Origin of the sequence: uncultured Modestobacter sp., from assembly GCF_947486615.1 — a bacterium.
Lineage (GTDB): Bacteria > Actinomycetota > Actinomycetes > Mycobacteriales > Geodermatophilaceae > Modestobacter.
This window is the reverse complement of record NZ_CANKUD010000012.1, coordinates 1-55,076: the sequence shown is the minus strand read 5'-3', so window position 1 is coordinate 55,076 and position 55,076 is coordinate 1. Positions and strand designations below refer to the sequence as shown.

Genomic DNA, 55,076 nt, shown 5'->3' with positions numbered 1-55,076 from the left:
CGAGTCGTTCCGCTCCCGGGTGCAGACCGAGCTCTTCCTGCGGCTCAACCCGGCGTGCTCCCTGCTGGGTCTGCCCACCGCCACCTACCGCCGGCGGCGGCACGACGGCCCCCAGGTCTCCGGTGACCCGGCGGTCCGGGCGCGCAGCATGCAGATGCTGGAGGCCAAGCACCGCGACCTGTTCGCCGCCGCCGGCCGGGGCCGGCACGCCGAGCTGGTCAGCCACCAGGCCGTCAAGCTCTGGGACGCCGGCCACCGCGGCACGGCGGTGCACACCTGGCTCCGGGCCCTGCGGCTGCACCCGCTGCGCGCCGGACTGCACTCCGCCGGCGCGGTGCGGGCCCGGGTCGGGCCGGCGCGGCGCTGAGCTGCGCCGGGGTGCGGCGGTGGGGTGATCAGCCCCGGCGCAGGGCGTCCCGCAGGCCGCCGGTGGTGCGCCGCGGGTCCAGCCGCGCGTGCCGTGCCGTCGCGAGCAGCGCGGCCACGGGCTGGCCGGCGCCGACCGAGGTGCGGGCGTGCTGGGCGAGGAGCTCGGCGTACCCCTGCGGATGGGCCCGGAGCAGCTCCCCGTGGGTGGCGACGAGCTGCCGGAAGCTGCGCTGGCGCAGCCGCCGGTCGGTGGAGATGCGGGGCCCCTCGTGCGCGCGCAGCTCGTAGGTGACCTCCGGGACCCCCACGATCGCGCAGACCGGGTTGAGCCGCCAGAACAGCTCGGTGACCACCCGGGAGCGGAAGCACTCGTCGAACCCGCGGATGTCCAGCAGCACCTCCCGCGGGACGACCAGCGTCTGCTTGCCGAAGTAGGAGCGCCCCTCCTGGACCGGTTCGAGGGAGAAGTGCGCGCCGCGCGGGCACAGGTCGGGCGGCAGCCGGGCGTCGACCTCGGCGCCGTCCCGGTCGAGGACGGCCACCCCGGACAGCACCGCGACCGGGCCCGGGGCGGCAGCTGTCTCGAGCACCTCCAGCGACCGCTGCACCATCCCCGGCCGGAGCCGGTCGTCGTCGTCGAGGAAGGTGACCAGCTCGGTGGCGGCCAGCGACGTGCCCAGATTGCGGGCCGCGGAGACGCCCCGCGGGCGCAGGTGGCGGACCACCGTGAGCCGGGGGTGCGCCGGCAGTGCGACCGGGGTGTCCGAGCCGTCGTCCACCACCAGCACCCGGGTGTCCGCGGCGGTCTGCGCCAGCGCGCTGTCCACGGCCTCGCGGAGCAGCCCGGGCCGGTCCCGGGTGGGGACGACGACGGTGCAGGCCGTCACGACCGGCGGGGCAGGGGCGCGGCGTGGCCGGGGATCTTGCGGCCGGCCTGGTCCGCGCCGGGGGCGACCTCCTCGTGGTACTCCGCGTCGGTGTTCACCTTCCACGGGTCCCAGTCCTCGCCGAGGAGGTTCCGGGCGGCCAGCAGCGCCGAGAGCATCGAGTGGTCCTGGTTGTTGTACTTGTGCATGCCGTTGCGCCCGACGGTCTGCAGGTTGCCGGCGACCGCGTCCAGCCAGCCGCGGATGATCCCGACGTTCGCCGCGTAGCTGTCGTCGTACACCGGGTAGGCCTTGGGCATCCGGACGACGGTGGCGTCGCGGACCTCCTCGGGGCGCACCAGCCCGATCTGCGCGGACTCCCGGACGCCGAGCCGGATGAGGGCCTCGTCGTCGAGCTCCCACAGGTGCTCGTCGCCCTCGGTGGTGAAGTACTCCAGCCCCAGCGCGGTCTGGCTCAGGTCCGGCACCATGTCCGGCGACCAGTTCTTGTAGTTCTGGATGCGCCCCAGCAGCACCTCGGGCTCGTGGATGTAGATCCAGTTGTCCGGGAACACGTCCGCCCGGTCGACCACGAGCACCACGGTGAGGTAGTCGCGGTAGTCCAGGGCGTCCGCGGCCGCCTGCACCTCCGGCGGGGCGGGCGGGTGCATCGCGCCGACCAGCTCCCGCAGCGGGAGCGTGGCGATGAAGTCGGTGCCGGTCACGTCCCGGCGGGTCCCGGCCGTCTCGGCCACGACGTGGGTCACCCGGCCCTCGGCGTGGTGGACCTCGACCACCCGCGAGTCCATCTCCACCGAGCCGCTGGTCGCGGAGATCTGCGCGGCCGCGTGCTCCCACATCTGCCCCGGCCCCTGCCGGGGGTAGGCGAACACCTCGATCAGGGTCTTGATCACCTCGTCGCCGGCCCGCTTGCGCCGGGGGAGGGCGTGCCGGATCGCGGACAGCAGGGACAGCCCCTTGATGCGCTGGGCGGCCCAGTCCGCGGAGATCTCGGTGCAGGGTCGGCCCCACACCTTCTCCGTGTAGGTCTTGAAGAAGATGCGGTAGAGCCGCAGCCCGAAGTGGTTGACGATCCAGTCCTCGAAGTTGCGCACCTCGCGGCGGGGGAACGCCCGGGCCCGCAGGTAGGACAGCACGCACATGACGGAGGTCCCCACGCCGAGCTTGCTCAGCGTGTCCACCGCCTTGATCGGGTAGTCGAAGAACTGCCGGCGGTAGTAGATGCGCGACATCCGCCGCACGGAGAGCCACTCCTCGGCCGGCAGGATGTCCCGCCACAGCTTCTCGACCTCGTCGGACTTGCTGAAGAACCGGTGACCGCCGATGTCGAACCGGAAGCCCGCGTGCTCCTCGGTCCGGGAGATCCCGCCGACCTTCTCGGCGTCGGCCTCCAGGACGTGGACGGCGACGTCGTCGCGGGTCAGCCGCCACGCGGCCGTGAGCCCGGCGGGGCCGGCCCCCAGGACCACCACGTGCCGGTCCGATGGCGCGCGTTCGTGCTCGGTCGCTGGTTGCCGGTCCATGAGCTCCTCGTTCTCGTCGGCACCCCCGCGTCCTCGAGGCCTGCCCGCCCAGGATGGCACAGCACAACCATCGGCCAGGCCCGGGTGCGTACGCCGATCGCCCTGGTCGCAGGCCCGCCTGGGTAGCCTCACCCGCTGGACGTGACCACCGTTGGCCCACCCCGGGGACCGCCACCCATGCTCGATCTCGCCCGCAAGTGCTCAGCTCTGATCGGCCCGGGCCACCGCCTCCGGTGGATCGCCGTCGTCCTGCTCGCCCTCCTCGCCGCCGGCCTGGAGGTGCTGGGCGCGCTCCTGGTGGTCTGGCTGCTGGCCAGCATCACCACCGATGCCAGCGCCTTCGACGTGCCGCTGGTCGGCGACCTGCGCGACGTGCTGCCGACCTGGGACGAGACCGGGCTGGCCATCCTCGTGGGGTCGGCGATCACCGCGGTCTTCCTGCTGCGCGCGGTGGTCATCGTGGGTCAGTCGTACGTGCAGTTCCGGGTGGCGGAGAACGCCGGCGCCCGGCTGGCCACCCAGCTGCTCGAGGGCTACCTGGCGATGCCGAACAGCTTCCATCTGCAACGGAACTCCGCCGAACTGGTCCGCAACACCTACGACACCGTCCAGCAGTTCGTCCGTGAGGCGCTGGTGCCGGCGGTCCGGCTGCTGTCGCACTCCTTGATCATCGCGGGCCTCGTCGCGGTGCTGCTGGCCACCAGCCCGCTGGCCACCCTGCTCGTGCTCGTCGTCCTCGGCCCGCTGGTGTGGGCACTGCTGCGCCTGGTCCAGCCGCGGGTCAAGCGGCTCGGCCAGACGTCCCAGTCGATGTCCCGGTCCCTCCTGCAGACGTTGAACGAGAGCCTCGCCGGGTGGCGGGACATCACCGTGCTGGGCGCGCAGCCGTTCTTCGTGCAGCGCTTCGCCGAGGACCGCAGGAGCCTGGCCCGCACCCGGTACCTGCGCTCGACCGCCAAGGAGCTGCCCCGGGTGGCCGTGGAGACCTGCCTGGTCCTCGGCATCCTCGGCATCCTCGGGGTCAGCCTGCTGACCGAGGGAGGTGCGCTCGCCGCGCTCCCGACCCTCGGCCTGTTCGGCTACGCAGCGGTGCGCCTGCAGCCCTCGCTGAACGAGGTCCTGGCTGCGTTGAACGCCCTCAAGTTCGTCAGCGCCGGCATCGACCTCCTGCACGCCGACCTCGCCCTCTTCCCGCCGCGCAGCAGCCCCGGCAGCCGGCCGGCCGAGCCGGTCCCGCTGCAGGACGAGCTGCGGGTGGAGGGGGTCACGGCCCGCTACCCCGGCGCCCACCGGAACGCGCTCACCGACGTCCAGCTCACCATCCGGGCCGGTGAGTTCATCGGCATCGTCGGTCCGACCGGCGGCGGGAAGAGCACCCTGGTCGACGTCGTGCTCGGACTGATGGAGCCGGCAGCCGGGCGCGTGACGGTCGACGGGCGGGACATCGCCTCCGCCACGGCCGGCTGGCACGCCAGCCTGGGCGTGGTGCACCAGGTGGTGCACCTGTCCGACACGAGCCTCCGCGAGAACATCGCCCTGGGCGTGCCCCCGCAGGAGATCGACGAGACACGGGTCGCCGAGGCCGTCACGTTGGCCCAGCTCGATGAGTTCGTCGCCTCGCTCCCCGAGGGGTTGGACACGGTGATCGGCGAACGGGGTACCAAGGTCTCCGGCGGGCAGCGTCAGCGGTTGGCCATCGCCCGCGCCCTGTACCGGCGGCCCAGCGTGATCGTCTTCGACGAGGGCACCTCGGCGCTGGACAGCAACACCGAGGCCCAGCTGATGGCGGCGCTGTCCGCGCTGCGGAACGACCGGACGATCATCGCGGTGGCGCACCGGCTGAGCACCGTGCAGGACTGCGACCGGGTCGCGCTGGTCGAGGACGGGCGGCTGATCGACATGGCCCCGTTCCCCGAGCTGGTGCAGCGGAACGGGCGGCTGCTGGGCGCCCCGAGCTGACCCAGGGGCGCCGCCCCGGTTCAGCCGGCGAGGGTGCGGAAGCTCTCGATCGTGCGCTCCAGGCCGGCGCGGAGCTCCACCGTCGGCGCCCAGCCCAGCTGCTCCCGGGCCCGGGTGATGTCCGGCTGGCGCCGGGTCGGGTCGTCCACCGGCAGCGGGCGGCGGTCCAGCGTGGAGCGGGAACCGGTCAGCTCCACGACCAGGTCGGCCAGCTCCCGGATGGTGAACTCACCAGGGTTGCCGAGGTTGATCGGGCCGGTGACGTCCCGGGAGCTGCCCATCATCGCCAGCAGCCCGTCGACGATGTCGTCGATGTAGCAGAACGACCGGGTCTGCGCCCCGTCGCCGTAGACCGTCAGCGGCTCGCCGGCCAGTGCGGAGACCACGAAGTTGGAGACCACCCGGCCGTCCTGCGGGTGCATCCGCGGGCCGTAGGTGTTGAACAGCCGGACGACCTTGATGTCCAGCTCGTGCTGCCGCCAGTAGTCGAAGAACAGCGTCTCGGCCGCCCGCTTGCCCTCGTCGTAGCAGGCGCGCGGGCCGATCGGGTTGACCCGGCCCCAGTAGTCCTCGGTCTGCGGGTGCACCTCGGGGTCGCCGTAGACCTCCGAGGTGGAGGTGAGCAGGATCCGCGCCCCCGTCCGCTTGGCCAGGCCGAGGGCGTTGATCGAACCGTGCACCGCCGTCTTGGTGGTCTGCACCGGGTCGCGCTGGTAGTGGATCGGCGAGGCCGGGCAGGCCAGGTGGTAGATCTCGTCGACCTCCACGTACAGCGGGAAGGTGACGTCGTGCCGCATCAGCTCGAAGCGCGGGTGCCCGAGCAGGTGGGCGACATTCGCCTTCGTCGAGGAGTAGAAGTTGTCCACGCACAGCACGTCGTGACCGAGGTCGACCAGCCGGTCGCACAGGTGCGAGCCGATGAAGCCGGCACCCCCGGTGACCATGACCCGCTTGCTCTGCGACACGTGCTGCCCTTCCGTCGTCCTGCTCACCCCGGCACACGGTTCCGCACCGGCTCGCGGGATGTTGCCACGTCGGCCGCCCGCGCCCTCGGGGGCGGCCGGAGCCGGCTCAGGAGAAGAGCGCGCTGTAGCCGTTGAGGCCGGCTGGCCGCCGAGGTGGGCGTACAGCACGGTGGACGACCGGTCGATCTCGCCGCGGCCGACCAGGTCGATCGTGGCGGCCATCGACTTCCCCTCGTAGACGGGGTCGGTGATCATGCCCTCGGTGCGGGCGGCCAGCTCCATCGCGGCGATCGTGGTCTGGTCCGGGATGCCGTAGATGCCGGCGTGGTACCGCTCGTCGAGCTCCACGTCGTCCAGGGTCAGCTCGCGCTGCACGCCGATCGCGGCCGCTGTCCGCTGCGCGATGCGGAGGACCTGGTCGCGGGTCTCGGCGGGCTTGGCCGAGGCGTCGACGCCGAGCACCCGGCGCGGCCGGGCACCCTGCTCCTCCAGCTGGGCGAAGCCGGCGACCATGCCCGCCTGCGTCGAGCCGGTCACCGAGCAGACGACGACGGTGTCGAAGAAGACGCCAAGCTCCGCCTCCTGCTGGGCGACCTCGTGCGCCCAGTTGGCGAAGCCGTGGCCCCCGAGCGGGTGGTCCGAGGCGCCGGCCGGGATGGGGTAGGGCTTGCCGCCGCGCGCCTCGATCTCGGCCAGCGCGGTCTCCCAGCTCTCCTTGAACCCGATGCCGAACCCGGCCTTGACCAGCCGGACGTCGGCCCCGGCCAGCCGGGAGATGAGGATGTTGCCGACCTTGTCGTAGACGGCGTCGGGCCAGTCGACCCAGCTCTCCTGCACCAGCACGCACTTCAGCCCGAGGTGCGCGGCGACCGCGGCGACCTGCCGGGTGTGGTTGCTCTGCACGCCACCGATCGAGACCAGGGTGTCGCAGCCCTGGGCCAGCGCGTCGGCGACCAGGTACTCGAGCTTGCGGGTCTTGTTGCCGCCGTAGGCGATGCCGGAGTTCACGTCCTCCCGCTTCGCCCAGACCGCGGCGCCGCCCAGGTGCTCGGTCAGCCGGTCGAGCCGGTGCACGGGTGAGGGGCCGAAGAGCAGGGAGTGGCGGGGGAAGTCAGACAGGCTCGGCATCGGGGGTCTCCTCCAGTTCGGACAGCAGCGCCGTCCAGATCTCGGTGGTGGTGGCGGACGCGGCGTCGACGTCCCCGGCCGCGCAGGCGGCGATCAGCCGGTCGTGCAGGACGACGGACTCGCGGCCGTGTGCGGCGGCGAACCGTTGCCGCTCCAGCCGGCGGATCGCCGGGGTGAAGCGGTCGATCGTGGCCCGCACGGCGCCGTTGCCGCAGCGGTCGAGCAGGACGTCGTGCAGCTCGTCGTCGGCACCCAGCGCCCCGCCGGCGTCCCCGCGGTCGACGGCGTCGGCGAACCGCCGGTTGGCCGCCCGCATGACCGTGACGTCGTCGGCGGTCACCAGCGGCACCGCCTCGCGCACCGCCAGCTCGTGCATCGCCCGGACGACGACGGCGGCGTCCCGGACCTGGCTGAGCACCAGCGGGGTGACCCGGGTGTGGCTCTGCGGCTTGGCCTCGACCAGGCCCTCGTCGGCCAGCCGGGACAGCGCTGCCCGGACCGGGGCGACCGACAGCCCCAGCCGCCCGGCGAGCTCGACGTCCTTGATCACCGCACCGGGCGCGAGGTCGCCGACCACGATCGCGGTGCGGATCCGGTCGGCCGCCTGGTCGCGCAGCAGCACCCTCGTCACCGGCCGCAGCTCCATGACTGACATCTGACATGTCAGTTGCCGTCCGCGTCAAGGGCCGGATCGCTGCGGTGCCCGGCAGTCTGGCGCCTGTCGGTCGAGGCCCACCCCCGCCAACATCGTGATCATGGACTGGACGACCCCGCCCGCGGCCGCCGCTGCCCACTTCGCCCGCCGGCTCGCCGTGGAGACCGACGTCGCCGACGTCCACGCCGCGCTGGAGTCCGGCCACCCGGGTTTCGTGCTGCTGGACAGCCGCAGCGCCGAGGCGTGGGCGCAGGGCCACGTGCCGGGAGCGGTACACCTGCCCGGCCGGGAGATCGCCGAGCGCGCGAGCGCCACCCTCGCTCCCGGCATCCCGGTGGTGACCTACTGCTGGGGCCCGGGCTGCAACGGCGCCACCCGCGCAGCCCTGGCACTGGCCCGGCTCGGCCACCCGGTGCGGGAGATGATCGGCGGCTTCGAGTACTGGGCGCGCGAGGGCCTGCCGGTGGAGACGGTGACCGGCGTGACCCGCCCGGCGGTCGACCCGCTCACCGCCCCGTCGGGGGTTGGCTGCGGCTGCTGAGCGCGGGCGGCGGGTCGTCGGAGAGCCGGGACCAGACGAACTCGTCGTGCTTGACGCCGTCCCCGTAGCGGTAGGACCGGCGCAGCCTGCCCTCGCGGGTGAACCCGGCCCTCGCCGCCACGCGGCCCGAGGCCTCGTTCTCCACCGCGTGGTAGAGCTCCACCCGGTCGATGCCCTCGGCGAACGCCCAGCGGCAGACCGCATCCGCCGCGCGTGCGGCCACGCGGCGCCCCCGGGCGGCCGGTGCGACCCAGTAGCCCAGTTGCGCGTCGCCCTGCGCCCGGTCGACCGAGTGCAGGGACACCGACCCGAGCAGCGTCCCGGCGGCGTCGGTCACCGCCCAGGACGCCCGGTTGCCGCCGCTCCAGTCGGCCAGCCGGGCGACCATCTCGCGCACCTCCTCCGGCGAGCCGAAGCCGCGCGCGTTCCACTGCCGCAGCGCCGGGTCGGCGGCGAGCGCCCAGACCGCCGCCTGGTCCTCGTCCCGCCACGGCCGCAGCACCAGCTCGTCCACCACGAGGGTGCAGGGCTCCGGGCTGCTCATCCCTGCCCCAGCTCGACGGTCATCGCCACCTCGTACCGGTCGCCGCGGTAGGTCGACCGGGCGTGCTCGACGGGCCGTCCACCGCTGTAGGACACCCGGTCGAACACCAGTACCGGCCGGGACGCCGACAGCCCGAGCAGGACCGCGGAGCCCCGATCGGCCTCGGCCGCCCGCACGGTCTGCTCGGCCCGGTCGATCGTGCAGCCGTACCGCTCGGCGAGCAACGTGTAGAGCGAGCCGGTCAGGTCGGCGTCGGCCAGGTCCGGCACCACCGCGACCGGGTACCAGCCGTCGTCCACCGACATCGGCTGGTCGTCGGCCAGCCGCAGCCGGCGCACGTGCCAGGCCCGCTCCCCCACCGCCAGCTCCAGCGCGGCCCGGGTCGCCGGCGGCGGCACCGCCCGGTCGACCGACAGGACGACGGTGCCCGGCCGCAACCCCAGCCGGCGCATGTCGGAGTGGAAGGAGGCCAGGTGCAGCCGGGACCGGGCGGCCCGCTCGGCGACGAAGGTGCCCTTGCCGCGCACCCGCACCAGCACGCCCTCGCTGACCAGCTGCCCGATGGCCTCGCGCACGGTGATCCGGCTGACCCCGTGCTCGATGCACAGCTGCCGCTCCCCGGGCAGTGGAGCCCCCGCCGGCAGCCGGGCGGCCAGCTCGGCCAGCCGGCCGCGCAGCTGCTCGTGCTTGGGCACCACGCCGTCCACGATCAAGGCGGTGCCCTCCCCGGCCGGGTTCAGCGGGTCACCACCCCTGGGCGGTCAGCTTGTGGCTGAGGACGTACCGGTAGTAGTCGGCCCGGGTCAGCTGCCCGCCGGCGGCCTCGTCGACGACCAGGGTGACGTGCGGGTGCAGCTGGAGCACCGACGCCGGGCAGGACGCCGTCAGCGGCCCCTCCACGGCAGCGGCGATCGCGCCCGCCTTGGCCTCCCCCGTGGCCACCAGCACCAGGTGCTCCGCGCCCAGGATCGTGCCCAGCCCCTGGGTGATCACGTGCCGGGGCACCGCGTCGACGTCGTCGCCGAAGAACCGCGCGTTGTCGATGCGGGTCTGCTCGGTGAGCGTCTTGACCCGGGTGCGGCTGGCCAGCGACGAGCCGGGCTCGTTGAAGCCCAGGTGCCCGTTGGCGCCGATGCCCAGCACCTGCACCGCCACCGGCCCGGCGGCCAGCAGCCGGGCCTCGTAGTCGCGGGCGGCCTGCAGCGGGTCGGCGGCCGCGCCGTCCGGGCCGTGCACCACGGCCGGGTCCAGGCCGAGCTCGTCGGTCAGCTCGCGGCGGATCACCTCCCGGTAGCTCTCCGGGTGCCCGGCGGGCAGGCCGACGTACTCGTCGAGCAGGAACGCCTGGACGCCCTCGAAGGACAGCCCCTCCTCCCGGTGCCGGCGCAGCAGCTCCCGGTAGGCCAGCAGCGGCGAGGACCCGGTGGCCAGCCCCAGCACCACCGGCCCGCCCCGGCCGAGCGCGGTCAACACCGACCCGGCGACGGCGTCGGCGACGACCCGCCCGCAGTCCTCGGCGGTGGGCAGCAGGACGACCTCCACGGTCAGCTCTCCTCTCGGTGCACCCACGCGCCGGCCCGCAGGACGGCGGTGGGGTTCAGGTCGGGGTCGGTGACGAGCACGTCGGCGCGGGCACCGCGGGTCAGGTGGCCGACGTCGGTGCGGCCGAGCAGCCGGGCGGGGGTGCCGGTGGCGGCCAGGACGGCGTCGGCGAGCGGGACGCCGGCGGTGACGGTCGCCCGGACGACGTCCACCAGCCGGGCGGTGCCCCCGGCGATGGCCCCCGAGCCCCCGGCCAGCCGGGCGACGCCGTCGCGCACCGCGACCGGCAGCGACCCCAGGTGGTAGTCGCCGTCGGCCATCCCGGCGGCGGCCATCGCGTCGGTGACCAGCGCGATCGCGCCCGGGCCGACCAGGTCGAACACCGTCGCGACCGTGTCCGGTGCCAGGTGCACCCCGTCGCCGATCAGCTCGACCACCAGCTCGCCGCGCGCCGCGGCGGCCAGGCAGGCGGCGACCGGCCCGGGGGCCCGGGACAGCAGCGGCGGCATGCCGTTGAACAGGTGGGTGGCCGACAGCCGGCCCCCGCGGGCCGCCGACCGGACCGCGGCGGTGATCTCGGCGGCGGTGGCGTCGGTGTGCCCGAAGCTGGGCAGCGCCCCGTGCGCCCGGAGCAGGTCGACCAGCTCGGCGCGGTGCGCCGTCTCCGGGGCCAGGGTCATCGACGCGACCGTCCCCCGGCCGAGGACGAGCAGCTCGGCCAGCAGCGCCGGGTCGCCGGGCACCAGCGCGGCCGGGTCCTGGGCGCCGCAGCGGGCGGCGGAGAGGAACGGCCCCTCCAGGTGCACCCCGGCCAGTTCCCCTGCCTCGACCAGCGGGGCGAGCACGGCGAGCCGCTCGCGCAGCACCGCCGCCGGGGCGGACACCAGGCTGGCCACCAACGTCGTCGTCCCGTGCTGGCGGTGGTGGGCGACCGCGGCGCGCACCCCGGCGGCGTCCGCGTCGGGGAAACCGTGCCCGGCGGCGCCGTGGCAGTGCAGGTCGACCAGCCCGGGGAGCAGCAGTGCCCCCGGCGCGGGGGGCGGCAGCTCGCCGGTCCAGGCGGACGCCGGACCGGCGAACGCGACCCGGTCGCCGACGACGGCGAGCACACCGTCGTCGACGACCGAGCCGCCGGTGACCAGCCGGCCCCGCAGCACGGGGCCCTGTTCGTCGGTCAGGACTGCGACCTCTCGTCGGTGGTGCTGGTCGGGGCCACCGTCTCCGGGGTGGCCGCCGGCGCGACGGCGTCGTCCGTGCTGCCGACCACGGCCTCGGCGTCCTCCTCGCGACCCGGGGTCTTGAGGTTCCACTTCCGGATCACGAACCGGAACAGCACGTAGTAGATGACGGCGTAGGCCGCGCCGATCGGGAGCAACCACAGCGGCCGATCGGCCTGCCCGAAGTTCAGCACGTAGTCGATGGCGCCCGCGGAGAAGGTGAACCCGTCGTGGATGCCCAGGGCGTTGGTCACCGCCAGCGAGGTGCCGGTGAGGACGGCGTGCACCAGGTACAGCGGCCACGCGACGAAGAGGAAGGAGAACTCCAGCGGCTCGGTGATGCCGGTGAGGAACGCGGTCAGCGCGGTCGACAGCATGATGCCGCCGACGATCTTCTTCTGCTCCGGGCGCGCCTCGTGCCAGATCGCGATCGCCGCGGCCGGCAGGGCGAACATCATGATCGGGAAGAAGCCGGTCATGAAGGTGCCGGCGTCCGGGTCACCGGCGAAGAACCGGGAGATGTCGCCGTTGACGATGTCGCCCGCGGAGTTCTGGAAGTCGCCGAGCTGGAACCAGACGATGGTGTTGATGATGTGGTGCAGGCCCAGCGGGATCAGCAGCCGGTTGACCGTGCCGAAGACACCGCCACCGACGACGGTGTTGCCGTCCACCGCCTCGCCGAGGGTGGTCAGCACCGCGTCGAACGCCGAGTAGACGAACGACATGAGCACCGCGAGCACCATCATGGAAACCGCGGTGATGATCGGGACGAACCGCCGGCCACCGAAGAAGGCCAGGTAGGTGGGCAGCTTCACCCGGTAGAAGCGCTGCCACAGCATCGCGGTGAAGATGCCGACCAGGATGCCGCCGAGCACCCCGAAGTTGATCATCTCCTGTTCCTCGCCCTCGGCGGCGGCGCCCAGCACGATCGGGCTCATCGCCTCGAAGACATTGGAGAGCACCAGGTAGCCGACGACGGCGGCCAGCGCGGTCGAGCCGTCGGCCTTCTTCGCCCAGCCGATCGCGATGCCCACGGCGAAGATCAGCGGCAGGTTGGCGAACAGGGCGTTGCCCGCCGCGGCGAGCACCGCGGCGACGTCCTCCAGCGCCGAGAACCGGCCGAGCAGGTCGTCCTGCCCCAGGCGCAGCAGCAGGCCGGCGGCGGGCAGGGCGGCGATCGGCAGCATCAGGCTGCGGCCCAGCCGCTGCAGGCCGCCGAGACCTCGGAGTCCGGTCGGTGGGGCGTTGAGGAAGCTCATGTGCGGTCTCCAGGGGACGTGCGCGGGATGGGGTCGTCGCGACGGCGCGACCTGCTGCAGAGCTGTTCGCCGGTCATTCCCTCGGGCGTCGTCCAACCGGTACCGTCCGGTCATGACCAGTTGACCGGGGAGGATGGCGGGCGCGACACGGCCCTGTCAACACCCTGGACGCGAGCCCGGCGAGCCGCTTTCCTGGAGCGCTCGCAGGCGCCGAATGCGACCCCCGGGTCGCCGAGAGGAGACCCTCATGGGCAAGGCCGAGCAGATCGTCGCCGGACTGGGCGGGGCAGCCAACATCGGTGACGTCGAGGGCTGCATCACCCGGCTGCGCACCGAGGTCAAGGACCCCTCCCTGGTCGACCAGACCGCCCTCAAGCAGGCCGGCGCCCACGGCGTCCTGGTCGCCGGGAAGATCGTCCAGGTCGTCGTCGGCCCGGAGGCGGACTCGCTGGCCGACGACGTCAACGACCTGCTGTGACCCAGGCGGCCCTGCAGGTCGCGGCGCCGCTGCCCGGCACCGTCGTCCCGATGGCCGACGTCCCCGACCCGGTGTTCGCCGCGTCGCTGGTCGGCGCGGGCGTCGCGGTCGAGCCGGCGCCGGACGCCGGGTCGGTGGAGGTGCTCGCCCCGGTGACCGGGCGGCTGCTCAAGGTGCACCCGCACGCGTTCATCGTGCTGACCCCGGCGGGCCAGGGCGTGCTGGTGCACGTCGGGCTGGACACGGTGAAGCTGGCCGGTGCACCGTTCACGCTGCACGCCGCCGAGGGCGACGAGGTGACCGTCGGCGACCGGGTGGTCACCGTGGACGTCGCCGCGGTGCGGGCGGCCGGCCTCTCGCCGGTCAGCCCGGTCGTGGTGATGGACGCCGCCGCCGAGACCGTGCCGCCGGTCACCGCGGGACGGGCCGTGGTGGCCGGCGATCCGCTGTTCACCTGGCCCGCGGAGGGCTGAGCGCTACCGTCCGGCCGTGACCGAGCGGACGAGGACCTTCTCCTGGGGCGACCCGATGCAGACCGCGACGGCCGCCCGCAGCGCCGCCGGGGTGGACGTGCTGCGGGCGGTGGTGACCGGCGAGCTGCCCGGCCCGCCGATCGCCGCGACGATGGGCTTCGACCTCGTCGAGGTGGACGAGGGCCGGGTGGTGTTCGCGTTCGAACCGGCCGAGTACCATTACAACCCGATCGGCTCGGTGCACGGCGGCGTCTACGCCACCCTGCTGGACTCGGCCGCCGGCTGCGCGGTGCACTCGATGCTGCCCGCCGGCGTCGGCTACACCAGCCTGGACCTGACGGTGAAGTTCCTCCGGGCGATCACCCTGGACACCGGCCGGGTGACCTGCGAGGGATCGGTGACCCACCTGGGCGGCCGGACGGCCCTGGCCGAGGCCAGGCTGCGCGACGCAGCCGGCCGCCTGCTGGCGACGGCGGTCAGCAGCATCCTGATCATCCGCCCCCAGCCCGGCGCGGCGGTCGGCTGAGGCGAGCCGGGGCAGAGCGCGATGTCACCGGGCGCTGGGCCGACCTGGTCACAGTCCTGGCCGGGGTGGAGGACCATGAGGCGGTCGAGGCCCACCTGCCGGCCGACGTGTCCGCCGGCCGGCCTGGGCGGGAGGCAGTGACTCCCCCCCCCCCCCCCCCCGCCAGCGGGCCCCGAAGGCGCAAAGGACCGTGGGGCGGGTGTCCAGGTCCGACAGTCGGGTACAGGCCGCTGACGTCCATTGCGGTGGCAGAGGACCGCGTGGAGGAGTTCGCTCTCGGATTGTCTAGTCGAGAGAGCTGACCGGGACGGAGGTGGGCTCGCTGCCATCGGTGGGCCCACTGCTGGCGGAGTAGAAGAACAGCATCAGCACGATCGAGCCAACGAGAGCGCCACCAGTGACGACAGCTGCGGCGAGGTGCACAAGCCGCAGCGTTGTGGCGCGTCGAGCCAACAGCCATGTGACAACGAGCGCCACGACCTGAAAGACGACGCCCGCGACGGGAACGGCAAGAGCGCCCACCGAGAACAGCGCCAGGACGACGCAGATGATTGCCAGCGCGCTGTTGCGGAAGGAGCGCTGCTCACCAGAAGCAGGGGTCCAAGCGCCCGGCTCACCGTCCGCCCATGACGCAGCGACTGCTTCAGCCGGCCCCAGTTGTCGTAGCACCAGCGCGACGTCTTCTTCGGTTGGTGGGTGATCCAGCTGGTCCAAGGAAGTCTCGATGTGTTCGCGCACGGAACCCACGATGTCTTCTCGCTCGGCCGTATCTGCACCGGTCAGGAGCCCGCGAAGGTCCGTGAGGTAGGACTCGACCGCCCGTGTTGCCGCTGCCGTTCGGCTCACAACGTCTCTCCCATCAGGATTGAGTTCACGCTCGCGGTGAACTCCTGCCAGGTGTCGGTGAAGGTCTGCAGCTGGGCCCGGCCCAGGTCTGTGAGTTCGTAGTACCGGCGCGCGGCACCACCGGAGGCCCCCCGGAGCTCGGTGTTGACCAAGCCGCTCTTACGCAGCCGCGACAGCAGCGGGTACAGGGTGCCTTCGCTTTCGATGAGCACTGCGCCACCTCCCAGCCCTCGGGCGATCTCCAGCCCATAGGAGGGCCCGTGTCGGAGGTAGGCCAGCACGCAGTACTCGAGAGCCCCTCGGCGGAGGTTCGCGAGCAGCAGCGCCCGGTCAGGAGGTGACACGTGCTCCACCATACCTTGCGACGCAAGAGTCTTGTGACACATAAGGGTTATGTGCCAAGTTCGTCTCGCTCGGCCGAGCGCTCCGGATTCACCCCACTACGTAAAGTGAAGAGGTCATCCATGATGCGACGCCTGTGTTCGACGGCCGGTCTCGCCACCCTGCTCACGGCTGCGGTCCTGAGCGCTACCCCGGCCGCGCTGGCCGACGACGGATCACCCGTCGAGCAGTTGGTCGAGCAGGCGGTGGAGACCTCTGCGCTGCCCGTGGACGAGGGTGCCCTCGCCCAGGTCTTCAGCACCATGAGCGAGGAGCAGGCCCTGCAGCTGATCGACACCCAGCTGGTGGCCGAGACGACCGTCACGACCGAGGTCACGCCGGTTGACTCGACGGCCCGCGCCACGTTCAGGGCGAAGGGGACGCCGACGATCAATGCCGCGGCCGCTGCGGGTTGTTGGACCTCGAAGCACAACCGCCAGAACAAGGCAGCAGCCGGCAACGTCCTCTACACGTACTTCACGACCGGGGGCTGGTGCTCCAACGGGAGCAGCGTCACCAGCGTCCGCCTCGTCGAGCGCGGCGGTGAGACGAGCACGCCCGGGTGGCGCTACGCCGGCGTCAAGACCGGTGGCCAGGGCGTCTACGGCGGACAGGGGCGCGTCTACACGCAGTTCCAGTTCTACCTGGGTATCGGGGGCTGGGACGTGCAGAGCCCGACCCCCTGTTCCCGGGTGAGGGGCAACGCCAACGGCAGCGTCACCGGTGACGGGGTCTGCTCGGTCAGCTGAGCTGGCTTCGTTCCGCTGACCCCGTGCGACGCCGGCCACCAGGCCGACGCTGCACGGGGTCAGACGGTGAACAACCCTTCTCAGGGCTCGGTCAGCGGGAGCGGCTTGAGGCGTTCCCCGTAGCCAAGCTCGGGGTGGCCGCCCTTGAACGGGCCCAGGTGCGCTTGGCGTCGTTGTCGTACTGCGCGGTCAGGATGCGCGTGATCCGCCCGGAGGCGTCGTAGCTGGTCTTGGTGTGCGACCCCCCACTCGGCGTGCCCGTCCTGGCGGCGACTGCGCAGTTGCGGTCGCCCGGAGGGGCGTGTCGCCCCGTGCCGGCGACCGGAACTGCGCACTCGGCGAACGAGGGGCGGTCAGGCGGGGACGCTGACGCCCAGGCCGCCCTTCGTCTGCGCGCCGTAGCGGGCGATCTCGGCGTCCAGGTTTAGCGGGCGGGTGGTGGCGCCCAGCGCTTGGACGTCGGGGGTGATCAGGTCGGCCGGCAGCAGCCAGGAGACCTCGAACTCGATGCCGTCGGGGTCCTGGGCGTACAGCGCCTTCGTGGTGGCGTGGTCGGAGGCGCCGGCCAGGGCGCCGACCTCGGCCAGCGCGCCGCGGATCCGGGCGAGCTCGGCGAGCGTGTCGACCTCCCAGGCCAGGTGGTAGAGCCCCACGGTGCTGCGGCCGGCACCCGACGGGCCGGCCTGCTGGCCGACCGCGAACAGGCCCAGGTCGTGGTCGTTGGTCGACCCCTCGGCCTGCAGGAACACCGCCCGGCCGGGCATCTCGACCTTCACCCGGAAGCCGAGGACGTCGCGGTAGAAGGCGGCGCTGCGGTCGACGTCGCGGACGAAGAGGACGGCGTGGTTGAGGCGCTGGACGGGCACGGCGGGGCTCCTGGAGCTCGGTGGGCCTCCAGTCTGCGCGCCGATGCATGAATGTTCAAGCATCTGCTCCACCCGGCCGGGGTAACGACCCCGCATGCGCCCCGCACACCGAGCCACGGACGGCGGGCCGACCCCGACGGAACGCGCCGTCGTCGTCCGGCTCGACCCGGACCTGCGGTGGCTGCTGCCCCCGCGGTACCGCACCGGCGGCGAGCGCGCCCTGCCGTTCGACCCGGACGCCACGGTCGGGCACCTGGTGCAGGCGGCGGGGGTGCCGCTGACCGAGGCGGGCCGGGTGCTGGTCGACGGGGTCGCCGTCGACCTGACCGCCCGCACGGCCCCCGGCGCCGTCCTGGAGGTGGTGCCGGCCGGCCGACCGCAGCCGGTGCCCGCCGGCGGGTTCCTGCTGGACGTCGGGCTGGGGTCACTGGCCCGCCGGCTGCGGCTGCTCGGCCTGGACGCCGCCTGGCGCAACGACGCCGACGACCCCGAGCTCGTCGCACAGGCGGTGGCCGAGGACCGGGTGCTGCTCACCCAGGACCGCGGACTGCTGATGCGCCGGGCACTGCCCCGGGGTGCCCTGGTCCGCGGCAGCGGCACCGACGCCCAGCTGGCCGACGTGCTGGACCGGTTCGTTACGGCACCCGCCCCGCTGACCCGGTGCACCGCCTGCAACGGCGAGCTGGCACCTGTGCCGAAGGCGGAGATCGCCGACCAGCTGGAGCCGGGCACCCGCCGCACCGTCGAGGAGTTCTCCCGGTGCACCCGATGTGGGCGGGTCTACTGGCGCGGCGCCCACGCCGCCCGGATCGACGAGCTCGTCGCCGGGGCCGCGGTCACCCCGGCAGGGCCGACGCGTCGCGGAGCACGTGGTCGATGAGGCCGTACTCCTGCGCCTCGGTCGCGGTGAACCAGCGGTCCCGGTCGGAGTCCAGCTCGACCTGCTCGACGGTCTGCCCGGAGTGGTGCGCCTGCAGCTCGTTGAGCTGACGCTTGAGCCGGCGGAGCATCTCGGCCTGGATGCCGATGTCGGCCGCGGTGCCGCCCACGCCGGCCGAGGGCTGGTGCATCATCACCCGCGCATGCGGGAGGGCGTACCGCTTGCCGGGCGCACCGGCGGTGAGCAGGAACTGGCCCATCGACGCCGCCATGCCCATCCCGTAGGTCGCCACGTCGCAGTCGACGAACTGCATGGTGTCGTAGACGGCCATCCCGCCGCCCACCGCGCCGCCCGGTGAGTTGATGTAGAGGTGGATGTCCCGGGTCGGGTCCTCGGCGGACAGCAGCAGCATCTGCGCGGCGAGCTGGTTGGCGATCGCGTCGTCCACCTCCCGGCCGAGGAAGACGATCCGCTCGCTCAGCAGCCGGTCGTAGACCGCGTCGCCGAGGGTCGTGGGCGTGGCCGCGCGGAGGTTCGGGCTGGTCATCGGTGCTCTCCTGTCGCCGTCGGGCTGGACAGCGCCCACTCAAGTGCGCAGCGGCCGGGAATGGCGACACGGAATGGCTGATTGCGCAGTCCGCGCAATTGTTGTGCCGTCGGCGAATGGTGGTTGACAGCTCCCCCGGCCGTCGGCGGTGCCCCGTGGTCTGATCCTCGGGTGACCGATCTCCCCGTCGTCCGGCAGGCCACCCGCGCCGACGTCCCCCGGCTGGCCGCCACGCTGGCCGCCGCCTACCCCGACTACCGCTGGACCTCCTGGGCGCTGCCCGAGGACGGCCGCACGCAGCGGCTGTCCCGGTGGGCGGAGCTGTGGGGCGGGCTGGTGCCGGTGCTGGCCGGGACGGCGTGGGTGACCGACGACGTGAACGCGGCCGCCGCCTGGGTCGCCCCGGACGCCGGGGAGCACGCCGCCGACCTGCAGGCGGTCATCGACCGTGACCTGCCCCGGGTGTTCGGCGCCCGCCAGCCGGTGGTGCTGGCCAGCGAGCGGCTGGGCGCGCTGGGCCGGCCGGAGGAGCCGCACTGGTGGCTGCACGCCGTCGGCACCCGCCCGTCCGCCCGGCACCAGGGGCTGGGTGCGGCGGTGCTGCAGCCGGTGATCGAGCGGTGCGACGCCGACGGGGTGCCGGCCGCGGCGACGGTCTACACCTCCACCGTCGTCCGCTGGCTGCAGCGGTCCGGCTTCGCCGTCACGCACTCCACCCGGACGGCGGTCGACCACGAGCTGCCCATCTGGACCCTGGTCCGCCAGCCGAAGCGCAGCTGACCCGGGCCAGGCAAGGCTGACCTGACCCCCGGGGGCCACAGGTCGGCCCCGTTGGCCCCCGCGGGTCGGGCAGGACAGGAGCGACCGCCCCGCCCCAGCCCCCCGCGAGGTCCCCGTGTACCTGTCGAAGACCGAGGCCGCCGTCCTCACCAGCACGCTGCCGCGCACCCTCCCCCGCCCGACGCCCCCGAAGGCGAAGCGGCGGCTGTGGCCGCTGCTCGGGCCGGCGTTCGTCGCCGCGGTCGCCTACGTGGACCCCGGCAACTTCGCGACCAACTTCTCCGGCGGCGCCTCGTTCGGCTACACCCTGCTGTGGGTGATCGTCGCGGCGAACCTGATGGCGATGCTCATCCAGACGCTCACCGCCAAGCTGGGGCTGGCGACCGGGCGGGACCTGGCCACCTGCTGCCGCGAGCGGTTCCCCCGGCCGGTCACCTGGGGGCTGTGGGCGCAGGCCGAGGCGGTCGCCATCGCCACCGACCTGGCCGAGATCGTCGGCGGGGCGGTCGCGCTGAACCTGCTGTTCGGGGTGCCGCTGTGGATCGGCGGGATCATCACCGCGGTCGTCGCGTTCATCCTGCTGGCCGCCCAGTCGCGGGGGTTCCGGCCGTTCGAGCGGGTGATCACCGGGCTGCTGCTGGTCATCGGCGGTGGGTTCGTCTACACGCTGATCGGCGCCGGCGTCGATCCAGGCGGCGTCGCCTCGGGCATGGTGCCGAGCTTCGCCGGCACCGACAGCCTGCTGCTGGCCACCGGCATCCTGGGCGCCACGGTCATGCCGCACGTCATCTACGTGCACTCGGCGCTGACCCCGGGCCGCTACGGCGACACGATCACCGCCGGCAAGACCCACACCGGACGCCGCGGCCTGCTGCGCGCCCAGCGGATCGACGTCTTCATCGCGATGGGCCTCGCTGGGCTGGTCAACGCCGCGATGCTGGTCATCGCCGCGCAGCTGTTCACCGCCGGCGACGGCATCGAGTCGCTGGAGAGCGTGCACGCCGGCCTGGGCGACCAGCTCGGCAGCGGGGCCGCGCTGGCCTTCGCCGTCGCGCTGCTCGCCGCCGGCTTCGCCAGCTCCTCGGTCGGCACCCACGCCGGCCAGGTGGTGATGGCCGGGTTCCTGCGCAAGCACATCCCGGTGCTGACCCGCCGGCTGATCACGCTCGCGCCCGCGCTGCTGGTGCTGGGCCTGGGCGGCGACCCGACGACGGCGCTGGTCTGGTCGCAGGTGGTGCTGTGCTTCGGCATCCCGTTCGCGCTGGTGCCGCTGCTGTGGCTGACCTCCCGCAAGGACCTGATGGGCGGCTGGGTGAACCGGCGGGTTACCACGCTCACCGGGTCGGTCGTCGCCGCACTGATCATCGCGCTGAACGGCTACCTGCTGGTGAGCACCTTCCTCGGCTGACCTCTGCCCGGCAGGATGCCGGGGTGGACTCGCGGGAGCCTGTCGACTGGGCGCCGGGCATGTGGGTGCTGGCCGACACCAGCCCGGCGGCGTGGGTCGAGGCCGCGCTGACCCCGGCGCCCGCGTCCTGGACGGTCGCCGGGCTCGTGCCGCCGGTCTTCGAGGCCTACGCCCGGGTGCTGCCGCCCAGCTACGGGGACCAGGAGGGCGAACCCCGCCACCGATGGTCGGAGATCGCCGCGGTCACCGGGGTGCCGCTGACCGCCGGGGTCCGGTTCGACGACCTGGTGGCCGGCTCCGACCGCTGGGGCCGGCCCTCCGACGGCGGGCTCGACGCCCGGGAGACCGCGGCCCTCGCCCGCGTGCTGAGCGAGTTCACCGGGACGCCGTCCGAGGCGTACTTCTGCCTCTGGGAGGGCTTTGGCCTCGCGGAGACCAACGCCTGGTTCGACCGGCCGATGCGCGTGGAGATCCCGCACCGGGCCTTCCACCTGCTCACCGGTCCGGTCGCCGCCGCACCGGTGCTGCCGGCCGAGGTGCCGTGGCGGTGCGCGAGTCTGTGGTGGCCGGCGGACCGGGCCTGGCTGGTCGCCACCGAGATCGACGGCTACCTCACCTACGTCGGTGGCGACCGCGCGGCGATCGACGCCGTCCTGGCCGACCCGGACCTCGACGCCGTGGCCGTGGACCCATCGACGCCGCTGGACCCCAGCTACGGCTGAGCACCGGCCCACCGATGAGGAACGGCGCGAGACGCCGTCCCAGCTACGACACCGCCGGCACCCGACAGAGGAGCACTGCACATGGGCGCGATCAAGGTCCACGAGTTCACCACCGTCGACGGCGTGGTCGACGCGCCGATGTGGACGATGGAGTACGGCTTCCCCACTGACCTGGCCGCCTCCATCGGCGCGCTGACCGGCTCGTCGACCGGCATCCTGCTCGGCCGGACGACCTTCGAGATGTTCGCCCCGGCCTGGTCGACCCGGACGGTGGAGGACGACGAGGGCGCCCCGTTCTTCAACGACACCCGCAAGTACGTGGTCAGCTCGACGATGACCGACGCCGAGTCGGTCTGGCGGAACTCCACCGTGCTCGGCGGCTACTCCCCCGACCGCATCCGGGCGCTCGAGGAGGAGGTGGACGGCGACCTGTACGTCAGCGGCAGCGCCACGCTGGTGCGGGCGATGCTCGCCGACGGACTCGTCGACGAGCTGCACCTCTACGTCTACCCGCTGGCCGTGGGCACCGGCATCCGGCTCTTCCCGGAGGGCACGTCCCAGCCACTGGCCCTGCTCGGCGTCGAGAGCCTGTCCAACGGGGTCGCCCACCTCACCTACGGCCCAGCCCCCGCCTGACCCCCACCTCACGGGGCCAGAGTCGCGACTTCGGCCCCTTCGACTCAGGGTGCCGTGGCCTCGCCGATCTCCGCGAACACCGGGACGTCGCTCAGGCCCGCCACCGCCTGCTCGGCGCCGCCGGCCGGATCGGCGACCGCGGGCGGCACCAGGACCTCGACGCCGTCGCCCTCCGGCCGGGCGTTCGCGGTGGCGATCACGCCCGGGTGCTCCCGGAGCAGTCGCTCCGCCTCCGCCCGCAGGTCACCGGGGCGGAAGGCGGTCTGCTGGACCGTGACCTCGCAGCCGGGGTCGACCAGCACGGCCTGCACTGGAGCCGGGAGCTGACCGTGCCAGCGCACGGTGAGGCGCTTCCGGTCGAGGCTGATCCCGGGGGTGCCGAAGTCCGGCGAGTCCCCGGCCGCCGCACTCAGCCGCTCGAGCAGGTCGTAGATCGCGGTCGGGCCACCCGGGTAGGCCACGAACTCACCGTGCCCCAGCCGCGGCGCCGGCCCGGCGGACGACTTCTTGCGCGATGCCATGCCCGCCATCATCCAACTCGCCCCTCCGGGGGACGCCGTCACCAGGTGAACCGGCCGACGCTGCCCCGTAGGTCGCTGGCCATCCGGGACAGCTCGTCCACCGCCTGCCGGGTCTGCCCCAGCGCCTGCGTCGTCGACGACGCCGCCGCCGAGACGCCGGTGATGTTCGTGGCGATCTCGGTCGACCCCCCTGCGGCCTCCTGCACCGACCGGGACATCTCATTCGTCGTCGCCGTCTGCTCCTCCACCGCACTGGCGATGGTCAGCTGGAAGTCGTTGATGCTGCCGATCACCGTCGAGATCCCCCCGATGGCCTCGATCGCCTTCGCCGTGTCGCCCTGGATCGCCTCCACCCGCCGCGCGATGTCCTCGGTCGCCCGCGCCGTCTCCTGCGCCAGCTCCTTCACCTCGTTCGCCACCACTGCGAAGCCCTTCCCTGCCTCACCAGCGCGTGCGGCCTCGATCGTGGCGTTCAACGCCAGCAGGTTCGTCTGCTCCGCGATGCTGGTGATGGTCTTGACCACCGCACCGATCTCCTGGCTCGACGTCCCGAGCGCGGTGATCGTGGCCGTCGTCGCCTGCGCTTCGGTCACCGCCGCCGCCGCCACCCGCGCCGCCTCGTTCGCGTTCTGGGAGATCTCCCGGATCGAGGCACCCATCTCCTCCGCACCCGCCGCCACCTTCCGTGACACCTCCGCCGCCGCCGCCGACACCATCCCGGACTGCGCCGACGTCTCCTCCGCAGAGGTCGAGATCTGCACCGACGACGCCGACAGCTCCTCCGACGCCGCCGCCACCGCATCAGCGGAGACCGCCACGCTCGAGATCAGGCCACGCATGCTCTCGAGTGCCTCGTCCAGTGCCGCCGCCGTCCGGCCCAGCTCATCCCGCTGCGCCAACCCGGTGCCGACGGTCACGTCGCCTGCTGCCAGCCGCTCTGCGCTGCGTCGGAGGGCACCGAGCCCGCGCATGACCGAGCCCGAGACCAGGAGTCCGACGACCACGGCGAGCAGGACGCCGAGAGCGCAGACGACGATCGTCGTGCGGGTCGCCGCGGAGACCACCTCCTCGTAGCCGGCCCCGGTGGTCAGCTCGGCCTCCGCCTCCTCGCGACCGGCGTCCAGCACCTCCTCGTAGGCCTTGCGCAGCTCCCGAGTGGGGCCCATGGCGAGGGCGATCGCAGCATCCCGGTCCGTGGCCAGCAGGGCGAACTCCGAGTCGATGCTGGCGGCCCATGCACCCAGCCCCGACTCCAGCTCGGCGACGAAGGACCGTTCGCCGGCGCTGTCGGCGGTCTCCCCGGCAGTCGCGACGAGGCCGTCGATCTTCTCCAGCCGCTCCGCCACCTCCGCCCGGAAGGACTCCTCACCGGTGAGCAGGTAGCCACGCTCGTCGTTCGCGGTGGCCTTGGCCGTGACCGCGATGTCGTCGAGGGCGTTGATGTAGGGCAGTGAGGTGCTCAGCTCAGCGGCTCGGGCGTCCCTCAGGTCACCGAGCTGCTCGACCCCGAGCGCGCCGACGGTGACCGCGGTCAGTGCGGCCACCCCCACCGTGGCGAGGATCTTCTGCCGTACCGGACGGTCTGCGTACCAGCTGCGGATGGTGCTGCGGTGGCTCACGGTGATGACCCGATCTCCTGTGTGTGGTCCACCCGTCGGCGCGCCGGCGCTCCCGCGTCCTCGCGGGCCGACCGGCCTTCCTGATCCAGGCGCCGCACGTCTCGGCGGAGACGTGCAGACGCAGATGTTGACGACGGACCGGCGGGCGCCGGGAAACGTGGCAGGCGTGTCGCCGGGCCTCGCCGCAAGTCGTCACGAGACCGGCAGCGGAGGTCGTCTTGTCGACGGCACCCGATGTCTCGGCGGGCTCCCCGCACCGCCCACGACACGGTCGGCCAGGCTGGGCCCGTGGAGATCTCCGGAGCACGGATCTGGGTCACCGGCGCCTCGACCGGCATCGGCGCCGCGCTGGCCAGGGAGCTGGCCGACCGCGGGGCCCGGGTGGCGATCAGCGCCCGGAACGCCGAGCAGCTCGCCGAGGTCGCCGGCAGCCGGATGGTCGTCGTCCCGCTGGACGTCACCGACCGGGCGGCCACGGTGGCGGCCGGCGAGCGGGTCCGGGAGGCGCTGGGCGGGCTGGACGTCGCGGTGCTGAACGCCGGCACCTGGTCGTCGTTCCACGTGGAACCGTGGGACTCGCAGCTCTTCGCCGACCACCTGCAGGTCAACGTGATGGGCGCGGTGCACACCATGGAGGCCGTCGTCCCGCAGATGCTGGCGGAGGGCCGCGGCCGGATCGTGGGCGTCGCCTCGGTCGCCGGGTATCGGGGGCTGCCCGGCTCGGAGGCCTACAACGCGGGCAAGGCGGCGCTGATCAGCCTGCTGGAGAGCCTGCGCGGGTCACTCGGCCCGCGGGGCGTCGTCGTCCAGACCGTGAACCCGGGGTTCGTGACCACCCGGATGACCGACCGCAACCGGTTCCCGATGCCGTTCAAGGTCGAGGCCGATGCGGCGGCCCGCACCATCGCCGACGGCATCGCCAGGGACAAGGCCGAGGTCGTCTTCCCGGTGCCGATGATGGTGGCGATGAAGCTGGCCCGGCTGCTGCCGGTCCGGGTGTGGACCCGGCTCACCGCCGAGCTCGCCCGCCGCGGCGTGCACGGGGGCCCGAGCCGCCGGGCGGGTTGAGCCGCCTCGGACAGGGTTGAGCCGCGCGGGCACGCGGCTCAACCCTGAGCGGAGCGGCTCAACCCGGTCCGGACCGCCGCACCGACTGGCGGGCACGGCGGCCCGGGGTCCTTCGTCAGTCGCGGGGGCCGCCGGCGACGTAGATGACCTGGCCGGAGACGAAGCCGGCACCCTCGCTGCACAGGAACGACGCGGTGTGCGCGATGTCCTCGGGCTGGCCGACCCGGGCGACCGGGATCTGCTTGGCGGCCATCTCCTTGAACTGCTCGAACGGCACACCCACCCGCTCGGCGGTCTGCGCGGTCATCTCGGTCTCGATGAAGCCGGGGGCGATCGCGTTGGCGGTCACGTTGTACCGGCCCAGCTCGATGGCCAGGGTCTTGGTGAAGCCCTGCATGCCGGCCTTGGCCGCGGAGTAGTTGACCTGGCCGCGGTTGCCCAGCGCCGAGACGCTGGACAGGTTCACGATCCGGCCGAACTCGGCCTCCACCATGTGCTTCTGCGCGGCCTTGCTCATCAGGAAGGCGCCGCGCAGGTGCACGCCCATGACGGCGTCCCAGTCCTCGACGCTCATCTTGAACAGCAGGTTGTCCCGGGTGATGCCGGCGTTGTTCACCAGCACCGTCGGGGCACCGAGCTCGGCGGCGATCCGCTCGACCGCGGCGTTCACCGACGCCTCGTCGGCGACGTTGGCACCGACGGCGAGCGCCTCGCCCCCGGCCTTCTGGATCTCCTCGACCGTGCCCGCGCAGGCTCCCTCGTCCAGGTCCAGGACGGCGACGGCCATCCCGTCCTGGGCGAACCGCCGTGCGATGGCCGCGCCGATCCCGCGCGCCGCTCCTGTGATGATCGCCGTCCGCTGCTGTGCCACTGCGTCTCCTCGTCGAGTCGTCAGCGGGCCGCCGGCCCGCCGTGCTGCCGTCCTGCCTATCACCAGCCCACCGTGGCCGCGCACCCGACTGCCGACCACGGCCCCCGGCAGGGGCCCACCGCGAGCCTGCGAGTGGTGGGGGGCCGGGGGTCCTTCAACTACGCTGGCCGTTCACACACGACAGGGGAGCGCCTCGGCGCTGAGAGTGCGGGCAACCGCAGACCCTCGAACCTGATCCGGGTCATGCCGGCGCAGGGAGTCTGGAGGAGCACCATGGCCGAACCGGCCGTCCGTCCGTCCGATGCTGCCCAGGGCGCGCCGCGCGGCGGCTGGCGCACCGTCGACATCGTCGTCACCGCCGTGCTGGGCGTCGCCTTCGGCGTCGTCTTCTGGGCCTGGGGCCTGCTGTGGGCCGCCACCGGCCCGGCCTTCGGCGCCTTCCCGCCCGGCCAGGCGTTCATGTACGGCGTCTGGCTGCTGCCAGCCGTGCTCGCGCCGCTGGTGGTCCGCAAGCCCGGCGCGGCGCTGTTCGCCGAGCTGATCGCCGGCATCGTCTCCGCGCTGCTCGGTTCGGCCTGGGGCTCGCTGGTGATCGTCTACGGCCTGCTGCAGGGCCTGGCCGGGGAGCTGGGCTTCGCCGCGTTCGGCTGGCGCCGGTACAGCTGGCCGCAGGCGCTGCTGGCCGCCGCGCTCGCCGGTGCCACCGCCGCGGGCCTGGACCTCTACAACTACTACCCGGACTGGACGCCGGGCTGGATGACCACCTACACCGCGCTCATCGTGGTGAGCACCGTGGTGATCGCCGGGCTCGGCGGGATGGCGCTGACCCGGGCGCTGGCCGCCAGCGGCGCACTCTCGTCCTTCGCCTCCGGCCGGACACGCGTCTGATGGCGGGCCCCGTCCCAGGGACGGGGCCGGTCCAGCACGACGGGGTCGGTCCGGCCGCCGTCCGGCTCACCGGGTTCGGCTTCCGGCACGCCAGCCGGCGCGCCTGGGCGGTCCGGGACGTCGACCTGCGGATCGAGCCCGGGCAGCGGGTGCTGCTGGCCGGCGCCTCCGGGGCGGGCAAGTCGACGCTGCTGCGCGCACTCGGCGGGCTGCTGGAGCCGGAGTCCGGCGACGTCGCCGGTGAGCTGACCGTGGACGGCGCCGTGCCCGACCGGCGGCGCCGTCCGGTGGGCATGGTGTTCCAGGACCCGGACTCCCAGCTGGTGATGACCCGGGCCGGGGACGACGTGGCCTTCGGCCTGGAGAACACCGGGACGCCGCCGGCGCTGATCTGGCCCGCCGTGGACACCGCCCTGGACGCCGTCGGCTTCGACCTCGGCCGCGAGCACGCCACCGCCGCGCTGTCCGGTGGGCAGAAGCAGCGGCTGGTGCTGGCCGGCGCGCTGGCGCCGCGGCCGGGGCTGCTGCTGCTCGACGAGCCGACCGCCCAGCTCGACCCGGACGGCGCGGCGCTGGTGCGGGCGGCCGTCAATCGGGCGGTGGCCGACCGGTCGGCGACGCTGGTGGTGGTCGACCACGACGTCGAGGCGTGGCTGCCGCTGGTCGACCGGGTGGTGGAGCTGCTACCCGGTGGCGGCACGGTGGAGCACCCATCCGGCTGGCGGCCGGCGCCGCTGCGGATGCCCGCGCGCCGGGTGCACTCCCCCGGTGAGGCGCTGCTGACCGCGCAGGCAGCGGGCTTCGCCTACCGGGGCGCTGCCCGACCGGCACTAGCGGCCACCGACGTCGCCCTGCCGGCCGGCCGCACGCTGGCGGTCACCGGGCCGAACGGCACCGGGAAGTCGACCCTGGCGCTGCTGCTGGCCGGGCTGCGGGCGCCCAGCACCGGCCGGGTCGTCGCCTCCCCCGCCCTGACCGCCGGGCTGCGCCGTCCGGGCCTGCCGCCGCACCGCTGGCCGGCGGTGGAGCTGGCGAACCGGATCGGCACGGTCTTCCAGCAGCCCGAGCACCAGTTCCTCACCGGCCGGGTGCGCGACGAGCTGTCGCTGGGGCCGCTGCGGTCGGGAGCGGGGGCCGCGCAGGCCCGGGCCACCGCCGAGGAGCTGCTGGAGCGGCTCGGGCTGGCCGCGCTCGCCGACGCCAACCCCTTCACCCTCTCCGGCGGTCAGCAGCGCCGGCTGTCGGTGGCCACCGCGCTGGCCACCGCGCCCCGGGTGCTGGTGCTCGACGAGCCGACGTTCGGGCAGGACCGGGAGACCTGGGCCGAGCTGGTGGCGCTGCTGGCCGAGCAGCAGGACGGCAACCGCGCGCTGTGCCTGGTCACCCACGACGCCGCCGTGGTCACCGCGCTCGCCGACGACGTGCTCACCCTCGGCGCCCCGGTGCCGGCGTGAGCGTCCCGCTCGCCCTGGGTCCGGCCCGCCCGGTGCCGCTGTCGGCGGTGAACCCGGTGGCCCAGCTGACCGCGATCGTCGTCGTCACCGTCGTCCTGCTGGTCAGCGGCGACCTGGTGACGCCGAGCGTGCTGTTGGTCGCGGAGCTGGCGCTGCTGCCGGCCGCCGGGCTGACCCGGCCCGGTGACGTGCTGCGCCGCACCTGGCCGCTGCTGCTCAGCGCGGCCGGGGTGGCGTGGGTGAACGTCGCCTTCGGCTCGCTGGACGGCGCGGAGGCGTGGGTCAGCGGGGCGACCTGGGCGCTGCGGGTGGTGGCCCTGGCGCTGCCCGGCATCCTGCTGGTCGCCTCGACCGACCCGGTGCGGCTGGCCGACGCGTTGACCCTGCACTGGCGGGTCTCCACCCGGTTCGCCTACGGGGCGCTGGCCGCGCTGCGGCTGGTGCCGCTGCTGGCCGCGGAGTGGGAGACCATCCGGCTGGCCCGCCGGGCCCGCGGGGTGGACGGCGGCCGGAACCCGGTGGCGCACGTGCGGCTGCTGGCCAGCACCGCGTTCGGCCTGCTGGTCGGGGCGATCCGGCGGGGCAGCCGGCTGGCCACCGCGATGGACGCCCGCGGCTTCGACTCCGGGATCACCCGCACCAACGCCCGCGGTTCCCGGCTGCGCCCCCTGGATGCCTGGGTGGTGGCCGCCGCCGTCGCCGTCTGCGCGGTCGCGGTCACCGCGAGCGTGCTCACCGGCGCCTGGTCCCCCGCTCTGTCCTGAGAGCCGCTCCATCATCACCTCGTCCCCGGCGACGACGGGAGGAGGCGAGCCGATGACCGGCCACGGCGGGGGCGCTCAGTCGTGTGGCTGGGCAGTGCCGACGGCGAGCGCCCCGAGCGCCAGCGACCAGGCCAGCTGCGCGCCGACCAGCCACCAGGGCGCGGCCCCCAGCAGCAGCGCGAGCGCGACCGGCGCGGTGCCGAGGACCCCGGCGTCCGGGCCGCGGACCAGGGTCGTGCCCACCCCGGTGGGCACCGCGCCCATCGGCGAGGAGAGCACCGGCCCGGACCAGTCGAGGTCGGGGCGGTAGGCGGCCCGCAGCGCGGCACCGGCCCAGGCCGGCGCGGCCGCCGCACCCAGCGCCAGCCAGGCGACCGGCGCCCCGGTGCCCTGGCCGACCAGCAGCGCCGAGAGCCCGCAGACGACCACCAGGACGGCGACCGGCACGATCGCCCGGGCCCACACCACCTGGGCGGCCCTCAGCGGCAGCGCACGGTCGGCCGCCGGGGACGCGGCCGCCCGCCGGCCCGGCTCCCCCAGCGCCGTGGCTGCGGCGCCCCAGCCCAGCACGACGGCGACCGCCACCACCACCGGCACCTCGGCCAGCCCCTCGGTGCGGGCGGCCAGCACCGGCAACGCCGCACCGGCCAGCAGCTGCCCCCAGCGCCACGGCGAGCGGGCCAGCACCGCCAGGTCCCCGGCGACGACGGCCTGCCAGGGCGCCCGCACCCAGCGCCAGGTCAGCGACTGCCGGGGCCGGCGCACCGTCGTCCGGAGCGCCCGACCCAGCTCCCGGGTGTCGAGGGAGAACACCGACGCGGTGGCGTACTGCGCCGTCTCCCCCGATGCGCGCAACGAGGCGGCCGGCAGCCGGTCCAGCCGGCGGTCGGCGACCAGCAGCCCCACGACCGTCGCGGCCAGCAGCCCGACCAGGACGCCGACCGTCACCGCCGGCGAGGACCAGCCGGGCACCCGGGGCAGCCGGCCGCCGACAGCAGCGATCAGGCAGCCGGTCGCCGCCGGCCCGGCCACCGCCAGCGCGGTGACGGTGCCGGCGGCCGCCGGCACCCAGCGTGCGCCGTCCCCGGCCTGCCGGACGACGAGCAGCCCCACCCCGAGGGCGGCCAGGAGCCCGGCGGCGGCCAGCCCGGCGAGCACGCCGGGCAACGTCCGCGTCCAGGCCAGCACCGCCGGCACCCCGACGGTCAGCGCCACGGCCACCGCGAGCCCGACCGCGCGGCCCAGCTCGCCGCGCAGCAGGCTCCGCCGGCAGGCCGGCAGGGGCAGCCACCAGGCGGCCGCGGCCGGGGTCGCGCTGACCGGGCCCAGCCGGGCGAAGAGCGCGACCAGCCCGGCACCGAGGGCCAGCGCCACTGCTGCGGCGGTGAGCCCACCGGGCAGCACGGCCGCACCCGCCGCGGGCCGGGCGGCGATCTCCTCGCGCAGGCTGGACACCGTGCCGCCGCAGACGGCGACGAAGACCCCGGCCGAGGTCAGCGCGGACAGCGCGTCCCCGGCCCGGGTGAGCCAGCTGGTGTCCGCGCGGGCGGCGGTCGCCCGGCGGGTGAACCGGCGGACCGCCGCCCCGCTCCACTCCGCCGCGCCCCGGGCCACCGGCCGGGTGCTGCCCGTGGCTCAGCCCTCCTGCAGGGCGGCGACGGCGTCCGCGGGGTCGACCACCGGGCACTCGTCGTCCCCGATGAGCACCGCCCGGTCGGCGAGCGTGCCGATGAACGCCGGATCGTGGCTGGCGAACAGCACGGCCGCGCCGGCGTCGACCAGCGCCACCAGCCGGTCGGCCAGGGACCGGCGCATCGCGGTGTCCAGCCGGCGCTCGGGCTCGTCGAGCACCACCAGCTGCGCCGGGCGCACCAGGGCACCGGCCAGGGCCAGCCGCCGGCGCTGGCCGGAGGAGAGCGCGGTGGGCAGCGCGTCCTGGCGGCCGGTGAGCCCGAAGGCGGCCAGCTCGGCGGCCACCACCGCCTCGGCGTCGGCCACCCCATGGGCGCGGGCGGTGAGCAGCAGGTGCTCGGCACCGGTGAGCGAGGGGAAGAAGGCGTCCTCGTCCAGCACCCCGGCGACCGCCCGGCGGAACGCCGCGTCTCGTTCGTCGACCCGCTCGCCGCCGAACCGGACGGTGCCGGCCAGCGGGGACAGCAGGCCGACCATCGTCTGCAGCACGGTCGACTTGCCCGCGCCGTTGGGCCCGACCAGGGCCACCGCCTCGCCGGCGCCGACGGAGACGGTGACCGGGCCGCAGACCGGGGCGCCGCCGTACCCGACCTCGAGCTCGGTCGCCGCCAGCAGGGCAGCCGCCGTCATCCCGCCTGCCCGGCGGCGTCGAAGAACGCCACCTCCAGCTGCATCGCGCGGCGGTAGGCGTGCCGGACGGCGCGGGTGTCGGGGGCGGTGGCGTCCAGCAGCCGCTCCAGGGTGACCGCGAGGTCCTCGAAGCCGGGGTCGGCGTAGGTGGTGATCCACTCGGTGTACGGCGTGGCCGCCGTGCCGGCCAGCGACTGGCCGAGGTGGGCGTAGAGCCGCATGCACGGCGTCATCGCCGCGCAGGTCAGGCCCACGCCACCCAGCGACGCGGTGGCCAGCAGGAAGTCGGTGTAGGCCGACGTCGCCGGCAGCGGCCGGACGGCGGTCAGGTCGATGCCCCAGCGGGCCGCGTAGGAGTTGTGCATCCGCAGCTCCTCGCGCACTCCGGCGAGCAGGTCGGCGAAGGTGTCCAGCGCCGCCCGGTCCGGGCTGTGCGCCACCCCGAGCGCGTAGCCGCGGGCGAAGGACTCCAGGAAGAACGCGTCCTGGGCGACGTAGCCGGCGAACCGCTCGGTGGGCAGCGAGCCGTCGGCGATCCCCTGCACGAACGGGTGCGCCAGGGCAGCGGCGGCCAGCTCGGCGTTCTCCGCCCAGAGCTCGGCGGCGAGGCTCACGCGTCCACCGCCATCTGCCAGAACGCCGTCTCCGCCGCGACGACCTCGAGGAAGAGCGCGTCGTCGGACCCGCCGGCCGCGTCGGCCGCCTCCTCCAGGCCGGCGACGTACCCGGCGAAGGCCGGCACGGTCCAGTGCTCGACGAACGCTCGGTAGGCCGGCGCCCCGGGGGCCGCGGCCGACCAGGCGTCGAGGTAGGTGCGCTCGATCGTCCACAGCGCGGTCAGCGCGGTGGGCACGTCGGCGCGGTCCAGCCGGTCGAGCAGCTCGGCGTAGGCGGCGGTGGCCGGCCGTGCCGGGGCGGTGAGGTCCAGCCCGCGCGCGGCGGCCTGCTGCTCGAACCAGGCCAGCTCCTCGACCAGCGCCACGGCGCCGCCGGCCAGCACGGCCTGGGCCGGGCGCGGCGCCCGGGCCAGCAACCGGGCTTGGAAGCGCAGCAGGTCGGCGACGAAGCGGGCGTCCTGCACCAGCCAGGTGTCGAACGCGGCCGGCGGCAGCGACCCGTCGGCCACCGCCTGCAGGAAGGGGTGCGCGGTGGCCCCGCGCCAGGCATCGGGATGACGTCGGAGCAGTTCGGCGACCGGCACGGCGCGGACTCTACGAGGTGGCTAGGGTGATCTCCGTCGTGGCCGATGCCACGTGCGGGAGCTCGGAGAACCGGGCTGAGAGGGCGGCTGACCTGCCGCCGACCGCTGGAACCTGACCGGGTAATGCCGGCGTAGGGAGCTGTCGATGAGCACGTCCGACGTCATCCACCCGTCCTCCACCGCGGAGGCACCCCTCACCCTGGGCGAGCCACCCGCCCGCACCCTGGGCTTCCGGGACGCCCTGGGCCTGTGGGGCAACCTGGGCATCAGCCTGCTGCTGCCGGTGGCCGCGGTCTTCGTCGTCCTGCCCGACCGGCCGCTGGCGGTGACCCTCGGCGCCGTCGTCGTCGGCGCCGTGATCGGCGCGCTGCTGCTCGGCGCCGCGGCCGGGATCGGGGCCCGGGAGGGCGTCCCGGCGATGGTGCTGCTGCGCGGCCTGCTCGGCCGGCACGCCTCCTGGCTGCCCACCGCGCTGAACCTGGTGCAGTGCATCGGCTGGGCGACCTTCGAGATCGTGATCATCGCCGAGGCCGCCTCCCGGGTGCTCGACGCGCCGCGCTGGCCGTTCGTGCTGCTGGCCGGGGTGCTGGCCACCGCGATGGCACTGCGCCCGCTCGGCGTCGTCCGGGTGCTGTCCCGGTACGCGGTGTGGGCGGCGCTGGCCGCGATCGTCTACCTGTACGTCGAGGTGCTCCGCGAGCCGCTGCCCGACCTCGCCACCGGCAACGCCACCTCGTTCTGGACGGCGACCGACATCGTCATCGCCCTGCCGATCTCCTGGTTCCCGCTGGCCGCCGACTACACCCGGCACGTGCGCAGCGGCCGGTCCGCCGCCACCGGCGCGGCGCTGGGCTACGGGCTGGCCACGGTGGCGATGTTCACCCTCGGCGTGCTGGCGCTGGCCGCCTACGGCAGCGCCGGCCTGGACGTCGTCGACGCGCTGCTGGCCGTGCCGCTGGGTGCGCTGGCCGTGCTGGTGCTGGTGGTCGTCGAGCTGGACGAGGCGTTCGCCAACCTCTACTCCACCGCCGTCTCGGCGCAGAACGTCGTCGCCCGGATCGACCGGCGGGTCGCCGCGGTCGTCGTCGGTACCGTCGCCACGCTGCTGGCGCTCAGCTTCGACATCGCCGCCTACGAGCCGTTCCTCTTCCTGATCGGCGCGGTCTTCGTGCCGCTGATCGGGGTCTTCCTGATCGCCTACGCGCTGCGCACCCGGGCCTGGGACACCTCGGACACCGCCCCGGCCCGGCTGTCGCTGCTGCTGCCCTGGCTGGCCGGGTTCGTCGCCTACCAGCTGACCCTGCCGACGTACTTCGGCGGCCCGGGCGCCGGCTGGACCACCTGGTGGACCGACCGCCAGCTCGACCTGGGCATCGACCCGGCCAACGGCTGGTCGGCCTCGCTGGTCAGCCTGGCCGTCGCGGCGGTGCTGACCACGCTGCTGGTGCTGCCGGCCCGGCTGCGGGCCCGCCGGACGGCGGCATGAGGCCCCTCGGCGGGCTGCACGTGCTCACCGACGCCGCCGGTGGGCCGCGGGCGTTGGCCGCCGTCGCCGCGGCGGTGGCCGCGGGTGCGCCGGTGGTGCAGGTGCGGGCCAAGGGCTGCACAGACCGGGTGCTGCACGACTTCGCCCGCGCGGTGGTGGAGCTGTGCCGGCCGGCGGGCACCACCTGTCTGGTCAACGACCGGGTGGACGTCGCCCTGGCGGTGGGCGCTGACGGCACGCACCTCGGCGAGCACGACCTGCCGCTGGCCGCCGCCCGGCGGGTCGCCGGGCCCGGACACCTGCTCGGCGGCACCGCCCGCGACCCGGAGCGCGCCCGGCTGCTCGTCGCCGAGGGCGCGGACTACCTCGGCGTCGGCCCGGCCTTCGCGACCACCACCAAGACCGGGCTTCCCGACCCGATCGGGCCGGCCGGGGTCGCCGCGGTGGCCACGGCGGTGCCGGTACCGGTGATCGCCATCGGCGGGGTCACCGCCGCCCGGGTCGGCGAGCTGCTGGCCGCCGGGGCCGCTGGCGTCGCGGTGGTCGGCGCGGTCGCCGCCGCGGCCGACCCGACGGCCGCCACCCGCGACCTGCTGCGGGCACTGGGATGACCGACACCGGGACGACCGACACCGGGACGACGGACACCGGGACGACGGGAGCCAGGACGACGGGAGCCAGGACGACGGACGCCGGCACGACCGACGTGGCTGTCGCCGGTGGCGGGCTGATCGGGCTGGCGGTCGCGTGGCGGGCGGCGCAGCGGGGGCTGTCGGTCACCGTGGTCGACGACGCCCCCGGCACCGGCGCCTCCGAGGCCGCCGCCGGGATGCTCGCCCCGGTCACCGAGGCCGCCTACGGCGAGGAGGCGCTGCTGCGGCTGTGCCTGGCGTCGGTGCAGCGCTGGCCGGCCTTCGCCGCCGAGCTGGAGGCGGCGAGCGGGACGCCGGTCGGGCTGCGCACCGCCGGCACGCTGGTGGTCGGCTTCGACGCCGACGACGTCGCCGCCCTGGACGCGCTGCACGCCTACCAGTGCGAACTCGGGCTGGTCGCCGAGCGGCTGACCCCCTCGGCCACCCGCCGTCGGGAGCCCGCGCTCACCCCGCGGCTGCGCGGCGGGCTGGCCGTGGACGGCGACCACTCGGTCGACGGCCGGGCGCTGCACCGCGCGCTGCTGACTGCCGCGCAGGCCGCCGGTGTGCGGGTGGTGCCCCAGCGGGTCGCCGAGCTGCTGGTCGCGGACGGCCGGGCCGCGGGGTTGCGGCTCGCCGACGGCTCGGTGCTCGCCGCGTCCGCCGTCGTCCTGGCCCTGGGTGCGCGCAGCGGCGGGTTGCCGGGTGTGCCGCCGCTGCCGGTGCGGCCGGTGAAGGGGCAGATCCTGCGGCTGGCCGGGGCAGCTGGGCTGCTCAGTGGCACGGTGCGAGCGCTGGTGCGCGGCCGGCACGTCTACCTGGTGCCCTACGGCGAGGGCCGGCTGGTGGTCGGGGCGACCACCGAGGACCGCGGCTTCGACGCCACCGTCACCGCCGGCGGGGTGCACGACCTGCTGCACGACGCGATGGAGGTCGTGCCCGGGGTGAGCGAGCTGGAGCTGGTCGAGACGCTGGCCCGCTGGCGCCCCGGCACCCCCGACAACGCCCCGCTGCTCGGTCCCTGCGGGCTGCCCGGGCTGGTGCTGGCCACCGGCCACCACCGCAACGGCGTGCTGCTCACCCCGGTCACCGGTGACGTCGTCGCCGGCCTGCTGGCCGACGGTGCGCTGCCCGAGCTCGCCGCCCCGTTCACCGCCGAGAGGTTCACCCACCGATGACCGTCCCGATCACCGTCAACGGCGCCCCCGCCGAGCTGCCGGCCGGCGCCACCGTCGCCGTCCTGGTCGCCGAGCGCAGCGGCGGCCACGACCGGGTCGCGGTCGCCCGCAACGGCGACGTCGTCCCGCGCAGCAGCTGGGCCACCACCGAGCTCTCCCCCGGCGACCGCCTCGAGGTGCTCGCCCCCACCGCAGGAGGCTGAATGTCCAGCACGACCCCCACCCCGCCCGACGAGCTCGCCCCCGCCCTCGCCCACGAGGAGGCCACGGACCCGTTCACCATCGCCGGGCAGACCTTCACCTCCCGGCTGGTGCTCGGCACCGGCGGCCTGCCCAGCCTCGAGGTGCTGGAGCGGGTGGTCCGGGCCTCGGGCACCCAGCTGGTCACCGTCGCCCTGCGCCGGGTGGAGGCGGTGCCGGGCGGCTCGATGCTCGAGGTGCTGGAGCGCTGCGGCGTCCGGCTGCTGCCCAACACCGCCGGGTGCATGACCGCCCGGGAGGCGGTGCTCGCCGCCCGTCTCGGCCGGGAGGCGTTCGGCACCGACTGGGTGAAGCTCGAGGTCATCGGCGACGAGGTGACGCTGCTGCCGGACGCCGTCGAGCTGGTGGACGCCGCCGAGCAGCTGGTCGCCGAGGGGTTCACCGTGCTGCCGTACACCACCGACGACCCGGTGCTCGGGCGGCGGCTGGCCGACGTCGGGTGCGCCGCGATCATGCCGCTGGGCTCGCCGATCGGCAGCGGGCTGGGCATCCGCAACCCGCACTCGATCGCGCTGCTGCGGGAGGCGGTCGACGTCCCGGTGGTGCTCGACGCCGGCATCGGCACCGCCTCCGACGCCGCGCTGGCGATGGAGCTGGGCTGCGACGCGGTCCTCCTGGCCTCGGCGGTGACCCGCGCCCGCGACCCCGAGCGGATGGCGCTGGCCATGCGGCAGGCGGTGGAGGGCGGCCGGCTGGCCCACGGCGCCGGGCGGATCCCCCGGCGCTGGCACGCCCAGGCCTCCACCGCGATGCAGGGGCGCCCGGAGCTGGGATGACCCTGCCGCGGCTGCTGGTGCTCACCGACCGCACCCAGTGCCGGGGCAGCCTGGTCAACACCGTGGCCGCCGCGGTCGACGCCGGCGCCCGTGCGGTGGTGCTGCGGGAGAAGGACCTGCCCGGGCCCGAGCGCGACGCCCTGGCCGGCCGGCTGCGGGCGCTGCTCGACCCGGTCGGCGGGTTGCTGGTCCGCGCGGGCGCCGGGGCCGCCGACGCCGTCCATCTGGCCGCGCACGACCCGCTCCCGGCGCCGCGCCCCCGGCTGGTCGGCCGGTCCTGCCACGCCGCGGCCGAGCTGACCCGGGCCCGCGCCGAGGGCTGCGACTGGGCCTTCCTCTCCCCGGTGTTCCCGACGCCGTCCAAGCCCGGGTACGGCCCACCCCTGGGCCCGGCCGGGCTGGCCGCGCTCGTGCCGCTGGGCCCGCCGGTCTACGCCCTCGGCGGGATCGGCCCCGAGGAGGTGGCCGGCTGCCTGGCCGCCGGTGCCTCCGGGGTCGCGGTGATGGGCTCGGTGATGCGCGACCCGGCGTCGGTGCGCGACCTGCTCACGGCCCTGGGCTGAGGCGGGCACGATCGGGGCCGTGGCCTACCTCCTGCTCGCCTGCGCGATCGTCAGCGAGGTCGTCGCGACCTCGCTGCTCCCCCGCACCGCCGGGTTCACCGTGCTGCTGCCCAGCCTGGCCGTGCTGGCCGGCTACGCGCTCTCCTTCGTGCTGCTCGCGCAGGTGGTCAAGACGGTCCCGGTCGGGGTGGCCTACGCCATCTGGTCGGCCACCGGCACCGCCGCGGTGGCCGCGATCGGTGCGGTCTTCCTCGGCCAGTCGCTCACCGGCTGGCAGGTGGGTGGGCTGGCCCTGGTGGTCGGCGGGGTGGTGCTGCTCCAGTTGGGCGGCAGCGCGCACTGAACCTGCCCCGCCGCCACATGACGTCGCCGTGACATCGGCGGTTCCCGCCGCCCGGCGACCCTGCCGATGTCCTACGGTGCCGGGGGAACAGCGGCCGTCGGACCGACGCGCAGCCCGGTCGGATCGAGTGAGGTGACTCACACGACGTGTCGGGTTTCAGCAGGGTCGCTCAGGGCCAAGACAGGGGTTCGCCGTCGAGCAGCTGACGGCCAGGACGCGAGGAGATCGAGTGACGGGCGAGTCGGCCGGCCTGGCATGGCCGTCGTCGCCACCTCCGCCCGCCGAGGCCGGCTGGTCGTGGGACCTCACCACGGTTGCTGAGCTGCCCCGGGTCCGCGCCCAGCTCCGCCGGGGCCTGGCAGCCGAGTCCCGCGGTGACCAGGAGGCCGCCGACCTGGACGAGGCCGTCGTCCTGGCCTTCGACGAGATGGCCTCCAACGCCCTGCGGCACGGTGGCGGAGGGGTCCGCGCCCGGGTGCAGCGCACCCCGGACGCCTGGCTGATCGAGGTGCGGGACTCCGCGGCCACCCGCCCGCCGGCGCCCGCCGTGGGCCGCGACCCGAGCCAGGGCGGCCTCGGGCTCTACCTGATCGCCGAGATGGCCGACGCGCACGGCTGGCACCTGACCGAGGGCCAGAAGAGCGTCTGGGCGCTGCTCCCCCGCCGCTGAACGACGCCCCCCGGCCTCGCCGGCCGGCGTTCAGGGGGTCCTGGGCACCCGCTCCGGTCCGGCGCTGACCGGCCGCGGCCGGTCTTCCGGGTGCAGCCGGACGGCGACCAGGGCGACGTCGTCCTCCGACCCCTGCGGCCTCAGCCCGGCCACCAGCTGGTCGCACAGCTCCTCGAGCGGGAGGTGGCCGAGCTCGCCGAGCAGCTCGGCCAGCCGGGCGACACCGTCGTCCAGCGGCAGGTCCGGGCCCTCGACCAACCCGTCGGTGTAGAGCAGCACCGTGGCACCCCGGTCGACCACGGCGACCTGCTCACGCCGCCGGGCCTCCGGGAGGACGCCGAGCATCAGGTCGGCGCGCTCGGTCGCCAGCACCTCCACCCGGCCGTCCACGTGCAGCACCAGCAGCGGCGGATGCCCCGCGCTCGACCAGCGCAACCGGGTCTCCCCGCGCTCCCGGTCGACCGGCTCCTGCTCGAACCGGGCCACCGCCGCGGTGGCCAGGGTGTGCACCTGCAGCCCCTCCATGGCGCGGTCGAGGTCGGCCAGCACCGCCGCCGGCCCGCCACCGCTGCTGTAGGCGATGCCCCGCAGCAGGCTGCGCAGCTGGCCCATCGCCGCGGCGGCCACCGTGTCGTGCCCGACGACGTCCCCGATCGCCACCATCGTCGCGCCGCCGGGCTGCAGGAACGCGTCGTACCAGTCACCGCCCACCTGGGCGGCCTGCACCGCCGGGATGTAGCGGACGACGATCTCCGAGTGGTCGGGCTCCGGCGGCGCGGTCAGCAGACTGCGCTGCAGCTCCTCGGCCATCCGGCGCTGCTGCTCGTGCAGCGCCGCGCTGTCCAGCGCCAGCGCCACCCGGTCCGCGACGTCCCGGAAGGTGGCTTGCTCCTGCTCGTCGGCCTGCGCCCGTCCCCGGTCGCGGTACAGCGACAGGGCGCCCAGCACCCGGCCGCGGGCGACCAGTGCCAGCGCCAGCGCGTTTCCCGGGTTCAGCTGCCAGTAGGCGTCCCGGACCTCGCCGGCCGGCAGCCCGTTGCCGACCGCGGCCGCGACGTCGGGGATGACGGCCAGCTCCCCGGTGGCCAGGGCGTCGACGATCGGCGCGGTGTTGGTCAGCGCAGCCAGTCGCAGCCGGGCGTAGGTGGCCGCCGTGGGCCGCAGCGCGGGGTCGCGGTGCCAGCTGGCGACGTCCTGCAGGCGCCCGTCCTCCTCGACCAGGCTGGCGATGGCCCAGTCGCCCAGCGCGGGGACCACCGCGCGCACCAGCTCCTCCAGCGCCCCACGCGCACCACGCCGGTCGATCAGCGCGGTGGACAGGGTGTCGGACACCTGGGCGATCAACGCCAGCCGCTCGGCCTCCCGCCGGGCCGCGTCCTCGGCCCGGCGCCGCTCGGTCACGTCGAGGAAGTAGACCGACAGGCCGTCGGCGTCCGGCCAGGCCCGGACCTCGTACCAGCTGTCCAGCGGCGGCGGGTAGTACGCCTCGAAGACGGCCGGCTCCCGTCGGGCCATCGCCGACCGGTAGTTCTCCTCGAAGGCGCCGCCCACCGCCGCGGGGAACAGCTCCCAGATGTCCCCGCCGACCAGCTCGTCGCGGGAGCGCCCCAGCAACAGCTCGGCCTGGACGTTGACATAAGTGAAGCGCCAGTCCCGGCTGAGCGAGAAGAAGGCGGCGGGCATCGACTCCAGCACCCGCGCCACCCGGGCGTCGCCGTCCCGCTGGCGGGTGGTGTCCTGGGCGGCGCCCACCATGCGCACGGCGGCACCGCGCTCGTCGGGCAGCACCCGGCCACGGCTCAGCAGCCACCGGACCTCGCCGGAGGGCAGCACCACCCGGTACTCCACCTCGAACCCGCTGCGGGCGTCGACCGCCACCTGCAGGGCGTCCCGGACGCGAGCGGAGTCCTCGCGGTGCAGGCGGTCGGTGAACGCCTCGATCGTGCCGGGGAACCTGGACCGGTCGTACTCGAACAGCTCGACCATCCGGTCGTCCCAGACCAGCTCGTCGGTGACCAGGTCCCAGTCGAAACCGCCGATCCCCGCGGCGTCGATGGCCAGCCCCCAGCGCAGCCGGTCGCCCTCGAACTCGGCGACGACCGCGGCGAGCTCGAGCTCGGAGGTGACCGGCCCGGCCAGCCGGCTCAGCAGCGCCACGTCGTCCTCGCTCCACACCCGGGGCTCCGGCCCGAACACCGCCAGGACGCCGACGACGTGCTCACCGGCGGATTCGAACAGCGGTACCCCGAGGTAGGCGGCGACCCGGCCGGCCTGCACCGCCGGCAGGTGCGCGACCCGCGGATCGGACCGGACGTCGGTGTAGGCCCGGGGTGCGCGGGCGGCCACGACCGTGCCGCCCAGGGTGTCGTCGAGGCGGCGTTCGGTGCCGACCCGCCACACGGGGCGCCCCGAGACACCGGCGACGACCTGGAGGTCACCGGCCAGGGCGACGCCGGCCGACGGGGCACCGAGCAGCTCCGCGGCCAGGTCGGTCAGCCGTTGCAGACCGGGGCGGGCGGCGACGGCGGAGACACGGGCGCCCGCTGCGATCCGCGAGGGGTCGTGCAGCGTCATGGCCGGCCCCTCCCTGTCCCCGAGAACTCCCGCACCGCCCCCGTCCGCGGTGCTCGTGCCGCGGTCGATCATGCCCGGTGGCCGGGGCGCGCCTCCGAGGGTGCCGGGCAGCCCCGTGCCGGACGACCCGCACCGGGGGAGCATGGGTGGGTGCAGACACCCGTGCGTGCCGGTCCCGGGACGCCCCGGTCCCGGAACCCCCGCTCCTGGGCGGGGTCCGCGCGGCGCACCTGGGCCCGGCACCCGCAGCTCGGTCTCGCCCTCCGTGCCGCCATCGCCGCGACGATCGCCTGGGCACTGGCCCGTCTGCTCCCCGGCCCGGCCCAGGAGTACCCGTACTACGCGCCCTTCGGGGCGGTGATCGCCACCTCGACCACCCTGGCCGGCTCGGCACGGTCCTCCGCCCAGTCGATCGCGGCCATCGCCATCGGCGCCGCGGTGGCGCTGGCCGGCGACGCGCTGCCCACCCCGACGGTCGCCACCATCGGGATCGTCGTCATCGCCGGGGTGGTGCTGGCCGGGTGGGACCGGCTGGGCAGTGCCGGCAGCTGGGTGCCCACCTCGGCGCTGTTCGTGCTGATCATCGGCGGGGGCGACCCGATCGACTACGTGGCCGGCTACGCCGGGCTGACGTTCTTCGGTGCGCTGATCGGGATGGCCGTCCTCGCCGCCTTCCCGCCGCTGCCGCTGGCGCCGTCCCAGACCGAGCTCGGCCGGCTGCGTGACCTGCTGGCCGACCAGCTCGGCGACCTCGCCGAGGGACTCCGTCAGGAGCACCCACCCAGCCAGGACGAGTGGCGCACCCGGATGCGCTCGATCGACCCGGTGCTCGCCCAGATGCGCACCGCGGTGCAGCAGACCGACGAGGCCCGGCGCGGCAACCGGCGGGCCCGCCGGCACCAGCAGGACGCCGAGCGGCAGTACGCCCAGGCCCGGGCGCTGGAGCGGCTGACCCTGCTGGTCGAGGACCTGACCCAGCTGATCGCGGAGACCGAGCGGTCCGAGCTGTCCGAGGTGGCGCTCGGCCCGACCCTGCGGCCCACCGCGGCGGCCGCCCTCAGGGGGTTGGCCGACGCGCTGCGGTCGGTCGAGGGTGCGACGGCCGGCCCGGAGGCGACCCGGGCCGCCTACGACGCGCTGGACGGCCTGATCGGCGAGCTGCGCCGGGTGCGCGCCACCACCGACCACGACCTGTTCGCCGCGAGCAGCGTGGTGGTCGCCGTCCAGCGGTGCCTGGCGGCCGTCGTGCCCGAGGAGCTGGCCCGGGAGGAGGCGCCGGACTGACCCGGCCCCGCATCAGTCGCCGACGGCCCCGCGTCAGCGGCCGACGGCGTAGCCCTGCATCCCGCGGGGGTTGGCCCCGGCCCGCAGCACCCCGGTCTCCGGGTCGATCGAGACCGCCGACATCCGGCCCAGCGACCAGGGGTCGGAGACGGTGACCGTGTGCCCGCGACGGCGCAGCTCGGCGATCACGTCGTCCCCGAGCCGGGACTCCACGACGACCTCGCCCGGGGTCATGTCCCGGGGGTAGAAGGACGACGGGAAGCTGGTGGTGTGCCAGGCGGGCGCGTCGATCGCGGCCTGCAGGTCCAGGCCGCCCAGCGCGTGGGCCAGCCAGAAGCACAGTTGCCACTGCTCCTGCTGGTCACCGCCCGGGGTGCCGAAGGCCAGCGTCGGGACGCCGCCACGCAGCGCGAGCGACGGGGTCAGCGTGGTGCGTGGGCGCTTGCCGGGCAGCAGCGAGTTGGGCAGGTCGGGCTCGAGCCAGAACATCTGCGCCCGGGTGCCGAGCGCGAAGCCCAGCGAGGGGATGACCGGCGAGCTCTGCAGCCAGCCACCGGACGGGGTGGCCGAGACGATGTTGCCCCAGCGGTCGACGACGTCGACGTGGCAGGTGTCGCCGCGGGTGGTGCCGCGGGTGTCGACGGTGGGCTCGCCGACGCCGGCGATGGTGCCCGGGGAGGGACGGACGCCGGCGGAGGCGTCGGTGACGAACGCGGGCAGCCGTGGCGGGCGCCCCCCTGGCGAGCCGGGCCGCAGCTCGGTGCTGGCCCGGTCGCTGATGAGCGCCCGCCGCTGCTCGGTGTAGCCGGTGGAGAGCAGGTCGTCCACCGGCGCCTGTGCCGTGTCGCCGTACCAGGCCTCACGGTCGGCCATCGCCAGCTTGACCGCCTCCACGCTGGCGTGGACCAGGTCGGCATCGGCGGTGCCCGAGCCGTACCCGGCCCCGGCTCCTGCCGCCGGGTGGCCGTCCAGCATCGCGAGCGCCTGGAGCAGCGCCGGGCCCTGGGACCACGGCCCGGCCTTCGCGAGCGTCCACCCGCGCCAGTCCAAGGTGACCGGCGGCTCGTACGTCGGCTGCCAGCCGGCGAGGTCCTCACCCGTCAGGAAGCCGCGGTGGGCACGACCGGAGTCGTCCATCACCGGGGACCGGGAGAACTCGTCGATCGCCTGCGCGACGAACCCCGTGTACCAGGCCGCGAGTGCCGCCTCGATCTGCGCCTCTCGGGAGGGTCCGCGCGCTGCGTCGAGCAGTCGGCGGTAGGTCGAGGCGAGGACCGGGTTGCGGAACAGGCGACCGGCGGTGGGGGGTGCTCCGTCGGGGGCGAGCCAGGTGGCGGCCGAGGTAGGCCAGTGCGTGCGGAAGTGCTCGGAGACCGAGGCGACGGTCGCGGCGACCCGCGGGAGGAGCGGGTGGCCGTGCTCGGCGTACTCGATGGCGAAGCGGAGGACGGCGTCCAGCGGCAGGGTGCCGTGGTCGCGCAGGAGGGTCAGCCAGGCGCCGATGGCGCCGGGCACGGTGGCGGCGAGGAGGCCGGTGCCGGGGACCAGGTCGAGACCCAGCTGGCTGTAGGCCTCGATCGTGGCGCCGGCGGGGGCGGTGCCCTGACCGGAGAGGACGACGGGGACCCCCGCACCGGTGGCTGCCCGCGGGCTCCGGGCGAAGAGGACCGGGACCTCGCCCCCCGGGCCGTTGAGGTGCGGCTCGACGACCTGCAGGGTGAGACCCGCAGCGACCGCGGCATCGAACGCGTTGCCACCGGCCTCGAGGGTCGCCATGCCCGCGGCACTGGCGAGCCAGTGCGTCGAAGCGACCATCCCGAAGGTGCCGGCGAGTTCCGGGCGCGTGGTGAACACGTAGCCACCCTAAAGAACTCCGGCCGGTTCGCGCTGCGTCGCGGCGCCGCCGGTGTCGATCCGGTCGCCCGGTCCCGCGGCTGCGGCCGGGACGGCGGGGTGCCCGGGGACTGCCGCACCGGCGTCGGCTCGTCCTGCTCCGGCGCCCGGTGCCGCAGGCCCGGAACCGCCGGCCGGGGCGGCGTGCTCGGCAGCTCCCGCATCGGCACGGGCTCGTCCCGCTCGGGCGCCCGGTGCCGCAGGTCCAGGGGGGCGCTGCGCGAGCCGGCGACCGGCAGGGCCGGCTCGGGCAGGGTCAGCCGGTGCACCGTCGGCGGGACCGGACGGTCCCAGGCCAGGTGCACGCCGTGGGTGCCGCTGCCCCAGCCGGCCGCGCGCCGGGTCGCCGATCGCAGCCGGCCGAGCAGGTGCCGCACCGGGGCGGTCAGCCGCGGCTGCGGGGCGGCCAGCCGGACGGGCGTGCGCAGCAGGTCCACCGAGAGGTCGGTGGCGAAGGCGATCGCCGCCTCCAGGTCGTGGTCCACGACCGCGGGAAGCGACCGGACCGGCGCGGTGGGGGCGGCGGTCGCCGCGGCCGGCTGGGCGAGGGCGGGGCGGGGCCGGCCCGCCCCGTCGGTCAGCCGGTGCACCCGCAGCGGGGTGGCCCGCCAGGCCAGGTGCGCGCCGTCGGGTCCGGCGCCCCAGGTGCGCGCCCACTGGCCGAACTCGCGCCGCCGGGACCGCCGCGTGGCGCGCGGGGCGCCCGGTTCGGGCAGCGCTCGCGGCGACATGCCCAGCACGCCGACGGCCAGCCCGACCGCCAGCCCGGCGGCGAGGTCACCGGTGCCGGCGCTGGTCAGGTGCGCCTCCGGCGGGAGGGCCGGCCCCTGGCCGAAGAGGCCGATCGGGGCGGTGCGGGGCACGACGCCCCGGGGAGCCGGCACGTCGGTCCGCCGGACTGCTGCCGTGTCGATCGCCATCGCTGCCCTCCCGGGGAAGTAGTTGCCGCGGCCGGGGAAGGGGCCGCGGGCAAGGAAGAAGTTACGGACGACGGCGGTCGCGGACCGGCTCTGCGGACCCCCCGGCCGGGCCGCGTGACCGAACCGTTGCCCAGACCCCTCGCAACGGTCGATGACCCCCCTCCCGGCCCGGTCACTTGTCGACTCCACCGGGCGAAACCCCAGATCAGGCGGCCCATCGGTGGTCGATGACCTCGGCGACCGGGCCGACGCACCGGCGTGTCGGGTGTGTCTGGTGGGATGACCGGGTGCCCGACACCCAGCCCGCACCCGGCCCGGTCCCGCTCGTCGTCGACACCGACCCGGGCATCGACGACGCCCTTGCGCTGCTGCTCGCGCTGGCCAGCCCGGAGGTCGACCTGCGGCTGGTGACGACGGTGCACGGCAACGTCGACCTGGCGCAGACCACGGAGAACGCCCTCCGGGTGCTGCACCTGGCCGGCCGGTCCGACGTGCCGGTGGCGGTGGGTGCCCGCTCGTCGCTGGCGGTGCCCCAGGCCCGGCGGGCCGGGCACGTGCACGGGGCGGCGGGGCTGGGCGGCGTCGTCCTCCCGCCCTCACCCGCGGCGGTGGACCCGCGCCCGGCGGTGGTCGCGCTGGCCGAGCTGCTGCTGAGCAGCGAGCGACCGGTCACCGTGGCGGCGATCGGGCCGCTGACGAACATCGCGCTGCTGCTGGCGGTGTACCCCGACGCCGCGGCGCGGATCGGGCGGCTGGTGGTGATGGGCGGGTCGGCGACCCGCGGGGGCAACGTCACGGCGGCCGCGGAGTTCAACGTCTGGGCCGACCCGGAGGCCGCCGCCGTGGTGTTCGCCGCGGGCCTGCCCACGGTGCTGGTCGGGCTGGACGTCACCCTGCCGACCGTGCTCACCGAGGCGGGGATCGCCCGCTTCGCCGCGGCGGGGCCGGTCGGCGCCCAGGCCGCGGCGATGCTGCAGCAGTACCTGGACCACGCCCGCACGTCCTACGGCACCGACGGGGTGGTGGTGCACGACGCGCTGGCGCTGACCGAGGCGATCGTGCCCGGGACGCTGCGCACCGTGCCGCGGGACGTGGTGGTCGACACCGGGCCCGGTGCCGGGCGCGGGCAGACGCTGGTGGACCGCCGGACGCCGTCGTCCTCGCCCACCGCGGTGGCGGTGGCCGAGGGCGTCGACAGCGACGCGGCCGTCGAGTTCCTGGTCAACAGGCTGGAACGGCTCGCGGCCCAGGGGTGACCCCTGCAGCCGCGAGCCTCCGGCGTGCTGCGGCCGGTCAGACCCGCTCGACGAGCCCCTCGTCGACGAGCCAGTCCATCGCCACGTCCGCCGGCTCCTCACCGCCGACGTCGACCCGGCCGTTGAGCTCGATGAGCACCTCGTCGGTGAGCAGCGGGGTGATCTCCGCGAAGACGTCGGCGATCTCCGGGAACTCCTCCAGGGTGGCGGTCACCACCTCGGGGGCGACGTTGTAGGCCGGGAAGTAGCCGCGGTCGTCCTCGAGCACGGTCAGGCCCAGGGAGGCGATCCGGCCGTCGGTGGTGAACACCTCGCCGAAGTTGCACCGGTCGCCGCTGTCGGTGGCGGTGTAGACGGCGCCGGTGTCCAGGATGCTGACGTTGTCCCGCGGCACCCCGTCCGGGTCGCCGAGGGGGATGTCGTAGGCCTCCAGCATCGGCTCGAAGCCGTCGACGCGGGTGGCGAACTCCGACTCCACGCAGAAGGTGCGCTCCTCGACCGGCAGCTCGGCGATGTCCGAGAGGGTCGCGATCCCGCCGAGCTCCTCGACGGCCTCGTCGCGCACCGCGAAGGCGTAGGTGTTGTTGGCCTCGGCCGGCGGGAGCCAGGTGATCCCGTTCTCCGCGTCGGCGTCCCGGACCGCCTCGTACTGCTCCTGCTGGTCCGGGATGCCCTCGGCCATGCCCAGGTAGTTGATCCACCCGGTGCCGGTGTACTCGAACTGCACGTCGGTCTCGGCGCTGAGCATCGCGGCCCGGGCCGGGGCGGCCCCCGGGATGCCGCTGCGGTCGGTCACGTCGAAGCCGGCGGCCTCCAGCGCGATCGCGGCGATCTTGCCCAGGATCAGCTGCTCGGTGAAGGCCTTGGCGCCCACCGTGATCGGCTCGCCCTCGGCCGCCTCGATCGGTCGGATGCTGCCGGGCGCAGCGTCGGGGACGAGACCGTTGGCGCTCTCCAGGCCGCAGCCGGTGAGCAGGGTGGTGGCGGCCAGCGCGGCGGCCAGCTTCTTCGGGGAGTGCATCAGAGTCCCTTCGGGCGGGCGACGTGCTCGACGACCCGGCCGAGCCAGTCGATGGCCAGGGCGAGCAGGGCGACCAGCACCGCACCGCTGACCAGCAGCGAGTTCAGCGACAGGGTGATGCCGGTGTTGATCAGCACGCCCAGCCCGCCGCCGGCGATGAAGGTGGCCAGGGTGGCGGTGCCGACGAGCAGCACCAGGGCGGTCCGCACCCCGGAGAGCATCACCGGGACGGCCAGCGGCAGCTCGACGCGGAACAGCACCGCGGCGCCGCTCATGCCCATCCCGCGGCCGGCCTCGACCAGCCGGGCGTCCACGCCCTGCAGCCCGACCATGGTGTTGCGCAGCACCGGCAGCGCCGAGTAGACGACCAGCGCCACGATCGTCGTCCCGAAGCCGAAGCCCAGCCAGTCGGCCAGCAGCACGAACAGACCGATCGCAGGTGCGGCCTGACCCACGTTGGCCAGGCCGATCACCAGCGGGGTGAACCGCCGCAGCGCGGGCCGGGTCAGGGCGATGCCGAGCGGTATGGCGATGAGCAGCACGATCACCGCCGCGACGACGGTCAGCTGCAGGTGCCGGAGCACGCTGTCCCACAAGGTGGCCGCGCCCAGCTGGCGCGCCTCGGTGTCGCTGAGCGTGGTGGTCGACCGCCACACCACGTAGGCGAGCAGGCCCAGCGCCACCAGCACCGGCTGGAGGACCAGCGCCCGCCAGCCGCCGCGGGCGCGCACCGGCGACGCGGCGTCCCGCCGGTCGCGGGACGCGCTCTGCTCGGCCTCGGGGCGGCGCAGCGGGTCCGGGCGCTCGCCGGTGTCCGGCCTCCCGGTGGCGGCGGTCATCCGGCCACCTCGCTCCGCGTCCGCTGGATGGCGTCCATGATCGTCTCGATCGAGACGACACCGGCCAGGCTGTCCCGGCGGCCGATCACCACGGCCCCGCCCTGGCTGGCGGCCAGCATGGTGTCCAGCGCGTCGTTCAGCGTGGAACCCAGACCGACGACCGGCAGCTTCTCGTCGACGGTGGCCGGGATCTGCTGCATCCGGCTGACCTCGGCGGTGGTCGGCCAGCTGATCGGCCGGCCGCGCCGGTCCAGCACGACGATGTACTCGTCGCCCGCGGCCCGCGCGCGGGCCAGCGCCTCGGCGGCGTCGTCGCCGACCGAGGCGGAGGTGACCGGCTTCAGCTCCAGGCTGTTGACCCGGGTGAGGGTGAGCTGCTTGAGCGTGGCCCCGGCGCCGATGAAGTCCGCGACGTACTCCTCGGCCGGCTCGGCGAGGATCGCCTCGGGGGTGTCGTACTGCACGACCCGCGCGCCGACGTCGAACACCACGATCCGGTCGCCGAGCTTGACCGCCTCGTCGAAGTCGTGGGTGACGAAGACGATCGTCTTGCCCAGCTCCTCCTGGATCCGCAGCAGCTCGTCCTGCAGGCGCTGGCGGGTGATCGGGTCGACCGCACCGAACGGCTCGTCCATCAGCAGCACCGGCGGGTCCGCGGCGAGCGCCCGGGCCACCCCGACCCGCTGCTGCTGGCCGCCGGAGAGCTCCTTGGGGTAGCGGTCCCGGTAGACCTCCGGGTCCAGCCCCACCAGGTCCAGCAGCTCGTCGATCCGCGCGGTGACCCGCTCCTTGTCCCAGCCCAGCATGCGCGGCACCATGCCGACGTTCGTGCCGACCGTCATGTGCGGGAACAGCCCACCGGCCTGGATGACGTAGCCGATCCGGCGGCGCAGCTGGTCGGGGTCCTGCTTCGTGACGTCCTCGTCGCCGAGGTGGATGGTGCCGCTGCTGGGCTCGATGAGCCGGTTGAGCATCTTCAGCAGCGTCGTCTTCCCGCAGCCGGACGGGCCGACGAACATCACCGTCTCGCCCGCCGGGATCTCCAGCGACACCGCGTCCACGGCGGGCCGGTCCTGGCCGGGGTAGCGCTTGGTGACCCCGTCGAGGCGGATGGAGACGCCGCTGACCCGACGCCCCTCGCTGCTCTGCGGCGCGGGGTCGGTGGAGTGGGCGTCAGCGGAACTCAGGGTGTCAGACACGGATCCCCCTGGGGGTGGTGAGGCGACCCAGCAGCAGGAGCAGCAGGTCGAGGACGAGGGCCAGGACGACGATGGCGATCGTCCCGGTGAGTGCGGAGTTCAGGGCGTTCGCGCCGCCCAGCCGGGACAGCCCGGTGAAGATGAAGCCGCCGAGCCCGGGGCCGAGCACGTAGGCGGCGATGGCCGCGATGCCCATGACCATCTGGGTGGAGACCCGGACGCCGGCCAGGATCACCGGCCAGGCCAGCGGGATCTCGATCCGCGCCAGGGTCGACAGCCGGCTCATCCCCATGCCGCGCGCGGACTCGATGAGCGAGCGGTCGACACCGGCCAGCCCCACCACGGCGTTGCGCAGCACCGGCAGCGCCGCGTAGAAGGTCACCGCGATGACGGCGGGGGTGATGCCGAAGCCGAAGGGCGCGAGCAGGATGCCCAGCAGCGCGAACGCCGGGATCGTCAGGCCGATCGCCGACACACCGTTGGCCAGGCCGGTCAGCCGCGGGCTCCGGTAGACGAGCACCGCCAGCGCCAGTGCGATCAGGCTGCCCAGCAGCACGCACTGCACGACCAGGCTGACGTGCTGGAACGCCTGGAAGGCGATCTGCCCGCGCCGGTCCAGTACGTAGTCCCACATGTGCCCACCCACCCCTCTCCGTGTCCGGCCCAGGGGTCGGACGGTCATGTCGTCGATCGATCGCGTCTGTGGGACGGCGCCGGACGTCGAGCGCCGGCGGCCCAGGGCATCGGCACACGCCGCTCTGCCGCACCGCGGGCTGGGATCTCGGGCCCGGTGGTCTCGGGACCGCCGTGCGGCCGTCGTTCACGATCACACGGCGGGGCGGCTGCCGCGACCGCAGGGACATGACGAAGCTGTGACAGTCGTACCGATCTGGGGTCGGCCCGGCTGACCTGCCCCGATCGGGGTAAGAGGCAGCTGTGCCGGCCCCGTGGTCCCATGCTCCCGGGAGAGCATCCACGTGGGGCACGGCGGGAACGTGCCCTGTGCACAGAGGAGGACCCATCAACACCGTCAGCTCAGCAGCCGACGAGACGCCGTTCGAGGTGGAGCTGACCGATGGCAGCGAGCCGGGGCAGGTCGTCGCGCACGTCCGCGGTGAACTGGACGCCGCCGGCAACCCGCTGCTGCAGCAGTCGCTGCTGCGGGCCCTCCGCCGGGCCGAGCGGCTGCTCACCATCGATCTGTCGGGGGTCACGTTCTTCGGCTCGGCCGGGGTCACCGCCCTGGTCTGGGTCAGCCAGCACCGGGAGGCGGCCGGCAAGCGGGTCTGCGTGGTCGCCACCAGCCGGATCGTGACCGGTCCGCTGGAGCTCACCGGCCTGCTCGACCGGCTGGACGTGCAGGGCATGCCGACCGGGTCCGACGCCCCCGGGGCCGACCCGCACTGACCCGCGGTGCACCCGCCACCGGACCCCCGTGCTGCAGGACGGCGTGCTGTCGGCCACGATGGTCCCGGCGGAGACACCGGCCGACGAGGGGACTGAGCGTGAGTGCACTGGTCTGGCCCTCGTCACCGATCCCTTCCGAGGACGGTGACGTGTGGCGCTGGGAGCTGCCCACGGTGCATGACGCGTCGCGGGTCCGGATGGACCTGCGCGCCCGCCTGGCCCACCCCTCCCTGACCGCCCGCTCGACCGAGGACGCCCGCGAGGGCCTGCTGCTGGTGTTCGAGGAGCTGTCCTCCAACGCATTGCGGCACGGTGGCGGTGCAGTCCAGGCGATGATCGTCGCGGTCTCCAGCGGCTGGCTGATCGTGCTGACCGACGGGTCGCCGGACTCCCCGCCGCGGCCGGCGGTCGACCGCGACCCGGCGTTCGGTGGCATGGGCCTGCCGATGGTCGCCCAGCTCTCGGTCGACTACGGCTGGGCCAGCGAGCCCGGCCGCAAGCACGTCTGGGCCCGGCTCCCCTCCGGGCTGACCAGCGCCTCGGTGCCCCGGCCACGCTCCTCCTCCGGCCCGGCCGCCTGACCCATCGCCCGGCCGCTCAGCTGCACACGACGGTCACCTCGGTGAAGCCCTCCTCCGTCGTCGGGGGGACCAGCCGGCCCGCGGCGCTGTAGAGCCCGACCAGTGGGACCCGGGCGCGACCCCCGCGTGCCCCGTTGCGCGCCCGGCAGGTCTCCACCGGGACGTCGAGGAACACCGCCCGGACCGGGACACCGGCTGCTGCCGCCAGCGCGAGCAGCGGTGCCCGCTCGGCCGGTGACGGCGAGGTGTTGTCCACGACCACGCTGGCGCCCTCGGCCAGCAGGGCGGCCACCACCCGCTGCTGACGCGCCTCCCGGTGCCGGGCGTTCGGCCAGTGGTCCTTGCTGACCACGACGTGGCTGCCGGCCAGGTGCTCGGCCACGAAGGTCGACTTGCCCGAGCCCTGCAGCCCGACCATCACCACCAGCTCCTGACCGCCCGCGCCCATCGGGGCATCATCCCGCGCCCTGCGTCTGCGCGGCCGGCTGCGACCTCGGAGCCGCAGGTCAGCGGCCTGGTCGGGGTTCGACCACCGCTGCGGCGGGCAGTGAGGACCAGTTGCCCGCGACCTGAGGAGGAGCCGTGTTCCCGGCCGAGAACATCCGTGACTGGCGCACCCTGAACGTGATCGACCCCGACGGGAGCAAGATCGGCACCCTGGAGTCGGTGTACGTGGACACCACCACGGACCAGCCGTTCTTCGCCGCCGTCGTCACCGGCTTCATCGGCCGGCACAAGCTCACCTTCGTGCCGCTCACCGACGCCACCGTGGCCCCCGACCACGTCCGCGTCGCCGTTCCGAAGGACCTGGCGAAGAACGCCCCGTCGATCGACACCGACGGCGAGCTCACCGTCGAGCAGGAGCCCGACGTGTTCGCCCACTACTCGCTGCCCTACACCCCTGGCGTCCGCCGGCTCGCCCGCCGCTGAGGAAGGACCCCCGCGCCCCCACCTGCACGGGGGGCGCGGGCGCGGTCGTCCCGGCCATGTTGGCCAACATGGCCGGGCGGGTCAGCGGGCCGGGGCCTAGCTGCGGCGCGAGGTGAAGAGGCCGGCGGCGTCGCGCAGGCTCTTGGTCGGCTTGAGCCAGGCGCCGTCCGCAGGCAGGGCGTCCAGGCGCACCCGGTCCAGCGGCTCGACGAAGGCGCCGGGGACGTCCTCGATGTCGATGAACTGCAGCAGCTCGGAGCTGATCGCGTACCCGGCGACCTCGCTGAAGGCGACGACGACGACCTCGGTGCCCGAGCGGGCCAGGTCCTCCAGCGGCTCGGCGAAGTTGCGGCCGTCGCCGGAGAACACCACCAGCCGGCGCAGCTGGTGGCTGTGCGCCCGCACGCTGATGTGGTCCAGCATCGACTGGTCGATGTCGTCGTCGGGCTGCAGCTTCGGGCGGGCGAACACCGCGTAGCCGAAGCTGCGCAGCGCCTCCACCCAGCGCTGCAGCGACGTGGCGTGCTGCGGCGGCACGTTGGCGAAGACGCAGGCCTCCACATCGGGCTGCTGCGCGGCCCCCCGGTCGCCCGCCCCGTCGACGAACCAGGCGGCGATCGCGTCGAACCGCGGCCGGGACGCCGCCGTGGGGCGCGCCCCGATCACGTTCGACAGGGTCATGTCGATGTTGGGTGCGTCCCAGACCAGCAGGTCCAGGGGCTGCCGGGCACCCTCGCCCCAGCCGTCCGCCGTCGCGTCCACCATGTCCCGGGCCCCATCCTGGTCATCGGTCACAGGGGCAGTGTGCCGAACGGCGTCCACCGGCGGCTGCGGCGCACCCGCCGGGACCGGCCGCGGCGGCCCCGGCGGGGCGGTGGCGCGGCGCCGCCGTCGCTCGCTCACGAGCGGGCCCCGGCAGGCTCGACCGCGGCCCGGTCGACCAGCTGCCGCACCGGCACACCGGGTGGCAGGGTGCCCAGCACCCCGCCCCAGTCGCCGGCCAGCCGGGTGGCACAGAAGGCATCGGCGACGGCGGCCGGGGCGTGCCGCAGCAGCAGTCCGGCCTGCAGGCAGAGCGCGAGCCGGCCGGCGACCCGGCGGGCGCGCAGCGGCAAATGGTCGGGGTCGGCGAGCTCGGCGGCCAGCCCGGCCAGCGCCGCGTCGTACCGCGGGTCGGCGCCGCGGGCCAGCTCCAGCTCCGCGCGCACCGCGGCCAGCGCGGGCGAGCCGGTGCCCAGGGCGCGCAGCACGTCCAGGGCGATCACGTTGCCCGACCCCTCCCAGATCGAGTTGAGCGGGGCCTGCCGGTAGAGCCGCGGCATCCCGGACTCCTCGACGTAGCCGTTCCCACCCAGCACCTCCAGCGCCTCGGCGACCGCGGTCGGGGTGCGCTTGCAGACCCAGAACTTCGCCACCGCGCCGGCCAGCCGCAGGAGGTCGCGCTCGCCGGCGTCCTGGGCGGCGGCCAGCCGGACCGCCAGCGCGGTCGCCGCCTCGCTCTCCAGCGCCAGGTCGGCGAGCACGTTCTGCATCAGCGGCTGGTCGGCCAGCCGGGCCCCGAAGGCCGACCGGTTCCGGGCGTGGTGCACCGCCTGGGTCAGCGCCGCGCGCACGGTGGCGGCCGACCCCAGCACGCAGTCCAGCCGGGTGGTCGCCACCATCTCGATGATCGCCGGCACCCCGCGCCCGGGGTCGCCGACCAGCCAGCCCGTCGTCCCGTCGAACTCGACCTCGCTCGAGGCGTTCGACCGGTCGCCGAGCTTGTCCTTGAGCCGCTGCAGCCGGAAGACGTTGCGCTCCCCGCCCGGCAGCACCCGCGGCACCAGGAAGCAGCTCAGCCCCTCTGCGGTCTGCGCGAGCACCAGGAACAGGTCGCTCATCGGCGCCGAGGTGAACCACTTGTGCCCGGTCAGCGACCAGCTGCCGTCCCCGGCGGGGAGGGCCCGCGTGGTGTTGGCCCGCACGTCGGAGCCGCCCTGCTTCTCCGTCATCCCCATGCCGGCGACCAGTCCGCGCTTGCTCTGCGGGTCGGCCAGCCCGAACTGGTAGCTGCGGCTGGTCAGCCCGGGCTCCAGCGCGGCAGCCAGGTCGGGGGCCGCACGCAGGGCCGGGACGGCGGCGTAGGTCATCGTCACCGGGCAGCCGTGACCGGCCTCCACCTGGGTCCAGCCCAGGTAGCCCACCGCCCGGCGGACGTGCGCATGGCGGTCCCCCGCCGCCTGCTCGGCCCACGGCGCACCGGCCAGGCCGTGCCCGACCGCGGCGCCCATCAGCTCGTGCCAGGCGGGGTGGAACTCCACCTCGTCGACCCGGTGGCCGTACCGGTCATGGGTGCGCAGCCGGGGCGGGTGCTCGTTCGCCAGCCGGGCCCACTCCAGCGCCTGCTCGCTGCCGGCCAGCGCACCGAGGCCGGCCAGGGAGTCCAGCGCCGCCTGGTCCGCGTGCCGCCGGCACGCCTCGGCCAGCGCGGTGTCGCCGGTGATCGGGTCGTGGCCGACCAGCGGGGGCACCTGGTTGGTCACCTCGTGCGTGACGCTCATGCCCGCACCGTACGAGACGGGGGCCACCGGTCGGCTGAGGTGGCGACGGGCCCAGGCGCGACGGGCCCAGGCGCGACGGGCCCAGGCGCGACGGGCCCAGGCGCGACGGGCCCAGGCGCGACGGGCCCAGGCGC

At 74.8% G+C, this 55,076-nt stretch carries 58 protein-coding genes and 2 riboswitches (1 of these 60 running past the window's edge); of the genes, 29 read left to right on the top strand and 29 right to left on the bottom strand.

Annotation, left to right across the window (positions count from 1 at the left end; all coding sequences use genetic code 11):
- Positions 1–367, top strand: partial view of a glycosyltransferase family 2 protein gene (locus Q1A09_RS18995; protein WP_299958618.1) — the final stretch only. 512 nt of this gene lie to the left of the window's left edge; the window shows 367 of its 879 coding nt (coding positions 513–879); its start codon lies beyond the left edge, outside the window; it ends in the stop codon at positions 365–367.
- A gap of 28 nt (positions 368–395) precedes the next feature.
- Here the strand turns inward: Q1A09_RS18995 and Q1A09_RS18990 are convergent, their stop codons facing one another.
- Both Q1A09_RS18990 and Q1A09_RS18985 read right to left on the bottom strand, forming a co-directional pair.
- Positions 396–1,256 (bottom strand): glycosyltransferase family A protein, encoded by an 861-nt coding sequence (locus tag Q1A09_RS18990; RefSeq protein WP_299958615.1) that lies wholly within the window; start codon positions 1,254–1,256, stop codon positions 396–398.
- A complete protein-coding gene (locus Q1A09_RS18985; RefSeq protein ID WP_299958612.1) occupies positions 1,253–2,779 on the bottom strand; it encodes an NAD(P)/FAD-dependent oxidoreductase in 1,527 nt (508 codons plus the stop codon). The genes Q1A09_RS18990 and Q1A09_RS18985 overlap by 4 nt, the downstream gene beginning before the upstream one ends.
- A 177-nt stretch (positions 2,780–2,956) precedes the next feature.
- Between Q1A09_RS18985 and Q1A09_RS18980 the strand changes: the two genes are divergently transcribed.
- Entirely contained in the window at positions 2,957–4,738 is a 1,782-nt protein-coding gene (locus Q1A09_RS18980) for an ABC transporter ATP-binding protein (RefSeq protein ID WP_299958609.1), read from the top strand.
- Positions 4,739–4,758: 20 nt separating this feature from the next.
- On the opposite strand, the gene Q1A09_RS18975 is transcribed toward Q1A09_RS18980, so the two are convergent.
- Positions 4,759–6,831, bottom strand: a complete 2,073-nt coding sequence (locus Q1A09_RS18975) for a 1-aminocyclopropane-1-carboxylate deaminase (protein ID WP_299958606.1) — start codon at positions 6,829–6,831, stop codon at positions 4,759–4,761.
- Positions 6,815–7,462, bottom strand: coding sequence for a GntR family transcriptional regulator (locus Q1A09_RS18970; RefSeq protein ID WP_299958603.1), 648 nt, complete (start codon positions 7,460–7,462; stop codon positions 6,815–6,817). Before Q1A09_RS18970 ends, Q1A09_RS18975 begins: the two co-directional genes overlap by 17 nt.
- A 124-nt stretch (positions 7,463–7,586) precedes the next feature.
- On the opposite strand from Q1A09_RS18970, the gene Q1A09_RS18965 reads away from it, so the two are divergent.
- Complete coding sequence (locus Q1A09_RS18965) at positions 7,587–8,027, top strand: rhodanese-like domain-containing protein (RefSeq protein WP_299958600.1); 441 nt, start codon at positions 7,587–7,589, stop codon at positions 8,025–8,027.
- Here Q1A09_RS18965 and Q1A09_RS18960 read toward each other — a convergent pair.
- From Q1A09_RS18960 to Q1A09_RS18940, 5 genes are read right to left on the bottom strand one after another with little or no spacing between them, the layout of a single operon-like run.
- Positions 7,993–8,571: a GNAT family N-acetyltransferase gene (locus Q1A09_RS18960; RefSeq protein WP_299958597.1), complete on the bottom strand. Its 579-nt coding sequence runs from the start codon at positions 8,569–8,571 to the stop codon at positions 7,993–7,995. The genes Q1A09_RS18965 and Q1A09_RS18960 overlap by 35 nt on opposite strands.
- A complete protein-coding gene (locus Q1A09_RS18955; protein WP_299958903.1) occupies positions 8,568–9,278 on the bottom strand; it encodes a GntR family transcriptional regulator in 711 nt (236 codons plus the stop codon). The genes Q1A09_RS18960 and Q1A09_RS18955 overlap by 4 nt, the downstream gene beginning before the upstream one ends.
- A gap of 37 nt (positions 9,279–9,315) precedes the next feature.
- A complete protein-coding gene (gene nagB / locus Q1A09_RS18950; protein ID WP_299958594.1) occupies positions 9,316–10,113 on the bottom strand; it encodes a glucosamine-6-phosphate deaminase in 798 nt (265 codons plus the stop codon).
- Positions 10,114–10,115: 2 nt separating this feature from the next.
- Entirely contained in the window at positions 10,116–11,270 is a 1,155-nt protein-coding gene (locus tag Q1A09_RS18945) for an N-acetylglucosamine-6-phosphate deacetylase (RefSeq protein WP_299958591.1), read from the bottom strand.
- Between the two features lie 17 nt (positions 11,271–11,287).
- A complete protein-coding gene (locus tag Q1A09_RS18940) occupies positions 11,288–12,589 on the bottom strand; it encodes a PTS transporter subunit EIIC (RefSeq protein WP_299958588.1) in 1,302 nt (433 codons plus the stop codon).
- 247 nt (positions 12,590–12,836) lie between these two features.
- Here Q1A09_RS18940 and Q1A09_RS18935 point away from each other — a divergent pair, with 247 nt between their 5' ends.
- From Q1A09_RS18935 to Q1A09_RS18925, 3 genes are read left to right on the top strand one after another with little or no spacing between them, the layout of a single operon-like run.
- Positions 12,837–13,067 carry a PTS glucose/sucrose transporter subunit IIB gene (locus Q1A09_RS18935; protein WP_299958585.1) on the top strand — a complete coding sequence of 77 codons (231 nt, stop codon included), beginning with the start codon at positions 12,837–12,839 and terminating at the stop codon, positions 13,065–13,067.
- Positions 13,064–13,540 carry a glucose PTS transporter subunit IIA gene (locus Q1A09_RS18930; RefSeq protein ID WP_299958582.1) on the top strand — a complete coding sequence of 159 codons (477 nt, stop codon included), beginning with the start codon at positions 13,064–13,066 and terminating at the stop codon, positions 13,538–13,540. Before Q1A09_RS18935 ends, Q1A09_RS18930 begins: the two co-directional genes overlap by 4 nt.
- A gap of 16 nt (positions 13,541–13,556) precedes the next feature.
- A complete protein-coding gene (locus Q1A09_RS18925; RefSeq protein WP_299958580.1) occupies positions 13,557–14,066 on the top strand; it encodes a PaaI family thioesterase in 510 nt (169 codons plus the stop codon).
- Positions 14,067–14,351: 285 nt separating this feature from the next.
- Here the strand turns inward: Q1A09_RS18925 and Q1A09_RS18920 are convergent, their stop codons facing one another.
- Both Q1A09_RS18920 and Q1A09_RS18915 read right to left on the bottom strand, forming a co-directional pair.
- Entirely contained in the window at positions 14,352–14,804 is a 453-nt protein-coding gene (locus Q1A09_RS18920; RefSeq protein ID WP_299958577.1) for a hypothetical protein, read from the bottom strand.
- Between the two features lie 104 nt (positions 14,805–14,908).
- Positions 14,909–15,268: a PadR family transcriptional regulator gene (locus Q1A09_RS18915; protein ID WP_299958574.1), complete on the bottom strand. Its 360-nt coding sequence runs from the start codon at positions 15,266–15,268 to the stop codon at positions 14,909–14,911.
- A gap of 108 nt (positions 15,269–15,376) precedes the next feature.
- Between Q1A09_RS18915 and Q1A09_RS18910 the strand changes: the two genes are divergently transcribed.
- The gene (locus Q1A09_RS18910; RefSeq protein WP_299958572.1) at positions 15,377–16,042 is read left to right on the top strand and encodes a hypothetical protein; all 666 of its coding nucleotides are present in this window, start codon (positions 15,377–15,379) and stop codon (positions 16,040–16,042) included.
- Between the two features lie 353 nt (positions 16,043–16,395).
- On the opposite strand, the gene Q1A09_RS18905 is transcribed toward Q1A09_RS18910, so the two are convergent.
- Entirely contained in the window at positions 16,396–16,908 is a 513-nt protein-coding gene (locus Q1A09_RS18905; protein WP_299958569.1) for a VOC family protein, read from the bottom strand.
- Positions 16,909–17,002: 94 nt separating this feature from the next.
- Here Q1A09_RS18905 and Q1A09_RS18900 point away from each other — a divergent pair, with 94 nt between their 5' ends.
- Complete coding sequence (locus tag Q1A09_RS18900) at positions 17,003–17,788, top strand: Mut7-C RNAse domain-containing protein (protein ID WP_299958566.1); 786 nt, start codon at positions 17,003–17,005, stop codon at positions 17,786–17,788.
- On the opposite strand, the gene Q1A09_RS18895 is transcribed toward Q1A09_RS18900, so the two are convergent.
- Positions 17,745–18,335 carry an ATP-dependent Clp protease proteolytic subunit gene (locus tag Q1A09_RS18895; protein ID WP_299958563.1) on the bottom strand — a complete coding sequence of 197 codons (591 nt, stop codon included), beginning with the start codon at positions 18,333–18,335 and terminating at the stop codon, positions 17,745–17,747. The two genes, Q1A09_RS18900 and Q1A09_RS18895, sit on opposite strands and share 44 nt — an antisense overlap.
- A 171-nt stretch (positions 18,336–18,506) precedes the next feature.
- On the opposite strand from Q1A09_RS18895, the gene Q1A09_RS18890 reads away from it, so the two are divergent.
- The 4 genes from Q1A09_RS18890 to Q1A09_RS18875 all read left to right on the top strand — a co-directional run bounded on the left by Q1A09_RS18890 (position 18,507) and on the right by Q1A09_RS18875 (position 21,881).
- Positions 18,507–19,115, top strand: coding sequence for a GNAT family N-acetyltransferase (locus Q1A09_RS18890; protein ID WP_299958560.1), 609 nt, complete (start codon positions 18,507–18,509; stop codon positions 19,113–19,115).
- A 115-nt stretch (positions 19,116–19,230) separates the two neighbouring features.
- Entirely contained in the window at positions 19,231–20,523 is a 1,293-nt protein-coding gene (locus Q1A09_RS18885) for an Nramp family divalent metal transporter (RefSeq protein ID WP_299958558.1), read from the top strand.
- A 23-nt stretch (positions 20,524–20,546) separates the two neighbouring features.
- Positions 20,547–21,245: a hypothetical protein gene (locus Q1A09_RS18880; protein ID WP_299958556.1), complete on the top strand. Its 699-nt coding sequence runs from the start codon at positions 20,547–20,549 to the stop codon at positions 21,243–21,245.
- Between the two features lie 81 nt (positions 21,246–21,326).
- Positions 21,327–21,881 (top strand): dihydrofolate reductase family protein, encoded by a 555-nt coding sequence (locus Q1A09_RS18875; protein ID WP_299958553.1) that lies wholly within the window; start codon positions 21,327–21,329, stop codon positions 21,879–21,881.
- A gap of 44 nt (positions 21,882–21,925) precedes the next feature.
- Here Q1A09_RS18875 and Q1A09_RS18870 read toward each other — a convergent pair whose 3' ends face one another.
- Both Q1A09_RS18870 and Q1A09_RS18865 read right to left on the bottom strand, forming a co-directional pair.
- Entirely contained in the window at positions 21,926–22,402 is a 477-nt protein-coding gene (locus Q1A09_RS18870; protein WP_299958551.1) for a hypothetical protein, read from the bottom strand.
- 38 nt (positions 22,403–22,440) lie between these two features.
- Positions 22,441–24,021 (bottom strand): methyl-accepting chemotaxis protein, encoded by a 1,581-nt coding sequence (locus Q1A09_RS18865; RefSeq protein WP_299958548.1) that lies wholly within the window; start codon positions 24,019–24,021, stop codon positions 22,441–22,443.
- Positions 24,022–24,309: 288 nt separating this feature from the next.
- On the opposite strand from Q1A09_RS18865, the gene Q1A09_RS18860 reads away from it, so the two are divergent.
- Complete coding sequence (locus Q1A09_RS18860) at positions 24,310–25,089, top strand: SDR family oxidoreductase (protein ID WP_299958545.1); 780 nt, start codon at positions 24,310–24,312, stop codon at positions 25,087–25,089.
- 115 nt (positions 25,090–25,204) lie between these two features.
- Here the strand turns inward: Q1A09_RS18860 and fabG are convergent, their stop codons facing one another.
- Entirely contained in the window at positions 25,205–25,960 is a 756-nt protein-coding gene (fabG, locus tag Q1A09_RS18855) for a 3-oxoacyl-ACP reductase FabG (RefSeq protein ID WP_299958542.1), read from the bottom strand.
- Between the two features lie 172 nt (positions 25,961–26,132).
- Positions 26,133–26,235: riboswitch (TPP riboswitch) on the top strand.
- Between fabG and Q1A09_RS18850 the strand changes: the two genes are divergently transcribed.
- The 3 genes from Q1A09_RS18850 to Q1A09_RS18840 all read left to right on the top strand — a co-directional run bounded on the left by Q1A09_RS18850 (position 26,234) and on the right by Q1A09_RS18840 (position 29,066).
- Complete coding sequence (locus tag Q1A09_RS18850) at positions 26,234–26,848, top strand: ECF transporter S component (RefSeq protein ID WP_299958539.1); 615 nt, start codon at positions 26,234–26,236, stop codon at positions 26,846–26,848. Its footprint overlaps the riboswitch before it by 2 nt.
- The gene (locus Q1A09_RS18845; RefSeq protein WP_299958536.1) at positions 26,848–28,302 is read left to right on the top strand and encodes an ABC transporter ATP-binding protein; all 1,455 of its coding nucleotides are present in this window, start codon (positions 26,848–26,850) and stop codon (positions 28,300–28,302) included. Before Q1A09_RS18850 ends, Q1A09_RS18845 begins: the two co-directional genes overlap by 1 nt.
- Entirely contained in the window at positions 28,299–29,066 is a 768-nt protein-coding gene (locus tag Q1A09_RS18840; RefSeq protein ID WP_299958533.1) for an energy-coupling factor transporter transmembrane component T, read from the top strand. The genes Q1A09_RS18845 and Q1A09_RS18840 overlap by 4 nt, the downstream gene beginning before the upstream one ends.
- 75 nt (positions 29,067–29,141) lie before the next feature.
- Here the strand turns inward: Q1A09_RS18840 and Q1A09_RS18835 are convergent, their stop codons facing one another.
- The 4 genes from Q1A09_RS18835 to Q1A09_RS18820 are packed head-to-tail and all read right to left on the bottom strand — an operon-like array spanning position 29,142 to position 32,589.
- Positions 29,142–30,680 (bottom strand): DUF6297 family protein, encoded by a 1,539-nt coding sequence (locus Q1A09_RS18835; protein ID WP_299958530.1) that lies wholly within the window; start codon positions 30,678–30,680, stop codon positions 29,142–29,144.
- A 21-nt stretch (positions 30,681–30,701) separates the two neighbouring features.
- Positions 30,702–31,388, bottom strand: a complete 687-nt coding sequence (locus tag Q1A09_RS18830) for an ABC transporter ATP-binding protein (protein ID WP_299958528.1) — start codon at positions 31,386–31,388, stop codon at positions 30,702–30,704.
- Positions 31,385–32,002, bottom strand: coding sequence for a TenA family protein (locus Q1A09_RS18825; RefSeq protein WP_299958525.1), 618 nt, complete (start codon positions 32,000–32,002; stop codon positions 31,385–31,387). Before Q1A09_RS18825 ends, Q1A09_RS18830 begins: the two co-directional genes overlap by 4 nt.
- Positions 31,999–32,589, bottom strand: a complete 591-nt coding sequence (locus Q1A09_RS18820; protein WP_299958522.1) for a TenA family transcriptional regulator — start codon at positions 32,587–32,589, stop codon at positions 31,999–32,001. Before Q1A09_RS18820 ends, Q1A09_RS18825 begins: the two co-directional genes overlap by 4 nt.
- 45 nt (positions 32,590–32,634) lie before the next feature.
- A riboswitch (TPP riboswitch) is annotated at positions 32,635–32,744 on the top strand.
- On the opposite strand from Q1A09_RS18820, the gene Q1A09_RS18815 reads away from it, so the two are divergent.
- The 8 genes from Q1A09_RS18815 to Q1A09_RS18780 all read left to right on the top strand — a co-directional run bounded on the left by Q1A09_RS18815 (position 32,735) and on the right by Q1A09_RS18780 (position 38,498).
- Positions 32,735–34,075, top strand: coding sequence for a cytosine permease (locus Q1A09_RS18815; RefSeq protein WP_299958519.1), 1,341 nt, complete (start codon positions 32,735–32,737; stop codon positions 34,073–34,075). It overlaps the preceding riboswitch by 10 nt.
- Positions 34,072–34,686, top strand: coding sequence for a thiamine phosphate synthase (thiE, locus tag Q1A09_RS18810; protein WP_299958516.1), 615 nt, complete (start codon positions 34,072–34,074; stop codon positions 34,684–34,686). Before Q1A09_RS18815 ends, thiE begins: the two co-directional genes overlap by 4 nt.
- Entirely contained in the window at positions 34,683–35,885 is a 1,203-nt protein-coding gene (thiO, locus tag Q1A09_RS18805; RefSeq protein WP_299958513.1) for a glycine oxidase ThiO, read from the top strand. The genes thiE and thiO overlap by 4 nt, the downstream gene beginning before the upstream one ends.
- The gene (gene thiS / locus Q1A09_RS18800; RefSeq protein ID WP_299958510.1) at positions 35,882–36,088 is read left to right on the top strand and encodes a sulfur carrier protein ThiS; all 207 of its coding nucleotides are present in this window, start codon (positions 35,882–35,884) and stop codon (positions 36,086–36,088) included. Before thiO ends, thiS begins: the two co-directional genes overlap by 4 nt.
- Positions 36,089–36,922 (top strand): thiazole synthase, encoded by an 834-nt coding sequence (locus tag Q1A09_RS18795; RefSeq protein ID WP_299958507.1) that lies wholly within the window; start codon positions 36,089–36,091, stop codon positions 36,920–36,922. It begins immediately after the preceding gene.
- Positions 36,919–37,485 carry a thiamine phosphate synthase gene (locus Q1A09_RS18790; protein ID WP_299958504.1) on the top strand — a complete coding sequence of 189 codons (567 nt, stop codon included), beginning with the start codon at positions 36,919–36,921 and terminating at the stop codon, positions 37,483–37,485. The genes Q1A09_RS18795 and Q1A09_RS18790 overlap by 4 nt, the downstream gene beginning before the upstream one ends.
- Positions 37,486–37,504: 19 nt before the next feature.
- A complete protein-coding gene (locus tag Q1A09_RS18785; RefSeq protein ID WP_299958501.1) occupies positions 37,505–37,828 on the top strand; it encodes a multidrug efflux SMR transporter in 324 nt (107 codons plus the stop codon).
- 229 nt (positions 37,829–38,057) lie between these two features.
- Positions 38,058–38,498: an ATP-binding protein gene (locus Q1A09_RS18780; RefSeq protein ID WP_299958498.1), complete on the top strand. Its 441-nt coding sequence runs from the start codon at positions 38,058–38,060 to the stop codon at positions 38,496–38,498.
- Positions 38,499–38,528: 30 nt separating this feature from the next.
- Here the strand turns inward: Q1A09_RS18780 and Q1A09_RS18775 are convergent, their stop codons facing one another.
- Complete coding sequence (locus tag Q1A09_RS18775; RefSeq protein WP_299958495.1) at positions 38,529–41,072, bottom strand: SpoIIE family protein phosphatase; 2,544 nt, start codon at positions 41,070–41,072, stop codon at positions 38,529–38,531.
- A gap of 150 nt (positions 41,073–41,222) precedes the next feature.
- On the opposite strand from Q1A09_RS18775, the gene Q1A09_RS18770 reads away from it, so the two are divergent.
- Complete coding sequence (locus Q1A09_RS18770) at positions 41,223–42,356, top strand: hypothetical protein (protein ID WP_299958492.1); 1,134 nt, start codon at positions 41,223–41,225, stop codon at positions 42,354–42,356.
- A 33-nt stretch (positions 42,357–42,389) separates the two neighbouring features.
- Here the strand turns inward: Q1A09_RS18770 and Q1A09_RS18765 are convergent, their stop codons facing one another.
- Positions 42,390–44,210 carry a gamma-glutamyltransferase family protein gene (locus Q1A09_RS18765; protein WP_299958489.1) on the bottom strand — a complete coding sequence of 607 codons (1,821 nt, stop codon included), beginning with the start codon at positions 44,208–44,210 and terminating at the stop codon, positions 42,390–42,392.
- Between the two features lie 1,246 nt (positions 44,211–45,456).
- Here Q1A09_RS18765 and Q1A09_RS18760 point away from each other — a divergent pair.
- On the top strand, positions 45,457–46,425 hold the full coding sequence (locus tag Q1A09_RS18760) for a nucleoside hydrolase (protein WP_299958484.1): 969 nt from the start codon (positions 45,457–45,459) through the stop codon (positions 46,423–46,425).
- Positions 46,426–46,462: 37 nt separating this feature from the next.
- Here Q1A09_RS18760 and Q1A09_RS18755 read toward each other — a convergent pair whose 3' ends face one another.
- Genes Q1A09_RS18755 through Q1A09_RS18740 form a run of 4 tightly spaced genes read right to left on the bottom strand, consistent with a single transcriptional unit; the run spans position 46,463 to position 50,118 of the window.
- A complete protein-coding gene (locus Q1A09_RS18755) occupies positions 46,463–47,446 on the bottom strand; it encodes a glycine betaine ABC transporter substrate-binding protein (RefSeq protein WP_299958481.1) in 984 nt (327 codons plus the stop codon).
- The gene (locus tag Q1A09_RS18750) at positions 47,446–48,285 is read right to left on the bottom strand and encodes an ABC transporter permease (protein WP_299958478.1); all 840 of its coding nucleotides are present in this window, start codon (positions 48,283–48,285) and stop codon (positions 47,446–47,448) included. The genes Q1A09_RS18755 and Q1A09_RS18750 overlap by 1 nt, the downstream gene beginning before the upstream one ends.
- The gene (locus Q1A09_RS18745; protein WP_299958476.1) at positions 48,282–49,484 is read right to left on the bottom strand and encodes an ABC transporter ATP-binding protein; all 1,203 of its coding nucleotides are present in this window, start codon (positions 49,482–49,484) and stop codon (positions 48,282–48,284) included. The genes Q1A09_RS18750 and Q1A09_RS18745 overlap by 4 nt, the downstream gene beginning before the upstream one ends.
- Positions 49,477–50,118, bottom strand: coding sequence for an ABC transporter permease (locus Q1A09_RS18740; RefSeq protein ID WP_299958473.1), 642 nt, complete (start codon positions 50,116–50,118; stop codon positions 49,477–49,479). The genes Q1A09_RS18745 and Q1A09_RS18740 overlap by 8 nt, the downstream gene beginning before the upstream one ends.
- Before the next feature lie 368 nt (positions 50,119–50,486).
- Between Q1A09_RS18740 and Q1A09_RS18735 the strand changes: the two genes are divergently transcribed.
- On the top strand, positions 50,487–50,891 hold the full coding sequence (locus Q1A09_RS18735; protein WP_299958471.1) for an STAS domain-containing protein: 405 nt from the start codon (positions 50,487–50,489) through the stop codon (positions 50,889–50,891).
- Positions 50,892–50,989: 98 nt separating this feature from the next.
- Positions 50,990–51,472, top strand: coding sequence for an ATP-binding protein (locus Q1A09_RS18730; RefSeq protein WP_299958468.1), 483 nt, complete (start codon positions 50,990–50,992; stop codon positions 51,470–51,472).
- 16 nt (positions 51,473–51,488) lie between these two features.
- Here the strand turns inward: Q1A09_RS18730 and Q1A09_RS18725 are convergent, their stop codons facing one another.
- Positions 51,489–51,920 (bottom strand): ATP-binding protein, encoded by a 432-nt coding sequence (locus Q1A09_RS18725; RefSeq protein WP_299958465.1) that lies wholly within the window; start codon positions 51,918–51,920, stop codon positions 51,489–51,491.
- Between the two features lie 134 nt (positions 51,921–52,054).
- Between Q1A09_RS18725 and Q1A09_RS18720 the strand changes: the two genes are divergently transcribed.
- Positions 52,055–52,402, top strand: coding sequence for a PRC-barrel domain-containing protein (locus Q1A09_RS18720; RefSeq protein ID WP_299958463.1), 348 nt, complete (start codon positions 52,055–52,057; stop codon positions 52,400–52,402).
- Positions 52,403–52,498: 96 nt separating this feature from the next.
- On the opposite strand, the gene Q1A09_RS18715 is transcribed toward Q1A09_RS18720, so the two are convergent.
- Positions 52,499–53,197, bottom strand: coding sequence for an NYN domain-containing protein (locus tag Q1A09_RS18715; RefSeq protein ID WP_299958461.1), 699 nt, complete (start codon positions 53,195–53,197; stop codon positions 52,499–52,501).
- 104 nt (positions 53,198–53,301) lie between these two features.
- Positions 53,302–54,942, bottom strand: a complete 1,641-nt coding sequence (locus tag Q1A09_RS18710; RefSeq protein ID WP_299958459.1) for an acyl-CoA dehydrogenase family protein — start codon at positions 54,940–54,942, stop codon at positions 53,302–53,304.
- Positions 54,943–55,076 lie beyond the last annotated feature (134 nt).

Coding starts and splice junctions, on each gene's coding strand:
- Q1A09_RS18940 (WP_299958588.1), bottom strand. CDS start 12,589: ATGAGCTTCCTCAACGCCCCACCGACCGGACTCCGAGGTCTCGGCGGC.
- Q1A09_RS18870 (WP_299958551.1), bottom strand. CDS start 22,402: ATGGCATCGCGCAAGAAGTCGTCCGCCGGGCCGGCGCCGCGGCTGGGG.
- Q1A09_RS18965 (WP_299958600.1), top strand. CDS start 7,587: ATGGACTGGACGACCCCGCCCGCGGCCGCCGCTGCCCACTTCGCCCGC.
- Q1A09_RS18815 (WP_299958519.1), top strand. CDS start 32,735: ATGAGCACGTCCGACGTCATCCACCCGTCCTCCACCGCGGAGGCACCC.
- Q1A09_RS18830 (WP_299958528.1), bottom strand. CDS start 31,388: ATGACGGCGGCTGCCCTGCTGGCGGCGACCGAGCTCGAGGTCGGGTAC.
- Q1A09_RS18845 (WP_299958536.1), top strand. CDS start 26,848: ATGGCGGGCCCCGTCCCAGGGACGGGGCCGGTCCAGCACGACGGGGTC.
- Q1A09_RS18900 (WP_299958566.1), top strand. CDS start 17,003: ATGCGCCCCGCACACCGAGCCACGGACGGCGGGCCGACCCCGACGGAA.
- Q1A09_RS18725 (WP_299958465.1), bottom strand. CDS start 51,920: ATGGGCGCGGGCGGTCAGGAGCTGGTGGTGATGGTCGGGCTGCAGGGC.
- Q1A09_RS18935 (WP_299958585.1), top strand. CDS start 12,837: ATGGGCAAGGCCGAGCAGATCGTCGCCGGACTGGGCGGGGCAGCCAAC.
- Q1A09_RS18775 (WP_299958495.1), bottom strand. CDS start 41,072: ATGACGCTGCACGACCCCTCGCGGATCGCAGCGGGCGCCCGTGTCTCC.
- Q1A09_RS18895 (WP_299958563.1), bottom strand. CDS start 18,335: ATGACCAGCCCGAACCTCCGCGCGGCCACGCCCACGACCCTCGGCGAC.
- Q1A09_RS18985 (WP_299958612.1), bottom strand. CDS start 2,779: ATGGACCGGCAACCAGCGACCGAGCACGAACGCGCGCCATCGGACCGG.
- Q1A09_RS18915 (WP_299958574.1), bottom strand. CDS start 15,268: ATGGTGGAGCACGTGTCACCTCCTGACCGGGCGCTGCTGCTCGCGAAC.
- Q1A09_RS18910 (WP_299958572.1), top strand. CDS start 15,377: ATGATGCGACGCCTGTGTTCGACGGCCGGTCTCGCCACCCTGCTCACG.
- Q1A09_RS18740 (WP_299958473.1), bottom strand. CDS start 50,118: ATGTGGGACTACGTACTGGACCGGCGCGGGCAGATCGCCTTCCAGGCG.
- Q1A09_RS18960 (WP_299958597.1), bottom strand. CDS start 8,571: ATGAGCAGCCCGGAGCCCTGCACCCTCGTGGTGGACGAGCTGGTGCTG.
- thiE (WP_299958516.1), top strand. CDS start 34,072: ATGAGGCCCCTCGGCGGGCTGCACGTGCTCACCGACGCCGCCGGTGGG.
- Q1A09_RS18710 (WP_299958459.1), bottom strand. CDS start 54,942: ATGAGCGTCACGCACGAGGTGACCAACCAGGTGCCCCCGCTGGTCGGC.
- Q1A09_RS18795 (WP_299958507.1), top strand. CDS start 36,089: ATGTCCAGCACGACCCCCACCCCGCCCGACGAGCTCGCCCCCGCCCTC.
- Q1A09_RS18975 (WP_299958606.1), bottom strand. CDS start 6,831: ATGCCGAGCCTGTCTGACTTCCCCCGCCACTCCCTGCTCTTCGGCCCC.
- Q1A09_RS18750 (WP_299958478.1), bottom strand. CDS start 48,285: ATGACCGCCGCCACCGGGAGGCCGGACACCGGCGAGCGCCCGGACCCG.
- Q1A09_RS18875 (WP_299958553.1), top strand. CDS start 21,327: ATGGGCGCGATCAAGGTCCACGAGTTCACCACCGTCGACGGCGTGGTC.
- Q1A09_RS18790 (WP_299958504.1), top strand. CDS start 36,919: ATGACCCTGCCGCGGCTGCTGGTGCTCACCGACCGCACCCAGTGCCGG.
- Q1A09_RS18755 (WP_299958481.1), bottom strand. CDS start 47,446: ATGCACTCCCCGAAGAAGCTGGCCGCCGCGCTGGCCGCCACCACCCTG.
- thiO (WP_299958513.1), top strand. CDS start 34,683: ATGACCGACACCGGGACGACCGACACCGGGACGACGGACACCGGGACG.
- Q1A09_RS18850 (WP_299958539.1), top strand. CDS start 26,234: ATGGCCGAACCGGCCGTCCGTCCGTCCGATGCTGCCCAGGGCGCGCCG.
- Q1A09_RS18980 (WP_299958609.1), top strand. CDS start 2,957: ATGCTCGATCTCGCCCGCAAGTGCTCAGCTCTGATCGGCCCGGGCCAC.
- thiS (WP_299958510.1), top strand. CDS start 35,882: ATGACCGTCCCGATCACCGTCAACGGCGCCCCCGCCGAGCTGCCGGCC.